The organism is Bartonella sp. DB5-6, from assembly GCF_000278115.1.
In the GTDB taxonomy this organism is placed as follows: domain Bacteria; phylum Pseudomonadota; class Alphaproteobacteria; order Rhizobiales; family Rhizobiaceae; genus Bartonella; species Bartonella refiksaydamii.
The window spans coordinates 50,909-108,579 of sequence record NZ_JH725119.1 but is presented as its reverse complement, the minus strand read 5'-3'; the positions used below and the strand labels follow the sequence as shown (position 1 = coordinate 108,579).

Annotated in this window: 53 protein-coding genes, 2 tRNA genes and 2 pseudogenes; 28 read left to right on the top strand and 29 right to left on the bottom strand. The window is 36.3% G+C overall.

Annotated features, from left to right (window positions below; all coding sequences use genetic code 11):
* Positions 1-276 precede the first annotated feature (276 nt).
* The gene (locus MCO_RS06390) at positions 277-1,512 is read right to left on the bottom strand and encodes a UbiH/UbiF family hydroxylase (protein WP_007553328.1); all 1,236 of its coding nucleotides are present in this window, start codon (positions 1,510-1,512) and stop codon (positions 277-279) included.
* 167 nt (positions 1,513-1,679) lie between these two features.
* Between MCO_RS06390 and pcsA the strand changes: the two genes are divergently transcribed.
* The 3 genes from pcsA to MCO_RS06375 are packed head-to-tail and all read left to right on the top strand — an operon-like array spanning position 1,680 to position 3,975.
* Entirely contained in the window at positions 1,680-2,492 is an 813-nt protein-coding gene (gene pcsA / locus MCO_RS06385) for a phosphatidylcholine synthase (RefSeq protein WP_007553327.1), read from the top strand.
* Positions 2,493-2,521: 29 nt separating this feature from the next.
* The gene (locus MCO_RS06380) at positions 2,522-3,568 is read left to right on the top strand and encodes an enoyl-CoA hydratase/isomerase family protein (protein WP_007553326.1); all 1,047 of its coding nucleotides are present in this window, start codon (positions 2,522-2,524) and stop codon (positions 3,566-3,568) included.
* Entirely contained in the window at positions 3,565-3,975 is a 411-nt protein-coding gene (locus MCO_RS06375) for a DUF6163 family protein (RefSeq protein WP_007553325.1), read from the top strand. The genes MCO_RS06380 and MCO_RS06375 overlap by 4 nt, the downstream gene beginning before the upstream one ends.
* Before the next feature lie 414 nt (positions 3,976-4,389).
* Here MCO_RS06375 and MCO_RS06370 read toward each other — a convergent pair whose 3' ends face one another.
* The 9 genes from MCO_RS06370 to MCO_RS06330 form a co-directional block, all read right to left on the bottom strand.
* Complete coding sequence (locus tag MCO_RS06370; RefSeq protein ID WP_007553324.1) at positions 4,390-4,749, bottom strand: hypothetical protein; 360 nt, start codon at positions 4,747-4,749, stop codon at positions 4,390-4,392.
* Positions 4,750-4,852: 103 nt separating this feature from the next.
* On the bottom strand, positions 4,853-5,668 hold the full coding sequence (locus tag MCO_RS06365) for an MBL fold metallo-hydrolase (RefSeq protein ID WP_007553323.1): 816 nt from the start codon (positions 5,666-5,668) through the stop codon (positions 4,853-4,855).
* Positions 5,669-5,678: 10 nt separating this feature from the next.
* Positions 5,679-6,452 (bottom strand): TatD family hydrolase, encoded by a 774-nt coding sequence (locus tag MCO_RS06360; protein WP_007553322.1) that lies wholly within the window; start codon positions 6,450-6,452, stop codon positions 5,679-5,681.
* Complete coding sequence (gene metG / locus MCO_RS06355) at positions 6,442-8,001, bottom strand: methionine--tRNA ligase (protein ID WP_007553321.1); 1,560 nt, start codon at positions 7,999-8,001, stop codon at positions 6,442-6,444. Before metG ends, MCO_RS06360 begins: the two co-directional genes overlap by 11 nt.
* Before the next feature lie 63 nt (positions 8,002-8,064).
* The gene (locus tag MCO_RS06350) at positions 8,065-9,120 is read right to left on the bottom strand and encodes a DNA polymerase III subunit delta' (RefSeq protein ID WP_007553320.1); all 1,056 of its coding nucleotides are present in this window, start codon (positions 9,118-9,120) and stop codon (positions 8,065-8,067) included.
* A complete protein-coding gene (gene tmk, locus MCO_RS06345) occupies positions 9,117-9,785 on the bottom strand; it encodes a dTMP kinase (protein ID WP_007553319.1) in 669 nt (222 codons plus the stop codon). Before tmk ends, MCO_RS06350 begins: the two co-directional genes overlap by 4 nt.
* 30 nt (positions 9,786-9,815) lie before the next feature.
* Positions 9,816-10,979, bottom strand: a complete 1,164-nt coding sequence (locus tag MCO_RS06340; protein ID WP_007553318.1) for a D-alanyl-D-alanine carboxypeptidase family protein — start codon at positions 10,977-10,979, stop codon at positions 9,816-9,818.
* A 382-nt stretch (positions 10,980-11,361) separates the two neighbouring features.
* Positions 11,362-12,240 carry a septal ring lytic transglycosylase RlpA family protein gene (locus tag MCO_RS06335; protein WP_007553317.1) on the bottom strand — a complete coding sequence of 293 codons (879 nt, stop codon included), beginning with the start codon at positions 12,238-12,240 and terminating at the stop codon, positions 11,362-11,364.
* A gap of 389 nt (positions 12,241-12,629) precedes the next feature.
* A tRNA-Lys gene (locus MCO_RS06330) sits at positions 12,630-12,705 on the bottom strand.
* A gap of 851 nt (positions 12,706-13,556) precedes the next feature.
* Between MCO_RS06330 and lexA the strand changes: the two genes are divergently transcribed.
* Positions 13,557-14,261 (top strand): transcriptional repressor LexA, encoded by a 705-nt coding sequence (lexA, locus tag MCO_RS06325; RefSeq protein ID WP_007553316.1) that lies wholly within the window; start codon positions 13,557-13,559, stop codon positions 14,259-14,261.
* A 176-nt stretch (positions 14,262-14,437) separates the two neighbouring features.
* Positions 14,438-15,751, top strand: a complete 1,314-nt coding sequence (gene rimO / locus MCO_RS06320) for a 30S ribosomal protein S12 methylthiotransferase RimO (RefSeq protein ID WP_007553315.1) — start codon at positions 14,438-14,440, stop codon at positions 15,749-15,751.
* A gap of 44 nt (positions 15,752-15,795) precedes the next feature.
* Here rimO and ttcA read toward each other — a convergent pair whose 3' ends face one another.
* From ttcA to MCO_RS06300, 4 genes are all read right to left on the bottom strand, one after another.
* Positions 15,796-16,692 (bottom strand): tRNA 2-thiocytidine(32) synthetase TtcA, encoded by an 897-nt coding sequence (gene ttcA / locus MCO_RS06315; protein WP_007553314.1) that lies wholly within the window; start codon positions 16,690-16,692, stop codon positions 15,796-15,798.
* 261 nt (positions 16,693-16,953) lie between these two features.
* Positions 16,954-17,571 carry a 30S ribosomal protein S4 gene (rpsD, locus tag MCO_RS06310; protein ID WP_007553313.1) on the bottom strand — a complete coding sequence of 206 codons (618 nt, stop codon included), beginning with the start codon at positions 17,569-17,571 and terminating at the stop codon, positions 16,954-16,956.
* Between the two features lie 185 nt (positions 17,572-17,756).
* Positions 17,757-18,569 (bottom strand): glutamate racemase, encoded by an 813-nt coding sequence (gene murI / locus MCO_RS06305; RefSeq protein WP_007553312.1) that lies wholly within the window; start codon positions 18,567-18,569, stop codon positions 17,757-17,759.
* Positions 18,562-19,398 carry an RNA methyltransferase gene (locus MCO_RS06300; RefSeq protein ID WP_007553311.1) on the bottom strand — a complete coding sequence of 279 codons (837 nt, stop codon included), beginning with the start codon at positions 19,396-19,398 and terminating at the stop codon, positions 18,562-18,564. The genes murI and MCO_RS06300 overlap by 8 nt, the downstream gene beginning before the upstream one ends.
* A gap of 321 nt (positions 19,399-19,719) precedes the next feature.
* Between MCO_RS06300 and sfsA the strand changes: the two are divergent.
* The 3 genes and pseudogenes from sfsA to radC all read left to right on the top strand — a co-directional run bounded on the left by sfsA (position 19,720) and on the right by radC (position 22,056).
* Positions 19,720-20,434: pseudogene (gene sfsA, locus MCO_RS06295) on the top strand (DNA/RNA nuclease SfsA).
* Positions 20,427-21,257 carry a type I methionyl aminopeptidase gene (gene map / locus MCO_RS06290; protein ID WP_007553308.1) on the top strand — a complete coding sequence of 277 codons (831 nt, stop codon included), beginning with the start codon at positions 20,427-20,429 and terminating at the stop codon, positions 21,255-21,257. Before sfsA ends, map begins: the two are co-directional and overlap by 8 nt.
* A gap of 16 nt (positions 21,258-21,273) precedes the next feature.
* Entirely contained in the window at positions 21,274-22,056 is a 783-nt protein-coding gene (gene radC, locus MCO_RS06285) for a DNA repair protein RadC (RefSeq protein WP_007553307.1), read from the top strand.
* 46 nt (positions 22,057-22,102) lie between these two features.
* On the opposite strand, the gene MCO_RS06280 is transcribed toward radC, so the two are convergent.
* The 4 genes from MCO_RS06280 to MCO_RS06265 all read right to left on the bottom strand — a co-directional run bounded on the left by MCO_RS06280 (position 22,103) and on the right by MCO_RS06265 (position 25,082).
* Entirely contained in the window at positions 22,103-22,315 is a 213-nt protein-coding gene (locus MCO_RS06280) for a DUF3126 family protein (protein ID WP_007553306.1), read from the bottom strand.
* 638 nt (positions 22,316-22,953) lie between these two features.
* Complete coding sequence (locus MCO_RS06275) at positions 22,954-23,727, bottom strand: alpha/beta fold hydrolase (RefSeq protein ID WP_007553305.1); 774 nt, start codon at positions 23,725-23,727, stop codon at positions 22,954-22,956.
* Positions 23,717-24,241, bottom strand: a complete 525-nt coding sequence (locus tag MCO_RS06270; protein WP_040299005.1) for a DUF192 domain-containing protein — start codon at positions 24,239-24,241, stop codon at positions 23,717-23,719. Before MCO_RS06270 ends, MCO_RS06275 begins: the two co-directional genes overlap by 11 nt.
* A 265-nt stretch (positions 24,242-24,506) precedes the next feature.
* A complete protein-coding gene (locus MCO_RS06265) occupies positions 24,507-25,082 on the bottom strand; it encodes a cold-shock protein (RefSeq protein WP_007553303.1) in 576 nt (191 codons plus the stop codon).
* A gap of 333 nt (positions 25,083-25,415) precedes the next feature.
* On the opposite strand from MCO_RS06265, the gene MCO_RS06260 reads away from it, so the two are divergent.
* The 5 genes from MCO_RS06260 (at position 25,416) to MCO_RS06240 (ending at position 30,281) form a co-directional block, all read left to right on the top strand.
* Positions 25,416-26,549 (top strand): ABC transporter substrate-binding protein, encoded by a 1,134-nt coding sequence (locus MCO_RS06260; RefSeq protein ID WP_007553302.1) that lies wholly within the window; start codon positions 25,416-25,418, stop codon positions 26,547-26,549.
* Between the two features lie 121 nt (positions 26,550-26,670).
* Positions 26,671-27,747, top strand: a complete 1,077-nt coding sequence (locus MCO_RS06255) for a branched-chain amino acid ABC transporter permease (protein WP_007553301.1) — start codon at positions 26,671-26,673, stop codon at positions 27,745-27,747.
* On the top strand, positions 27,747-28,805 hold the full coding sequence (locus MCO_RS06250; RefSeq protein WP_007553300.1) for a branched-chain amino acid ABC transporter permease: 1,059 nt from the start codon (positions 27,747-27,749) through the stop codon (positions 28,803-28,805). Before MCO_RS06255 ends, MCO_RS06250 begins: the two co-directional genes overlap by 1 nt.
* Positions 28,802-29,584 (top strand): ABC transporter ATP-binding protein, encoded by a 783-nt coding sequence (locus tag MCO_RS06245; RefSeq protein WP_007553299.1) that lies wholly within the window; start codon positions 28,802-28,804, stop codon positions 29,582-29,584. Before MCO_RS06250 ends, MCO_RS06245 begins: the two co-directional genes overlap by 4 nt.
* Entirely contained in the window at positions 29,571-30,281 is a 711-nt protein-coding gene (locus MCO_RS06240; protein WP_007553298.1) for an ABC transporter ATP-binding protein, read from the top strand. Before MCO_RS06245 ends, MCO_RS06240 begins: the two co-directional genes overlap by 14 nt.
* 90 nt (positions 30,282-30,371) lie before the next feature.
* Here the strand turns inward: MCO_RS06240 and gatA are convergent, their stop codons facing one another.
* Both gatA and gatC read right to left on the bottom strand, forming a co-directional pair.
* A complete protein-coding gene (gene gatA, locus MCO_RS06235) occupies positions 30,372-31,856 on the bottom strand; it encodes an Asp-tRNA(Asn)/Glu-tRNA(Gln) amidotransferase subunit GatA (protein WP_007553297.1) in 1,485 nt (494 codons plus the stop codon).
* Between the two features lie 31 nt (positions 31,857-31,887).
* Positions 31,888-32,175 (bottom strand): Asp-tRNA(Asn)/Glu-tRNA(Gln) amidotransferase subunit GatC, encoded by a 288-nt coding sequence (gene gatC, locus MCO_RS06230; protein ID WP_007553296.1) that lies wholly within the window; start codon positions 32,173-32,175, stop codon positions 31,888-31,890.
* A 141-nt stretch (positions 32,176-32,316) separates the two neighbouring features.
* Here gatC and ruvX point away from each other — a divergent pair, with 141 nt between their 5' ends.
* The gene (gene ruvX / locus MCO_RS06225) at positions 32,317-32,796 is read left to right on the top strand and encodes a Holliday junction resolvase RuvX (protein WP_007553295.1); all 480 of its coding nucleotides are present in this window, start codon (positions 32,317-32,319) and stop codon (positions 32,794-32,796) included.
* Here ruvX and MCO_RS06220 read toward each other — a convergent pair.
* A complete protein-coding gene (locus tag MCO_RS06220) occupies positions 32,781-34,409 on the bottom strand; it encodes an acyl-CoA dehydrogenase family protein (RefSeq protein WP_007553294.1) in 1,629 nt (542 codons plus the stop codon). The genes ruvX and MCO_RS06220 overlap by 16 nt on opposite strands.
* 127 nt (positions 34,410-34,536) lie before the next feature.
* Here MCO_RS06220 and MCO_RS06215 point away from each other — a divergent pair, with 127 nt between their 5' ends.
* From MCO_RS06215 to dprA, 4 genes are read left to right on the top strand one after another with little or no spacing between them, the layout of a single operon-like run.
* On the top strand, positions 34,537-35,502 hold the full coding sequence (locus MCO_RS06215) for an aspartate carbamoyltransferase catalytic subunit (RefSeq protein ID WP_007553293.1): 966 nt from the start codon (positions 34,537-34,539) through the stop codon (positions 35,500-35,502).
* The gene (locus tag MCO_RS06210; protein ID WP_007553292.1) at positions 35,499-36,794 is read left to right on the top strand and encodes a dihydroorotase; all 1,296 of its coding nucleotides are present in this window, start codon (positions 35,499-35,501) and stop codon (positions 36,792-36,794) included. The genes MCO_RS06215 and MCO_RS06210 overlap by 4 nt, the downstream gene beginning before the upstream one ends.
* 17 nt (positions 36,795-36,811) lie before the next feature.
* Positions 36,812-37,429 carry a glycerol-3-phosphate 1-O-acyltransferase PlsY gene (gene plsY / locus MCO_RS06205; protein WP_007553291.1) on the top strand — a complete coding sequence of 206 codons (618 nt, stop codon included), beginning with the start codon at positions 36,812-36,814 and terminating at the stop codon, positions 37,427-37,429.
* Positions 37,430-37,436: 7 nt separating this feature from the next.
* Positions 37,437-38,636, top strand: coding sequence for a DNA-processing protein DprA (dprA, locus tag MCO_RS06200; RefSeq protein WP_040299003.1), 1,200 nt, complete (start codon positions 37,437-37,439; stop codon positions 38,634-38,636).
* Here dprA and MCO_RS10200 read toward each other — a convergent pair.
* On the bottom strand, positions 38,566-38,772 hold the full coding sequence (locus MCO_RS10200; RefSeq protein ID WP_007553289.1) for a hypothetical protein: 207 nt from the start codon (positions 38,770-38,772) through the stop codon (positions 38,566-38,568). The genes dprA and MCO_RS10200 overlap by 71 nt on opposite strands.
* A gap of 263 nt (positions 38,773-39,035) precedes the next feature.
* Here MCO_RS10200 and topA point away from each other — a divergent pair, with 263 nt between their 5' ends.
* The 6 genes from topA to MCO_RS06165 all read left to right on the top strand — a co-directional run bounded on the left by topA (position 39,036) and on the right by MCO_RS06165 (position 47,473).
* Entirely contained in the window at positions 39,036-41,624 is a 2,589-nt protein-coding gene (gene topA / locus MCO_RS06195) for a type I DNA topoisomerase (protein ID WP_007553288.1), read from the top strand.
* Positions 41,625-41,627: 3 nt separating this feature from the next.
* Positions 41,628-43,931 (top strand): ribonuclease R, encoded by a 2,304-nt coding sequence (gene rnr / locus MCO_RS06190; RefSeq protein WP_040298979.1) that lies wholly within the window; start codon positions 41,628-41,630, stop codon positions 43,929-43,931.
* A gap of 1,290 nt (positions 43,932-45,221) precedes the next feature.
* On the top strand, positions 45,222-45,389 hold the full coding sequence (gene rpmG, locus MCO_RS06180) for a 50S ribosomal protein L33 (protein WP_007553285.1): 168 nt from the start codon (positions 45,222-45,224) through the stop codon (positions 45,387-45,389).
* A 352-nt stretch (positions 45,390-45,741) separates the two neighbouring features.
* Positions 45,742-46,305: a thermonuclease family protein gene (locus MCO_RS06175; RefSeq protein WP_007553284.1), complete on the top strand. Its 564-nt coding sequence runs from the start codon at positions 45,742-45,744 to the stop codon at positions 46,303-46,305.
* A 30-nt stretch (positions 46,306-46,335) separates the two neighbouring features.
* A complete protein-coding gene (locus MCO_RS06170) occupies positions 46,336-46,971 on the top strand; it encodes a uracil-DNA glycosylase family protein (protein WP_007553283.1) in 636 nt (211 codons plus the stop codon).
* A 19-nt stretch (positions 46,972-46,990) separates the two neighbouring features.
* Positions 46,991-47,473, top strand: coding sequence for an Lrp/AsnC family transcriptional regulator (locus tag MCO_RS06165; RefSeq protein ID WP_007553282.1), 483 nt, complete (start codon positions 46,991-46,993; stop codon positions 47,471-47,473).
* 42 nt (positions 47,474-47,515) lie between these two features.
* On the opposite strand, the gene cobT is transcribed toward MCO_RS06165, so the two are convergent.
* The 3 genes from cobT to glpD all read right to left on the bottom strand — a co-directional run bounded on the left by cobT (position 47,516) and on the right by glpD (position 51,909).
* Complete coding sequence (cobT, locus tag MCO_RS06160; protein ID WP_007553281.1) at positions 47,516-48,523, bottom strand: nicotinate-nucleotide--dimethylbenzimidazole phosphoribosyltransferase; 1,008 nt, start codon at positions 48,521-48,523, stop codon at positions 47,516-47,518.
* Between the two features lie 395 nt (positions 48,524-48,918).
* Positions 48,919-49,899: a tRNA dihydrouridine(20/20a) synthase DusA gene (gene dusA / locus MCO_RS06155; protein WP_007553280.1), complete on the bottom strand. Its 981-nt coding sequence runs from the start codon at positions 49,897-49,899 to the stop codon at positions 48,919-48,921.
* A gap of 474 nt (positions 49,900-50,373) precedes the next feature.
* Entirely contained in the window at positions 50,374-51,909 is a 1,536-nt protein-coding gene (gene glpD, locus MCO_RS06150) for a glycerol-3-phosphate dehydrogenase (RefSeq protein ID WP_007553279.1), read from the bottom strand.
* Between the two features lie 292 nt (positions 51,910-52,201).
* Between glpD and MCO_RS06145 the strand changes: the two genes are divergently transcribed.
* The 4 genes from MCO_RS06145 to MCO_RS06130 all read left to right on the top strand — a co-directional run bounded on the left by MCO_RS06145 (position 52,202) and on the right by MCO_RS06130 (position 55,743).
* Positions 52,202-53,074: a DsbA family protein gene (locus MCO_RS06145; protein ID WP_007553278.1), complete on the top strand. Its 873-nt coding sequence runs from the start codon at positions 52,202-52,204 to the stop codon at positions 53,072-53,074.
* A gap of 264 nt (positions 53,075-53,338) precedes the next feature.
* Positions 53,339-53,830 (top strand): acetyl-CoA carboxylase biotin carboxyl carrier protein, encoded by a 492-nt coding sequence (accB, locus tag MCO_RS06140; protein WP_007553277.1) that lies wholly within the window; start codon positions 53,339-53,341, stop codon positions 53,828-53,830.
* Positions 53,831-53,844: 14 nt separating this feature from the next.
* Entirely contained in the window at positions 53,845-55,203 is a 1,359-nt protein-coding gene (accC, locus tag MCO_RS06135) for an acetyl-CoA carboxylase biotin carboxylase subunit (RefSeq protein WP_007553276.1), read from the top strand.
* 464 nt (positions 55,204-55,667) lie between these two features.
* Positions 55,668-55,743, top strand: a tRNA-Thr gene (locus MCO_RS06130).
* A gap of 99 nt (positions 55,744-55,842) precedes the next feature.
* On the opposite strand, the gene MCO_RS06125 is transcribed toward MCO_RS06130, so the two are convergent.
* From MCO_RS06125 to MCO_RS06115, 4 genes and pseudogenes are all read right to left on the bottom strand, one after another.
* Positions 55,843-56,046: an AlpA family transcriptional regulator gene (locus MCO_RS06125; protein ID WP_007553275.1), complete on the bottom strand. Its 204-nt coding sequence runs from the start codon at positions 56,044-56,046 to the stop codon at positions 55,843-55,845.
* A 72-nt stretch (positions 56,047-56,118) separates the two neighbouring features.
* Positions 56,119-56,265 (bottom strand): annotated as a pseudogene (locus MCO_RS10195) (exonuclease); the annotation flags it as partial.
* Between the two features lie 250 nt (positions 56,266-56,515).
* Positions 56,516-57,505 carry a phage late control D family protein gene (locus MCO_RS06120; protein ID WP_007553274.1) on the bottom strand — a complete coding sequence of 330 codons (990 nt, stop codon included), beginning with the start codon at positions 57,503-57,505 and terminating at the stop codon, positions 56,516-56,518.
* Positions 57,505-57,671: tail protein X (locus MCO_RS06115; protein WP_007553273.1), on the bottom strand; the 167-nt coding region annotated here is incomplete at its 5' end. The genes MCO_RS06120 and MCO_RS06115, both read right to left, overlap by 1 nt.

Sequence of the window (57,671 nt, the reverse complement as noted above, 5' to 3'; positions counted from 1 at the left end):
AGCGATAAATTTTACGTATATTATTTTTGATATGTTTTATAAAGCTATCTTTTAGTACATGGCACTTATAGGAGATGTCACCTCTTTGCAAAAATGTATGTTACTCAGAAAAAGTACATCTCTTATAAATGAATTTCATTTTATTCATAAAACATACACTAAAATATTATGTAATATTTTTTTTTAAGTGTGAGATACTAAAATTTCAACCGTTTTCCATGATTTGCTTTGAATTATTGTCTAAACTCAAAGAGATATATGTTTCTTGTTTCAATTTTATTTTTTCATATTAATATTATTTAGTGATTTGGTTGGGAGTATTCGTATAATTTCTTTTAACCCGTAATTGGGATACATTCCTGTTCGCATAAATAATTTACGTAAGAGTGAGCAATTACGTAATAGTCCAAGCCCAGCGCTTCGTATGATGTGAATAGGCAACATATTAGAAAGGAGAGCAAAATTGAGCATATGAACAGCCCCGCTCCGGATCAATATATCAGATTTGCGATATTTGTTATAATGTGAAACAATTGTTTCAGAGTTAAAAGCAGATATTTGATTGGGTAAAAGATCAACCAAAGTTTGAACATCGCGAAACCCTAAATTCAATCCTTGTGCCCCAATAGGAGGAAAAACATGGGCTGCTTCACCCACTAAAATCGTTCGGTTGGCCGCAAAACGATGTGAAATAAGTCCTGAAAGCGGCCATGCTTGAATTGGCGTTTCCAAAGTCAGCTTTCCAAGCATTGATTGCATCTGTTCTTCAATTACTTTTGCAACTACTTTTGAATCTATATTCAATAATTCCTTAGCACGAGAAGGATTAACAACCCATACAAGACTCGATCGACGTCCTGGTAGTGGAACTTGTGTAAATGGACCATTTTCCGTGTGAAATTCAGTTGACGTATTTTGATGAGAAAAATCATGAGAGAAATTAAGAACGAGGGCTGTTTGCGAATAGTTCCACTGTTTGACACCTATTCCAGCTGCTGCTCGTGTTAAAGAGAGACGCCCATCAGCAGCGACAACAAGCGAGGTTTGAATAACACTTCCATTTGCAAGAGTAATACGTATATGATTCTTTTTATGATGAAAAGATTTTGCCGAAGAAACAAATCTTATAATATTGGGACTATGCGTAACAGAATCGACTAAAGCATTGTTTAACTCTATATTAGGGATATTATAACCAAAAGCCTCCTCACCAATTTCAGCAGAAGAAAAATTCACAGCAGGAGCACGTACAATCCTAGAGGTTATATCTATGATTCTAATAAAAGATAAAGCTGCTGCATGATTTTTAAGAATATTCCAAATATTGAGTTTTTGAAGCATACGTATTGCTGGCATCATAAGGGCGGTTGTCCGTAATTCATTTGCATGAGAAGGTGGACCAATAAGACAAACAGAGCACCCCCTATCTGCAAGACTAAGCGCTGCCAACATACCGACTGGGCCCGCACCAATGATAGCAATATCCTTACACTCGTTTTTTTCAAATATCACAACTACTTAAGCCTTTCCCCATTCACCAAATATTTTAATACTTCTAAATCAAAAAAACCTTTTTATTGTATGAAGCCATTCTATTATATTATGTCATAAATAATGTAATATAAAAAGGTAACCTTTTTATGATAAATCATACTATAATATAAATGGCGTGTCGGTAGATGAATGAAAACTTTAGAAACGAGGATAAGAGAACTTTGAAACGTAAGCTAACAAAAAAAATCAAAAAAAATACTGATTTATTGCGCCATAAAAAAGTAACAATGCCACAAGCAAAAGCCTTTTCTGTTCATTTACTCACAGCTTCGGGTTCATTTTTAGCATTTCTTTCTCTTATATCGGCGTCTCAAAAAGAATGGACTGCCATGTTTTGTTGGCTTGGACTTGCACTTCTCGTTGATGGTATCGACGGACCGATTGCGCGCAAACTTGATGTTAAATACGTACTTCCAACATGGTCTGGAGAACTCTTAGATAATATCATTGATTATGTAACTTATGTTTTAATTCCAGCTTTTGCACTTTATCAAAGTGGTTTAATGGGTTCAGGATTGTCATTTTTATTAAGTGCTATCATTGTCATTTCATCAGCTATTTATTACGCAGATACTGGAATGAAAACCAAAGAAAACTTTTTTAAAGGGTTTCCTGTAGTTTGGAATATGATGGTTTTCACGCTTTTTGTAGTAAATCCAAGAGAGTGGATCACTTTTACCATTATTGTCTTATCAGCAATCATATCTTTTTTACCAATTTATTTCATCCATCCAGTAAGAGTCATCCGTTTGCGGTGGCTTAATTTTCCAATTTTTCTCTTGTGGTGTTCTTTTGGTGCTATCGCTTTCTTTTATCAGCTTAATGCTCCATATTGGGTTAAGATAGGGATTTCAGTAACAGGTATTTATATGTATTGTATTGGTGCTGTCATGCAGTTATTTCCTCAATTTGGAGCAAAAAGCATAATAAAACAATAAGATAGTAAATATTTTAAGATGAGAATAAAATGCAAATTGATTTTGGAGCAGGTGGTGATATCTCTTTTACAAAAGAGGGACATGCTGGTATTATAAAGCTCACACGTCCTTCAGCATTAAACGCTCTTAATCAACGAATGGTTTTTGCTTTAAGGAAAGCTCTTAGTACGTGGGAAACAGATGAGGAAGTTTCTTGCGTCTTAATTGAAGGGGAGGGGCGTGCTTTTTGTGCTGGTGGAGATGTTGTGGAAATCTACCGTATGAGAAAAAAATCCTCCTCTTACCAATATTTTAGTAATGAATATAGCTTAAATGCTTATATTAAGCGTTTTCCAAAACCTTACATTTCTTTCTTGAACGGTATTTGGATGGGAGGAGGGGTCGGTATTTCTATATACGGTTCACACAGAATTGTTACAGAAAATACACTATTTGCTATGCCAGAAGCTGCTATTGGATTTTTTCCAGATGTTGGCGCAAGTTTTTTCTTACCATCTCTTCCCGATCACTTTGGTATTTACCTTGCACTAACCGGCACATGCATAAAATGGGGAGATTGTTTAAACTTAGGGTTAGCGACACATGCTGTTCCTGAAATTGAATTAGATTACATTAAAAAAGCTATTATTGAGCAAGGAAATCCTAAATTAGCATTAAAAGAGCGAGCAATAACAAGAAACAATGAAACAAACCATGAAATACGTTGTGTTATCAGCACTTGTTTTAGCACCAATACGTTAGAGGAATGTATTGAATTGCTTCATAAAAAAAGCAGTGAAGGCATCTTATTTGCTAAAAAATGTTATGATATTTTACAATCACGTTCTCCGATAAGTTTAAAAATTATCTGGAGACAAATGAAACAAAATTCTTCCCAAACTTTGGAAAATTGTATGAAAATTGAAAATCGCATTGCACATCATATGATTACTTCACATGATTTTCATGAAGGTGTGCGCGCAATGTTAATTGATAAAGATAAAACACCTAAATGGCAACCACACAAACTTTCAAATGTAACGGATGAAATGATAGACGCTTATTTCCAACCTGTTGAAAAAGAATTATTATTTTGAAAGATAATCATAAAAAAAAGATTTCCAAAATCGATTTGGTTTATAGTTGTTATTTGAGATTTGTAGCATTCACTTGCTTAAGTTTTAGTGCTTTTTACTGGATACGTCTTGTTGGTGTATTTCCCGGAGTTTTATGGCGTTTTGATCTTATGCCATGGCAGTGGCAGTTTTTATCAATGACATTGGCTATTGTTTATCCTATCGCATTAATTGGACTTTGGATGTATTCACCATGGGGGATTGTTCTATGGTGCATTGCAGTTTTTACTGAGACACTAGCGATTTATTATTCCAATTCCCTTTATCAACTGTTTATACCACTATTTCATGGAATATTACTCTTAGCTTTTATAATACTACAAATTACAATGATTTTTCTAAAAAGAAATCATACAAAAGATTCTTAAATAATACGATTCAAGTTTTCGGGCCAGAATGACTGGCCCGATTTTCAATCTTCAATCTGAAAGGTATAATTTCTTAAAAAGGTATAATTTCTTAAACAAGAGGAACCCACCACAAGTCCCAAGGGCTAGTAGCTTTTGTAGAAAATATCCATAGTAATGTTGCGATCGTGCCCCAGATTGCCGGTATCATATAATACATATCCTTTCCATATATAAAAGTTCCATAATATATATTATGCGATAATACGATATTTTGATCAAATCAAAACAGAAACAGGACAAACCCTAATTTAGGCGTATTAATCGTATTTATGTCGCATAATTCACTTTTTAAACAAAATTATGTCAAAAATTTGACTTTAAGTAATATTACTTAAAGTCAGAAAAAGAATAACTAATATAATATAAAAAAAATTACTGTAGCAATTTACAACGTTTCATATATGCGAGATCATTCAAAACGGCATTACGGTTATTTAAAGCTGAAATTTCATTGCTTTCACTTGACTTTACATCCAGAAAAAACAAGGCAGGAATAAATACAACACTTGCTGCAGTTAAAGCTACATTTTTATTTCTTGCTTTAGAACGTTCTGCTATTGTAGCGTCAATTTGGCGTTTATTCGCAAAAAACTCCCGTTGAATATCGGCGCAACTCATTGCTCCATCGTGTAATGTTGTAACTGAAATATTTTTTTCTAAACGCCCCCCACATGCTGATAAAGAGACCGCTAAAACCACAACACATATTGCCCGCTTAAAACACTTATACATAAAACCTCACTTTCAACATGAAAAAGACACAATTATGTCAAAAATGACACAAAATAAAGACTAGAACTTTAAAGAATGCTTTAGTTAACAGAAAATTAGATTTCTAGATTTGTACATCTGTTTCAAAAACAAGTCCTTGATGTGCAGGCTCAACATATGGTGGGACATAATTTACAACTTTATCGTAATCAAGTGATCTATCCATATGTGTGAGTATGGCTTTTTGGGGCTTTAAATATTTTATCCATTGTAACGCTTGATCAACGGAAAGATGGCTTGGGTGAGATTCAAATTGCAAAGCTTCGATAATTAGAACATCCAAATTCATTAATTTTGGCAACGTTTCTTCAGGAAATTTACTAACATCTGTACAGTACGCAACATTACCAATACGAAAACCTAAAGAATGGATGGTTCCGTGACATTGTAAGTGCGTATTGACAGTTATTGCTCCTCCCTGCCCCTGAATTATAAATTGGCTATTTTCATTGATAGTATGCGCTTTTAAAATAGGTGAATAAAATGAACCTTTTGGCTTTTGAAAACAATATCCGAATGCATTTTTTAAATGCTCCAGTGTAAACGCATCTGCATAAATATCTATTAAACATTTTTGTGCAAGTGCATAACTGCGTAAATCATCAATACCGTGAATATGATCTGCGTGAGAATGCGTATAAAGGGCAGCATTAAGATAGTTCACGCGAGCATCGATCATTTGTGATCGAAAATCTGGACCAGTATCAATAACGACAGTTGTTTTTTTTCCTGATGTATGAATGCGTTCAACTAATAAAGAACTTCTGTAGCGTTTATTTTTAGGGTTATTGGAATCACAAGCTCCCCAATCACCATTGGGGCGTGGAACTCCTGGGGAGGAGCCACAGCCTAATATTGTAAATCGGTACCGATTAAACATGCTTTTTGCCTTATTTCATTTTACCAAATAAATGAAAAGCATTGCGCGTTGTTATCTGAGCTATTTCCTCAATACTTAAACCAATTGTTTCAGCCAAAGTAGCCGCTGTATAGCGTACAAAAGATGGTTCATTCGTCTTACCTCGATGGGGAACAGGTGCTAAGAATGGTGCATCTGTTTCCACTAATAAGTTCTCATGAGGTACAATTTTTGCTATCTCACGAATTTCAAAAGCATTTTTAAAAGTAAGAATACCTGAAAAGGAAATATAACCACCAAGTTCAATGCCAGCACGAGCAAGTTGTATCCCAGACGAATAACAGTGAAGTACAAATGGAAAAGCCCCTTCTTTTATCTGTTCTCGTAATATTTGCTCCATATCTCCATCAGCATTGCGTGAATGTATAACAAGAGGCAACTGTGTTTCTCTAGAAGCAATAATATGTTCTTGAAAAATTTTCTTTTGCTCTTTTGGTGAAGAATAATCATAATGATAATCGAGCCCTACTTCCCCAAACGCGACGATTTTGGGATGCTTGGATAAATTGATAAGGTTTTCAGCTGTAATATTTTGTTCTTCATGGGCATTATTAGGATGCGTACCAACAGAACAAAATACTTGATTATAGGCTTGTGTAATTGCTAAAAGCTTATCCAATTTACGAACATGGGTTGAAATCGTTATCATACGTTTAACATTAGCATCTAACCCCCGTTGGATAACATTATCCAAATTTTGCGCAAAGTCCTCAAAATCAAGATGACAATGTGTATCAATCAACATGATGAATATCGTCTTTCTTCAGAATATAACGGGGAAAGATTGGCTCTGGTGTCGGAAGATCAAGACCTTCTTGAATCTTTGAATGGCTTATATGATGCAATAACCGATCCTCTTTAGCAATAGCAAGACTGTCAAGAAGCTTTTCTGCTGATTGTGGTATGAAAGGCAACAGCATGATTCCTATTCGCCGCAAGATTTCTACAGTTATATAAAGAACTGTAGAAAATCTTTCTGGATTGTTTTTCCGTAAGCTCCAAGGTTGTTCGTTGGCAAAATAGCGATTTGCATCTGCTACAATTGAAAAAATAGCTGAAAGTGCTAAATGCACTCCATGAGAAGACATAGCTTGACGCATAGTTTCAAGCGCTTGAAGAGATTGTTCTAAAAGCTGTTCATCTTGAAGTAAAAATGCAGCTGGTATAGGAATTTTTGCATCACAATTTTTGGCAATCATAGACAAAGAGCGCTGTGCTAAATTACCAAGATCATTCGCAAGATCCGCATTAATGCGATTCACAAAACTATCATGGCTATAACTACCATCTTGTCCAAATGGTACTTCACGAAGAAGGAAATAGCGGAGCTGATCAAGACCATAGTGATTGACCATGTCAAAAGGATCAATGACGTTTCCAATGGACTTTGACATTTTTGTGCCGCGATTGAGTAAAAAACCATGAGCAAAAATATGTTTAGGCAATTCAATTCCAGCAGACATTAAAAATGCTGGCCAATAAACAGCATGAAAACGAATAATATCTTTACCAATGATATGAGTGTTTGCAGGCCAAAAATTACGTTTTTTTGAACTCTCATCGAAAAAGCCAATTGCTGATAGATAATTTGTCAGAGCATCAACCCAGACGTACATAACGTGTTTTGGATTATTTGGAACACTAACTCCCCAATTAAAATTTGTCCGTGAAATAGAAATATCTTTTAAACCTGATTTAATAAAACTTATAATTTCATTGCGCCGTTCGAGTGGTGCAATAAAGTCAGGATGTTTTTCATAATATTCAAGAAGTTTTTTTTCATAACCGGAGAGTTTAAAAAAATAACTCTCTTCCTCGTTCCATTCAACCGGAGAGCCTAACTCCTTTTCACGACGAATGTTATCTTCTCCAACCTCCGTATCCTTCTCTTCATAATACGCTTCCTGACGAACTGAATACCAGCCCGCATAAAGTCCACGATAAATATCGCCATTTGCTTCCATCCTTTTCCAGATCTCTTGACAAGCTTGATCATGGCGCTCTTCTGTCGTACGAATAAAATCATCGTTAGAACAATTTAATACTGCAAGCATTTTTTGAAATATAGCACTATTACGATCTGCAAGTTGCTTAGGCGTCATACCCAATGCTTCTGCTGTCTGCTGCATCTTTAAACCGTGTTCATCCGTACCAGAGAGAAAAAATACATCTTTGCCATCTAATCGTTGAAAACGAGCTAAAGCGTCACTTGCAATTGCACTATAGGCATGTCCAATATGTGGAGTACCATTAGGATAAAAAATTGGAGTTGTTATATAATATATATCACGCATGTCATACTCGTTATAAAACGTAATCAAAGATTACAAATGGCATAACGTCTGTTAATTGTGTTGTCACGCAAAAACCTCACTCTCGCGAATGATCTTGTGAACTTTTAAAAGCAGACTTATAATAAATTGCTTCTTATCAAGATTAAATGATTGTATCTCCCTTATTTCTTGATGAATCTCTTGCCACATTTGCGCGCACCTTTTTGAGAGAAACAACTCTCCTCTCTCAGTGAGCATGATAGCTCTTTCTTGAATTTTATCAAGAATTTCATCGCTAAACTGTTGAAATTGAATATCTGAAGAAAGTGGGGAAAGTGTTTGAGCAAGAGTGTGTACGATAGCGGGATTGTAAACAGATTGCTTCAAGAAAGTATCAATGGTTTGAACAATTTCAAATCCGCCATGAAAAATAAGTAAGGCAGCTTTTCTAGGACTTCCTTTAGATTTTTGAATAATCATTTCAACAGTTTTTTTATCAGTTAAATCCTGATTGGAAAAAACATGTGTAATGACTTGTTTCATCTCATCATGATGCAATGGTCGTAAAGAGACCTGTTGGCATCGTGAGCGAATTGTTGGAAGCAGTCTTCCTAGAGAGTGTATAATAATAATGAATAAAGTTTTTTCAGGAGGTTCCTCGAGCGTTTTAAGAATTGCATTAGCCGCATTTCTATTCATATCATCCGCAGAATCAATAATAACAATGCGCCACCCATTATCTTGCGATGTCTGATTTAAAAAATGCATAACATCTCGGATATCATCAATGAGTATACCTGTTTTGAATTTTTGGGTTTTTAAATCAAAGCGACGTGAAATGTGCAAAAGACCAGGATGACTGCCCTGCATAATTTGTCGCCACGTAATAGAATTACACTCTGGTTGCAGGAAATCACTCTTTTGAGAGCTTAAAATATTCCAAGCAAGATGAAATGCCAATGTAGCCTTTCCAATCCCACGTTCTCCTTCAAATAATAATGCATGGTGTAAACGCCCTTCCTTATGCATTTGTGCCAAAAAATGACGAGTATCCTCATGACCAAAGATCATACTATTCTGTGAAGGTGATAAAACTGTATCAATATCATCATATTTGCGTAAAGAATTTACGTCATTCATATAAAATGGTCCATCATTGCTTGGTCACAAATATTTTTTATTTGATCTGCAACAGTGCGCAGTGTATTTGTAGCATCAATTACACGAAACCTATGAGGTTCCCGTTCTGCCAGCTGAAGAAAAGCTTTGCGCCTTTGTTCTTGAATCTCAAAATTATCTTTTTCAAAATAATCAATCGTTTTTGCTTTTTTTATGTAATTTACGTTTTCCAAGAACCTTCGAGTATTTGCACGTTTCATAGCATATTCTGCCGATATATCTAACAAAAATGTCAAATGAGGCATTATTCCATTGAGTGCAACATGTTCTAAAACGGAAAGAATAGTAGAACTTACTTTACCATTGAGTCCTTGATAAACACGTGTAGAATCAATAAAGCGATCACATAAAACGACTTTTCCTTCTTGCAAAGAAGGCGCGATAACCTCGGTAACATGATCGATGCGTGCGGCTGTAAACAAGACAGCTTCAATTAAAGGTTCATACTGTTGTGTCTGACCCGATAATAAAATATGGCGTATTATTTCTGCACCTAATGTTCCTCCTGGTTCTCGCGTTATAACAACTTCATAGCCTTTGTCTTTGAGATGGTCAGCAAGGAAAGAAATTTGTGTTGTTTTCCCTACTCCGTCCCCTCCTTCAAAGGTAATAAAATAACCTGACACGTATAAACCTTAATCCTTATTAAGCATGTACTATAAATATTTTCGTAACCATCCAATTGTTATTTCATAGAACGCATCTTTTACTTTTTTCAAGAAGTTTCCCTCCTGAACATTTCTTCCAGCAAAAACTGGTTTTTCAAGAAGAAGTTTTTTATCTTCTAAAATTTGAATAACACCAACTGGTTGCCCTAAAGCAATAGGGGCTTTCAATGGACCATGATATTTAATTTTTGCTTTAACATTCACTTTTTTTTCATTCAAAAGCATAAAATTTACCGGTTTTTTAACAATAAGTGGAACAGAATTGTGCATTCCGCCATAAACAGAAGCATAACCAACCGTTTCCCCTTCTGTAAAAACCGTTTTAAGACCAAAAGCTGTCATTCCCCATTGAAGAATGCGTTCTACTTCTTTTGTATATTCTTTACCATCTTGCAAACCATTTACTGCTAAAAAAAGGCGTCGATGATTTTTATAAACTGAAGCAACCATTGAAAAACCTTCTTTTTTACTATAACCAAAACCGAAACCTTCTATACCAATTCCCTTAGAAATAAGAGGATTTTTATTGCGTTGAAAAATTTTATTCCAAGTAAAATGAGGTTCACGATAAAGGGCATAATAATGGGGATATTCATGAACAATATGACGCGCTAGTACAATCATATCACGTACTGTCACAAACTGCCCCTCTTGAGGAAGCCCTGTCGCATTAACAAAATGGCTATGTGATAATCCGAGTGTTTTAGCTCTCTGATTCATCAGCTTCGCGAAATTAGCCTCACTTCCTGATATTCCCTCAGCAAGAATAATAGCGGCATCATTTCCATTGACAATAATTAAACCACGCAAAAGATCAGAAACACTAATTTTTGTATTCACTTTCGCAAACATAGTGGTTGTACCGGAAGGTGCCCCACCTTTTTGCCAAGCATTCTCACTTACCTTGAACTCTTGTGTATTGCTTAACGAGCCTTCTTTTAATTGATGAAATATAACTTCAGCCGTCATTAATTTTGCTAATGAAGCAGGAAAAAAAGTAATATCACTCTGTTTTTCAAAAAGTACTGTATCTGTGTCATTATCTAGTAACAGTAATTGCGATGCAGAATTTTGAAATTTTTGTGCTCTCCCCCACCCGCTCAATGTAAACATCATAAATAAGGTAAATAAAATGCTTAATAGCACACGCATAGTCGATTCTCCCATATCTAAAGAATCAACATAAAGAAACCTCTTATGCAAGAAAAGATTTGTTTATTTTTGCAAAGAGAGAATCATCCAAAAATGAGAACAGTTTTTTATTTTCGCTCTGTATTATCAAACGAAACCAACATGCTACACTTTCCTTTTCGTTTTTCGCGTAGGATTTATTTTTAATGTCTTAAACGCACGCAAAGCGTAGTGATGCTTTTAAAGCATCACCTTTTTCATAACAATACGCAACACGCAATACACAAACTCATTTTTTTATTTAAAATGAAAATCTTACTACAACTAACCATCTCTAATCATCTATAATTTTTAAATTATAGATGATTAGAAACAAACATTATTTTTCTCAAAACACTTGTAATTAATTAACTCGCATTTTTTTGCTTGATTTATTTATAAAAGCTACTTGATCAAAAAACATCGGCTTATCAATCAAAACGGGACCAATTTCCGGCAATCTTATTGAAAGAATTTTATTGAGTTGTTTTTGTTCAATTATAGCTTCATCTAATTGTTTGTGATTATCTACACCGAATCTCTTTAGCACGATATTTTCTCTCTCTTTCGAAATCCCCGCCAATACGAACGAGGACGGAGAGTCATCCCCTGATATATAAGAAGCCATTAAATAAGCGCTATCATAATAACCAACAGGTGCTTCAGAAATATATTCCACTTTAACATTTGCTACACCTTTATTTGCATAACCTAGTATTTCCGCAGCTTGCTTTGATAAATCAATAATTCTATCTTTCATAAAAGGACCGCGATCATTCACTCTGACAATGATAGAAGAGCCATTTTTTAAATTAGTAACACGAGCATAACTAGGTAAAGGCATTGTGGGATGAGCAGCAGTTAAAAGATTCATGTCATAGACCTCGCCATTTGCGGTTAAACGCCCATGAAAATCTGAACCATACCATGATGCTTCTCCAACACGTTTATAGGTTGGATCATTTTTGGGATAATACCACTTTCCTTTTATTTGATAAGGTTTACCGACAATGGCACGCCCACTTCTCTTTTCTTTTGATTGATTTTTCTTACTTGAATTTTTTTGAGGAAGAACAGCAATATTCACGTCAGTCGCTTTATTATCGTAAAAATTTTTTATTGCAAAATGTGCTGTTTGGCTTGCACAGCAAGATACCAATAACTGGGAAACAACTACTACAGAAAGAAATTGAAATGTTGAATTAAGAATGGGAGTAAACTTCTCTTTGCTATTTAAAAGCATTTGTCAGCCCGCTTATTTCTAATTAAGTATTTACTGCAAAAATCACATTGCACCTTACATGCGATAGGGAAATTTACATTTTCGGATGATTCCCCTCGCGCACCTATAATAGCCTGAAAATTTACTATTTATCAACAAATTAATACATTATTAATATCTTTATAATCTTCACAAGAAAAAATACCATTTCATAGACGTAATGAATGAATTAAAAAAATATATAAATCAATATATTAGTTAAAAATATGATTTCATAATATATAAATTGTGAATACGTAGAATGAATCTCATAATGAGTAGTAAATTATTTTGATTATGTAGAAAAGCCTAGTCTAAGGGGAAAATCTAATAATTATACATTATTTTCTTAGAATTTTAAAATCACCTATTGGTGAGCGCGCAGGGATTCGAACCCTGGACCTACTGATTAAAAGTCAGTTGCTCTACCAGCTGAGCTACGCGCTCCTACACAAGCCATTTTGCTTGTAGTAAGTGAGTGGAACATACGGTTGACTTTTCATTTGGTCAACACCTTTCGAAAAAAATATTATTATTTCTGTTCAGTTATCAATACTTTTCTGTCTTTTCTCTTTTCTAAGCTTGAACAAAAGGAACCATTTAAACATGTAAATGCCTCATAGATTCTAAAACAATAAGGGTAAATATTTCAAAATTTATGAGAATAACTAGAGAGTATACGTAAAAATGGTGAATTGAGTTTTAGAACATAAATAACAATAGCGACTCTCGTTGAAGTTAACGAATACAGAAAGAGAACGATACATTCATCAGAAGCTATGAGGGTTATATCATTTAGAAATATGACTATTCATTTTTTATCTTTAAATGTCTTGTTCCTTCACCTTCCAAATGTGAGCACAACCTCGACAATGCAAAATGGACATATACTCGAAACCCATGACTATACAAAAATAAAGTAGATATGGAATTTAATACAATTGGAATGATGTTAAAAAATATCATTAATGATTGAAAAAAGCAATAAACATTTTAAATTATATATAATTTTACTGAAAATAAAAATAACCCCTGAGAGAATTCTAAATGTAGATTGTATTGCCATTCCTATTAAATTGACAAAATACCTTTTTAACTGATCTCTTTATGCTAAAAATTACAGGATGAGATGTTATATTATTAAAATATATAGATAACTCTTATAAAAAATATTACATAATTTATTATTAATATAATTCATATTAATTAAAATAGTAAAATATATTTAATAAATATAATTATTATATAAATAATATTGTCGTGATTTGCCTATTTTTGTTTTTTTGCTGGAATACTAAATGTTGACATGTAAACAATATGAGCTACTCTTGTTTATCCACAATCATATAAAAGAAACTGGTGTTCCTCCCTCTTTTGATGAAATGAAAATTGCATTGGAGCGTTCCTCAAAATCTGGAATTCATAAGCTGATTATAGGCTTGGAGCAACGAGGTTTTATACGCCGTTTGCCAAAACGTGCTCGCGCAGTAGAGGTTATTCGCCTTCCCAATAAGATAACATTTAATCTGTCTTTAGCTCGTAAAATTTCCCCCAGTGTGATAGAAAAAAATAAAAGAGAAATATCAAAAAAAATTGATAATTTTGATGCGCAAGAGAAAAAAAATATTACTATTCCCATTATGGGCCGTATTGCTACGGGTGTGCCTGTCTCTGCTATATTACAACAAACAGACACCCTTTTTTTACCACAAGATATGTTTAATTCAGGTGAGCACTATGCTTTAGAAGTCAAGGATAATTCTATGATTGAAGCTGGTATTCTTGATAAAGATACTGTAATTGTTAAGCGTCAAAGTACAGCAACATCGGGTGATATTATTGTCGCATTCATTGATAAAAAAGAAGCGACTTTAAAACGTTATCGACGTAAAGGAACCACTATTCTATTAGAAGCTGCAAATCCTCACTATGAAACACATATATATGGTTCTGAGCGTGTACAGATACACGGTAAACTTATTGGACTTATTCGCAAATATTAAAAAATAAAAACGTTTTCCTAACCTGCTCTATACATTTAGTAAGGAATTATTTTGTATTTTTTATATTACGTCACACGCATTAATAAAATATACGCACTCATAAGATAGAGCATTTTTTATTCTTAACGAAGTAAAAATCGCATAAAATTTAATTGCGTAAAGTTGTAGGATTTATCATGGTAGCGCCTCGTATTAGTTTTGTCTCCCTCGGATGTCCAAAAGCATTGGTAGATTCTGAGCGAATTATTACTAGACTCCGATCTGAAGGTTATGAAATTTCACATAAGCATCAAAGTGCTGATCTCGTTATTGTGAATACCTGTGGTTTTCTTAATTCTGCCCGAAGTGAATCATTAGCCAATATTGATGAAGCCCTCAAAAAAAATGGAAAAGTTATTGTAACTGGGTGTCTTGGTGCTGCTCCTGATGTTATTCGTCAAGCATATCCTAATGTATTAGCCATTACAGGACCGCAAGCTTATGAAAGTGTTATACAAGCTGTTCATACAGTAATTCCCCCAATTCATGATCCATTTATCGATTTAGTTCCCCCACAAGGTATTCGCTTAACACCTCGCCATTATGCTTATTTAAAAATTTCTGAAGGATGTTCTAATCGATGTAGTTTTTGTATTATCCCTACTCTGCGTGGTAATCTTACTTCACGTCCTATCAGTGAGGTTCTTCGCGAAGCTGAAAAGCTTGTACAGGCAGGCGTAAAAGAACTTTTGGTTATTTCACAAGATACAAGCGCTTACGGCTTTGATATTAAATATCGCGAAAATCCTTGGAAAGATCGCACAGTAAAAACCAAATTTTTCGATCTTTGTTATGAATTAGGCAAGATGGATATTTGGATACGCATGCATTATGTCTATCCTTATCCTCATGTTGATGAAGTTATTGAGCTTATGGCAGAAAGAAAAATTCTCCCTTATCTAGATATTCCTTTTCAACATGCATCACCAACGGTTTTACGTAACATGAAACGTCCTGCTCATATGGAAAAAACAAACCGTAGAATCGAAAAATGGAGAGAAGTTTGTCCAGATCTCACTTTAAGATCAACATTTATTGTTGGTTTCCCAGGGGAAACGGATGAAGATTTTAACACACTTCTTGAATGGTTAGAGGAAACAAAAATTGAACGTGCTGGCTGTTTTAAATATGAAGAAGTAAAAGGTGCTGCTGCAAATGATTTAGGATTAGAAAACATTTCTGAAGAAATAAAAGAAAAACGCTGGCACCGCTTTATGACGAAACAACAACAAATTTCTACCCATCTTTTAAAGAAAAAAATCGGAAAAAGACTTCAAGTTCTGATTGATGAAAGTCAAGGGAAAACCGCCAAAGGTCGCAGTCAATATGATGCTCCAGAAATAGATGGTGTTGTGCATATATCATCACGACGGCCATTACGTGTAGGTGAATTTGTTACTGTAAAAATCGAAAAATCGGATGCTTACGATCTTTATGGCATCGCAGTCTGAAGATGAATTTCAGACTTATTGTACTTAACAACTAATCTTTATAATTATAATAAAGTTGTAAAATCAAAAAATTTTTTATCAAGTAAATGGCTTGGACGAACGTTTGTCAGAGCACGAATCATGGTATCTTTACGTCCCGGCATTCTTCTTTCAATATCTCTTAGCATTTCTTTCATTGCATTGCGTTGTAATCCATCTTGGCTACCACAAAGATTGCAAGGAATGATAGGAAATTGCATTGCTCGAGAAAATTTCTCCATATCTTCTTCTGCAGCATAGACAAGAGGGCGTAATACAAAAAGATCTCCTTCATCGTTGATAAGTTTTCCAGGCATAGCTGCTAATCGTCCACCATGAAACAAATTCATAAAAAACGTTTCTAAAACATCATCACGATGATGTCCGAGAACTAATGCAGAACATCCCTCTTCACGAGCGATACGATATAAATTACCACGTCGCAACCGAGAACAGAGCGAACAATATGTTTGTGTATAGGGCAATTTATCTGTAACAATGGAATAAGTATCCTGATACTCAATGCGATATGGAATTTGATAAGAATTTAAAAAATCTGGAAGAACATGCTTTGGAAAATCGGGGTGTCCTTGGTCAAGATTACAAGCTAGAACTTCAACAGGCAAAAGACCGCGCCATTTTAAATCTAAAAGAAGCGCTAGTAAACCGTAAGAATCTTTCCCACCTGATAGAGCAATAAGCCATTTTTTTCCTGAAGAAAGCATAGAAAAATCATCCAAGGCTCGCCGCATATGACGTAACAGCCGTTTACGTAATTTATTAAACTCCACAGTTGAAGGAGCAATCCGAAATATTGGATGACAATCATCAACTTCGCTTAATAAAAAATCAGCTTTCTCTACATTCTCTTTCATTACCTTATATTCAACTAAAACATTGCCCATAATACCATAATCTTGCATAATAAGTAGCAGATTCTGTAAAAGTGATAGAAACAACAAGCAATGTAGTGCGGACCAAACCTATCTTTTTCAATTTATAAGATGAGATATGCAAAAGAAACAGGCTATATAAACCTTATTGCTATAAAATATAACAATAAACTCGATATAGCGCCATTATTTAACAAAAGGCACTTCGTTAGCCTCAATAGCTATAAAGCAACATAATAAGTCTTAGCATATAGCAAAGCAGAGAGAGTAGTAGCTCTTCCCATAGAGAACTTAACGAGAGTAAAATTCAACAACTAAATTAGGTTCCATTTGCACGGCATAAGGAACATCTGCAAAAGCAGGAACACGCGTAAATGTTGCTTTCATTTGATTATGATCTGCTTCAATATATTCAGGTACATCACGCTCTGCTAATTGCACAGATTCCAAAACTAAAACAAGCTGTTTTGATTTTTCACGAATTTCAATAATGTCACCTGGTTTACAACGATATGACTGAATATTTGTGCGCCGCCCATTTACATTAACATGACCATGATTGATAAATTGACGAGAAGCAAAAATTGTAGGAACAAACTTTGCACGGTAAATGACAGCATCCAAACGCGATTCCAAAAGACCGATCAGATTTTCACCAGTATCACCACGTCGACGAGCAGCTTCTTCATAAGTTTTACGAAATTGCTTTTCTGAAATATCACCGTAAAATCCTTTTAACTTCTGCTTAGCACGCAATTGCACACCATAATCAGAAAGTTTTCCTTTACGGCGCTGTCCGTGCTGTCCTGGACCATAATCACGGCGATTCACAGGAGATTTCGGACGCCCCCAAATATTTTCTCCCATACGGCGGTCAATTTTATATTTTGTTGTTTCGCGTTTACTCATCGCATTTCCTTTAAAAATAAAACGTAAAATCTCACAATGAGATCTCAAGGAAACGCGCCCTCCTCTGCCTTTAAATTAAAAGACTGACAGGACTCTTTCACATGTAATACGTAAAGTCATCCACGGGACACGTCAATTAATGCCATTCTCTCGAAAGAAAAAGCTAAAGGTAACTTCTATTGATCTCAGACTCCAAAGTCAACTCCTTTCATAATATTTAAACTAAATCCTTTTAACAAACGCCTTGTAGAAGAAGTTACATTTTGCGATGTAAACAACGCAAAATCCTTATGCTTCTTTATGGTTTTTGGTATTACTCTTTTCGGTAATAGTGATCTTGTGTGTTTAGCTACAGCTTTTGCCGGATCAATCCATGCAACTGGCCATAAAGCTTGTTCACGAAAGAAGTTAATTAAAAAAGGATAATGTGTACAAGCTAAAACAACAATATCAGTATATTTGCCATTTTTCTCAACAAAACACGGAAAGATTTCGTGACGTAATTCTTCCAAGTTTATAGGTTTTCCACGTAAATAATCTTCAGCAAATCCAGCAAGTTTTTCACTTCCAACAAGCTGAACATGACACTGAGTAGCAAAAGAATTAATTAATTCATGTGTATAAGAACGCTTAACTGTTCCAGGAGTGGCTAATACTGAAATAAAGCCAGATTTTGTTTGTTCTGCTGCTGATTTAATTGCAGGAACCGTTCCTACAAAAAGAATATGGGAAAATTTTTGTCGCAAATCTGCCATCATCAATGTAGAAACGGTATTGCAAGCGATTACACATAAAGCAGGATTATAGAGTGTTAAAAGATTTTTAAAAATCTTTAAAATGCGGTTTTTCAGAACATTTTCTTCCCAACTTCCATAAGGAAATCCCGTATCGTCAGCAACATAAATAAATTGCCTTTCAGGGACAAGCATGCGGACTTCTCTCAACACCGTCAAACCGCCAATGCCACTATCAAAAAAAAGAACAGGCCGTTCATCCATCAGTATTCACACTTGTTTTTAATTTTTTACGATCACAATCTACAGGCGCACCACTCCCTCGTGGAAACTTAGGCGAGAAATGATCCAATGAAGAAATAATCCCACGTAGTAAGTGAATCTCAGATTCACTAAAATGAGCGCGCGTAAAAACAGAGCGCAGATTTGCAACCATCACTTCTTTGCGCTCTCGGGGTCTAAAATATCCACGGATATCCAAAGCACCTTCTAACTGAGATAAAAAACCATGAAAGGTTGCTTTATTCGCTGGCTTCATCTCTGTTGCACGAAAAGCTGTATCTCTCACATCTTCCAAACCTGATTTCATCCATTCGTAAGACATAAGCAAAACCGCTTGCGCAATATTGAGCGATGCAAAAGCAGGATTAACTGGAAAAGTGATAATTTCATCAACAAGACTGATTTCATCATTTTCTAGTCCCCACCTCTCTCTTCCAAATAAAATCCCCGTCTTATGTCCAATATTTTCATGCTGACGTAACATACACGCTGCTTCAACAGCACTTTTTACAGTTTTAAAACCACATCTTTCACGTGCCGTTGTAGCAAAAACATAATGTAAATCTGCAATCGCATCATGCAACGTAGCAAAAATCCTTGTATTGTTAATAACATGATCTGCTTTACTAGCTGCAGCTTTGGCTTTTTCATTTGGAAATGCTTCTCGAGGCTTAACTAACCGAAGCTTAGAGAGCCCAAAATTTGCCATCGCCCTTGCTACCATACCAATATTTTCAGGCAATTGCGGTTCGACTAAAATAATAATTGGACCACTTGTTAAATTTTTACGTTTCCTATCGGTTCCAGCCATCAATCTTACCTAATTCTAAATATTATGCCCCTATAACTGTTTTTGAACGCAACCTTTTAATAAAATATGCCATAAAACAACCTTTTAAATAACAAATTACGGTCCATATTATCTTTTCATTAAGAATTTATAAAATAATAACTTTAAAAGGATTAACAATGAATTATGAAAGAAAAAACGAATTTTCGTCTTAGGTCTTAGAGCGGTTATATGAGTTCCCTTAATGTCTTTTTGCATCCACAGCGTATTATTTAACGTGCTATAGCATTTACAAATAGCAATCTGAGTTGAACTAAAAAATATACATTCTAAAAAAGGCATATGCTCTTTATTCCAAAACTTTTTCCTGCAAAGATCATCCGTCGTTATAAACATTTCCTTGCTGATGTTACAGGGAGCGATGAAGGCATCTTCACGGTGTCAGTTCCTGATACAGAATCTATGCTTGGATTGGCAACTCCAAACTCCAATATTTGGCTTTTATATAACAACAATTCCAAGCGAAAATACACATATCGATTAAAAATTGTCGAGGCAAATAATACTTTGGTTGGCATCAATACAACTTTACCCAACAAACTTGTATTAGAAGCAATTCAAAATAAATTATTACCAAAATTAAACGGGTACAAAACAATTTTGAAAAAACAATACTATGATACATAATCGTGAATTGACTTTTTTGCGCGATGGCATCACCTCTGACTGTTATTTAGAAGTAAAAAATGTTCACTTTATTCGCCAAAAAGGATTGGCATAATTTCCTGATACCGTGACAAAATGCGGCACACGTCACCTTGAAGAACTCATAAAAATTGTGCAACAAGGGAAACAAGCCGCTATGTTTTATATAATTCAACGGGAAGATTGCTTATCTTACACAATATGCCATGATCTTGATCCAACTTATGGACGTAAATTTGATTTAGCATTAAAATCAGGGGTAGAATTTTATGCTTTAAAATGTCACGTAAATATAGAAGGTATTTTTTCGATTCATCGAGTAGAAATAGAAAACAGAAAAAGCAATGACTGAATATATTGAATATAATAAAATACCCTTAAAATTTAATGGGCAAATCCGCATTTTTGATGAGCAGGCTTTTGTTAAAATGCGAGAGGTTGGTCGCATTGCTGCTGAATGCCTTGATGCACTCACAGATATTATTAAACCTAGCATTACTACGCAAGAAATTGATGATTTTGTATTTACTTTTGGTGCTGAGCGAGGAGCACTTCCTGCTGACCTCAATTATCATGGATACGAACATTCATGCTGTACATCTATCAACCATGTGGTTTGCCATGGTATTCCTAATAAAAGACCCTTGCAAGAAGGAGACATTGTTAATGTTGATGTAACTTTTATTCTCGATGGTTGGCATGGAGATTCAAGCCGCATGTATCCTGTAGGGAAAATCAGGCGTGCTGCAGAACGTTTGCTAAAAATAACACATGAAAGTCTTATGAGAGGGATTGCTGCAGTTAAACCTGGAGCAACGACAGGTGATATTGGCGCTGCTATTCAACACTATGCAGAATCTGAACGGTGTTCAATTGTAAAAGATTTTTGTGGTCATGGGATTGGTCAGCTTTTTCATGATGCACCCAATATTCTCCATTATGGAACCCCTGGAGAAGGAATCGTACTAAAACAAGGTATGATGTTTACAATTGAACCCATGATCAACCTTGGAAAACCACAGGTTAAGATTTTATCTGATGGCTGGACTGCCGTTACACGTGATCGATCTCTTACTGCACAGTACGAGCATACAATTGGTGTAACAAATAAAGGATGCGAAATTTTTACGCAATCTCCTAAAGATATTTTTTATATTCCCAATTTATATGCCTAAATAATGTAGAAACAACATGGCTAAAAAAATAAATAAAAAGGAGGGCATCCAAAGCAACCATTTTGCTTTAACATCAAGTTCTCCAATTAATCCAATATCAAAAACAAAAAGTGAAAACCTACAGACACATAAGCATTACCAAGGACATCGTGAACGACTCCGTAAACGCTATTTAAAGTCAAAAGGAAATGCAATTGAAGATTATGAATACCTTGAATTATTGCTTTTTCGCACCATCCCTCGAGCAAATACAAAACCAATAGCCAAAAACTTGATAGCACGTTTTGGCTCATTAGCTGACGTATTGGGTGCTGATATTCATCGACTTCAAGAAGTTCAAGGATGTGGGCCAGCAACGGCAACTGATTTGAAAATTATTTCAGACGTTGCCGGACGCATTGTTCGTGCAGAGCTATTTAAACGTGATATCTTTTCATCATGGGACAAAGTACTTGCTTATTGTAAAGCTGTCATGGCTCATGAAACACGCGAACAATTTCGCGTTTTGTTTCTTGATAAGAAAAATGGTTTACTTGCTGATGAAGTACAACAAACTGGAACCATTGATCACACTCCTGTTTATCCACGTGAAGTAATTTCTCGAGCTTTGGAATTATCCGCATCAGGACTTATCTTAGTACACAACCACCCCTCTGGTGATGCGACACCTTCTAAAGCAGATATAACAATGACACATAGACTAAAAGATGCAGCAAATGCATTAGGCATTGCTATTCATGACCACCTTATTATTGCACGAAACGAATACACAAGCTTTAAAGCATTAAAAATCATATGAATTTTAATAAAATCAAGAAAGATTCCATTCAGTTATTCGGAACGAATTAATTTCCTAAATCGATATCTAATATGGCCATTGAGAAATTATATGATAGTTCATCTTCATCTTCATCTCGATAGATAATACCTAAAAACTCATCCCCAATATAAACTTCACAAGAATCATCCTTTTTAGGTCGTGTCTTCACTTGCAATGCTGAATTTTGGAATATGTTTTTAAAATAACTATCAAGTTTTTTTATTTCATCAGCATTCACTATGCTCTCCTGTCTTTTGAGATTCTTAAATCAATTCTTGGGCAGCAAATAAGATACTCCTATGATTCTGTAAAGATAGTAAAAAAAATCTTAGTATCAATTTTCACTTATGTTACCTATGCTCAAAACCGCACTATCTTAACACATTTAATTAAGAACCACCCTAAAAAGGTCTATCATCGTTAAATCTATTTGTAGAAATTTAAAAATAAAAAAATGGTTAGAAAATCGTAAATTTTTAATAATTCCTATCTTATTCCCAATTTTAATACCTGCACTTACAAGCATATTTTGGCGAAGCATTGGTCAATCACGTATATCCTTTTTCTTCTAACACAAGTAGAGTTCTATAAAATAAAAGCACTTCGATCTTTTTAAGCTGCTTTGTTTATTTAAAAATCCTATTTCATAATTACAAAATTCTTTTTGACTATTTCCAGAATAACTCATTTCACTTATAAAAGAAGATTGCAGTTCTGCACAAATATATCAAATAGGTTAACGAGAATTTGTTATTTTTTTAACTTTTCATAAAAATTCATACTACATAATAGCTCAGCTTCTCAATAAGCTTTTTACCTTACCGGAGATAAAACACATTAAATTATTCGCAAACTCTCAAATCTATGAATAACTCATCATATGATAGGATAACGAGAAAGAAAATTGATAACGCCTTCTTTATAGACTTTATCTCCCACAGCAAACATATGATCTCGATTAGGAATTAGTAATGCCTCACCACAGGGCAACAAGGCTGCTAACGGTTCTGCTTCACCGCCAATTTCATCTAATGAACCAACAGCAACAAGTGCAGGTTGTTTAATTTTACAAACCTCAGATGCTGTTAATTCCTGTTTTGATGTGATAATACAGGCAGCCAGAGCACGCCTATCGCTTTTAGTTTGATCTGCAAATTTACGGAACATCAAACCACGTGGATTGGTAATAGTAGAAATATCTTCTGCTAAAAGAGCCTCAGCAACTGGTTCCCAATTCCCTGCTCCCGTTAGCAAACCAAGACCTAAGCCACCCAAAATAACACTATGTACATATGTTGGATACAACAGAGCCATAAATGCACTAATTCGAGCCCCCATAGAATATCCCATGACATGCACTTTAGATAATTCCAAATGCTGCAACAATTTTACTGCATCTCCAGCCATAGCTTGAGGCGTATAAAAAGAAGAATCGTAACTTTTAACTGAATTGCCATGTCCTCGATTATCAAGAGCAATAACACGATATCCTTTCTCAGTAAGGGTTTTAAACCAACCCGTTGAATACCAATTCACACGTGAGGAAGATCCAAAACCATGAATTAACAAAATAGGCATCCCCTGCCCTTCTTCTCGGTAAGCAAAGCGCAAACCGTCATATTCAAAAAAACGAATATCTTCAGCCGCCATTATTTTCACCTTCGCACTTTCCACAAATAGCAGGATGAATAACACGTTGCCCCTTCTCTATTTGTTTTTCAGAAACTTCACCAGCGTTAACCTCAAGTGCAAAAGTTGCGGGAACTCCTGATGAAATAATATCCGTTGAAAATGGTGAAGTTTTTTCCACAATCGATACAATAATACCCTCAGCATTTAAAAAAATCATATCTAAGGGTAAAGGCGTATTTGCCATCCACATAAAAAATTTTTGCTTATCCTTTAACTGCTTACTTTCCTGTTGTCTAAAGAGCATCGCGTGATTACGTGGAAAGTCAGTGCGATACATTAAACCAGCAGCAGCTTGGGATTCTGTAAAAGCAATCTCTACCCTGTAAGAGAACGTATCTTGCTTTGTCTGTATTTTTAAAGGAACCGGATGAATAGGAAACTCCATAGGCTCCCTTGCTAAAGCTATACTCACCTTTAACACATAAAATAGCGCCAACACAACGACGCATCCTCTTTTAAAAGGCTTTAACATTTTTATCACCATCACAGATAACTTTTTAATTTTGTTGCGTAAAATAAAAAATACCAGAATTTAATAAGTAAAAGGATAAGAAAGTTACCTTCTTATTGCTCTCAATTTTACTGTTCTCAACACCATATTTGCAATCTGCTTTATTTGATTTACAGCCTTACAGATACGTCTTTTTTACTGTAAGTACCAGTTTTACAGCTTTTTATGTTTGCGCAACAGCATATCTCTCTAAAAACAAAGAAACCATGCGAATTTAAAAGTAAAATTAATGCGTGGCAAACGGAATTCCTATATCAGGATAAATTTCTGCTGTCATCAAGCCTTTTTCACCTTTACCAAAACGCACAAGAACAACTTGTCCAGAGCGAAGCTCTGCTAAACCAAAACGGCGCAATGTTTCCATATGGATAAAAATATCTTCTGTTCCCTGTCCACGGCTCAAAAAACCAAACCCTTTATCACGATTAAACCACTTAACAATTGCGCGCTCTAAACCACTTTCTGGAGTAACAACAACATGTGTACGAGCTGGAATTTCTGACGGATGAATCGCTGAAGAACAATCTATGGATTTCACCTGAACACACTTTAATCCTCGTTCAGTTTTTTCTACAGCACAGACAACTTTTGCACCCTCCAGAGCCGTTTGAAAACCATCCCTCCGCATCACCGTGACATGCAATAATATATCAGGAAAATTAGGCAAATCAGGTATAATAAACCCATACCCTTTACTACCATCAAACCACTTAATGACACCACTAATTTCAATAATTTCACCACAAGCACCTAAATTGTCTTCAGATAGAGAATAACCCTTTAATACATCTTTACTCGTCATAATAAAACGTGATCCTGTAGGTCTAAATTATAAGATACCGATTCTTTACATTCTAAGTAAACATTGCTCTTATATCAACACGCAAGCCCCAAGATAAGATTTCCCCATATTGTCGCATCTCTTGATATTAACATGATCGCATACACCTAAATATTTACAAAGATGTTTGATCGTCTGCTTCAGATATCTTACAACACACACCTTATTGTAGTATAATTGATTTTTCACATAGTGATATTTTCCTAATGTGTAACTTGCATGATGAAGATGTTCAAGATAAGAAGGACTTAAAATCACGATAAAAATCGGCAATAAGCTTAAGGGAGGTGTGCAATGCAATTAAGGAAGATACTTACTACACTCGCTACTGTAATGGCGCTTGTAACGAATGTCTGTGCAGGTGAGCCTATTAAAATTGGTGTTTACCTTCCGTTAAGTGGTCAAAATGCATTTGGAGGACAACTTGAAATGAGAGGGATACAGCTAGCGCATAAAAAAGTCCCAGAAATACTAGGACGTAAAGTGGAGCTCATTATCATTGATAATAAATCCGATAAAGTAGAAGCAGCTAATGCTGTTATGCGCTTAACTGCTAGTGAAAAAGTTAGTGGAATCATTGGTAGCTATGGCTCTTCACTTTCGTTGGCTGGCGGGGAAATATCTGAAAAAGGAAAGACCCCAGCTATTGCAACTTCCTCAACAAGTCCACTTGTTACACAAGGCAAAAAATATTATTTTCGTGCTTGCTTCATTGACTCCTATCAAGGCATAGGAATTGCGACCTATGTAGCTCAGACTCTACACGCAAAAAAAGCAGCTATCCTCAAAGATATATCAAGCGATTACGCAATTGGACTTGCAAGCTATTTTGCACGCGCTTTCAAAAAGCTGGGGGGTGAAGTTATCTCAAACTTAAACTATAATTCTGGAGATCAGGATTTTTCAGCTGTGCTGACACAGATTATAGCACAAAAACCTGATATTTTATTTATTCCCTCCTATTTTTCCGAAGGTGCTATCATCATGAAACAAGCGCGTGAGTTGGGTGCAAAATTTCAGATTATGGGTGGAGATGCTATGGATAATCCGGAAACTACCACAATCGCAGGAAAGGCAGCAGAAGGTTTCTTGCATACAACACTTCCCTATAGTGTAGATATGCCAAACATGTCAGCAGCTGCGCAAGAGTTTACAAATGAGTGGAATGCAACCTATCCTGATAAGGAACCAAATATCAATTCTGTTTTAGGATATACGAGTTATATGATGTTCATGCAAGCTATTGAAAATGCTGGTAGTGATGATCGTGAAAAGATCACTTTAGAACTTAGCAGATTAAAAGATTTTCAAACACCTTTTGGTGCTATGTCTATGGATGAGAACCATAATCCTAAAATTCCTATCGGTATAATTGAAATAAAGGGCGGGAAACGTGTCTATTTGGATGAAGTTAGACCTGCTTTTTAAAAAATCAAAAAGTTTTACGCATTAAAATACAATAAAGTAATTGAAGATTTTTTCTCAACTATAAAGTCTAAAGGCTTCGTATTTTAGCCTATATGAATTAACAAATGTGGAAGGATAAGAGATGAGCACTGAAATGTTCATCCAGTATTTTTTTAATGCACTGGCATTAGGATCACTTTACGGGCTTATCGCTATTGGTTACACCATGGTTTATGGTATCCTGAGACTCATTAATTTTGCTCACGGTGATATTTTTATGCTGGGAGCGTATTTTGTTTTCTTTTCCACAATTAGCTTTATGCCGGCTTGGTCTGCTATCCTTCTTGTATTATTAGCCGTTTTCATTTATTATTCGGTATTTATAGGGTTTAAAACAAGGCCTCCAATTTATTGGATAGCTGTTTTTTTAATTCTTACTCTAGGGTTCATTTATTATCTTAAAATTGCCCCTCAAGATTTTACACCAATTTGGATTTTTGCTATTTGTTTTTCAGTCTTTATCACAAGTGCAGTAGGTATTACTGTTGACCAATTTGCTTATAGACCTCTGCGTCATGCTCCACGTATCTCAGCACTCATTGGTGCGATAGGAGTTTCCTTTTTTATTGAAAATGCTGCTACCGTACTCTTTAGTGGTGTCCCAAAAGGGGTAAAACAGCCAGATTTTCTTGTAAGGCCAATTCTATGGCATTTAGAATCAGGGACTGATAGAATCATTAGAATTTCTCCCATGTCTCTGATTGTTCCTACTGTTTCGTTTTTTTTGATTGTGTTATTGTTATGGATTATCCATAAAACAAAGCCTGGGCTTGCTATGCGTGCAATCTCATGTGATATTGAAACGACGCGTTTGATGGGTGTTTCCGTCAATAAAGTTATTGCATTCACATTTGGGATAGGCTCAGCACTTGCCGCTATTGCGGGCATCATGTGGTCTCTGCGCTACCCTCAAATTCAACCTTATATGGGTGTTCTTCCTGGGCTCAAGGCATTTATTGCAGCCGTTATCGGAGGTATTGGCTCAATTCCAGGAGCAATGTTAGGTGGATTATTACTAGGATTTATCGAAATTATGATTATTGCATTCTTTCCTGCTTTATCTGGATACCGAGATGCCTTCGCCTTTATTTTATTGATTCTGATTTTATTAGTAATGCCAACTGGTTTAATGGGCAAAAAAAATCAGGAGAAAATTTAATGGGAAAATCAGCTATAACTTTTCTGTCATGTGCCAGTATTTTGATTTTTATTGGTTTTTTATTTTATGCAAACAATCATTTCAATGACTATACACTTCGTGTTATTAATCTTATTGCCATTAATGCAATATTAGCAATTTCGCTTAATTTAATTTACGGCTTCACGGGTATGTTTTCTCTTGGGCATGCTGGTTTCATGGCCATTGGTGCTTATGTATGCGCAATTTTACTTCTTTCCCCAGAACAAAAAGAAATGATGTGGATTCTTGAGCCTATAGCTGAGCCACTGCATTATTTGCAATTACCTTTTTTTGTGGCTGTTGTTATGAGTGGTCTCTGCGCTGCAATCGTAGGTTTATTAATTGCTCTTCCAGTGTTACGCTTAGGAGGCGATTATCTTGGAATTGCAACATTAGGTTTTGCAGAAATTATTCGAATTGTCATTACGAACAGTACATCCCTAACAAATGGCTCACTTGGAATCAAAGGGATACCTCAAAATGCAACATTATGGTGGAACTATGGTTGGTTAGCATTTACGGTTATCTTTATTATTCTCTTACTGCGAAGCAATACTGGTAACGTATTACGTGCTATTCGTGATGATGAAATAGCCGCGAAAACGATGGGGATTAACGCTTTTTTTTACCGTAGTTTTTCCTTTACTGTTGGAGCATTTTTTGCCGGTATAGGAGGAGCATTAATGGCTGCTCTTATTTCAACGATTGATCCCAAAATGTTTAACTTTCTCCTAACCTTTAATATTCTGATGATTGTTGTTGCTGGTGGGCTTGGTTCAATTACAGGTAGTATTATCGGTAGCATTATTATTACAGTCATGCTTGAATGGCTTCGCATTATTGAAAGTCCGCTTGACTTAGGTTTTATACATATTCCAGAGATACCAGGACTGCGTATGGTTGTTTTTTCTCTTCTCTTGCTAGTGATTATCTTATTTTGGAGGCAAGGGTTATTGGGACAACGTGAATTTTCATGGAATGGAATTTATAGTTTTTTGACACGCAAAAAACTCTCTGATAATGAGGGAAAGCTATGAACGACACCCTCCTTTTACTCAATAATATCATGATGCGTTTTGGCGGGTTGGTTGCTGTAAATAATATTAATATGGTAATCAAACGTGGTACGATTACCGGATTAATTGGTCCAAATGGTGCTGGGAAAACAACTGTTTTTAATATGATTTCAGGATTTTATACCCCCACAAGTGGAACAATCCTTTTTGATGAGAAAAAAGTTTCTGGAGCTCCCCCTTACATTATCTGCAGACGTCATATTGCACGAACATTTCAAAATATTCGCCTCTTTTCAGGGTTAACGGTCTTGCAAAATGTTATGGTGGGAGCCCATGTCAGACAAAAATATCCATGGTTTTCTTCAGCTTTGTTTTTTCCAAAAGCACTAAAAGAAAAAAGAGAAGTCCATAAAAATTCAATGGAACTTCTTGAGCGGCTACAACTTGATCATATTGCCAATCAATCCGCAATGACTCTGCCCTATGGTGTACAACGTCGTCTGGAAATTGCGCGTGCTCTAGCAACAAAGCCCAAATTACTTCTTCTTGATGAACCTGCTGCTGGGATGAATCCACAAGAAAGTGAAGATCTTAGAAAATTCATAGCAAAAGTGCAAAAAGACTTTGATCTTACCATTCTGCTTATTGAACACGATATGAAAGTTGTTATGGGGCTTTGTCAATATATTTGGGTAATGGAGTATGGCTGTTGCATAGCCAATGGCACACCAGATGAAATTCGTAACAACCCTAAAGTTATTGAAGCTTATCTTGGCGGAGATGTCTATGGATATTCTTAAAATCAAAAATCTTCATGTTCATTATGGCGCCATTAAAGCTATCCAAAACCTTTCTATGTCTATAAAAAAGGGAAGTATAGTAACTTTAATTGGTGCCAATGGAGCAGGAAAAAGCAGCATTGTACGCTCCATTACAGGACTTAATCGATCCGTTTATGGAGAGATTATCTATAAAGGCGAATCAATTATAAAAAAAACACCAGAAAAAATCTTGCGATTGGGGATTGCTCTAAGTCCTGAAGGACGGCGCATTATGCCTCATTTTACTGTTTTAGAAAATTTGCGTTTAGGTGCTTATATACGTCATGATAAACTAGGGATTGCCCGTGATATCGAATGGATATTTGAGCTATTTCCGCGTTTGCGTGAAAGAGCAAAACAATTGGGAGGAACAATGTCAGGTGGTGAACAACAAATGCTTGCTGTAGGTCGTGCACTTATGAGTAATCCTGACATGATAATATTAGATGAACCCTCTCTGGGTTTAGCACCGCTTCTTGTAAAGGAACTTTTTTCGATTATCCAAAAAATTAATAATATGGGAAAAACTGTTCTTCTTATTGAACAAAATGCATTTGCAGCACTTTCTATCGCTAACTATGCTTATATTCTAGAGGTAGGACATGTCTTATTTCACGGCGAAGGTAAAGGCATGCTTTCTGATCCACGTGTTAAAGAAGCATATCTTGGTGGATAAAAAATATACAATGTTTAAAAACCAATAGGCCATTCTCCTCCGAAGCATCTCTCTGTTAGAGAAATGCTTTTTTGATGAGGTTTTCCTTTATTATATCCACCATTTTTCAGAACTAAATGTCCCTGCCGCTTGTTCTATAATATGTGCTATCTGAAAAATAACTTCTTCAGCAAAGGGTTTACTAATCAATTGCAATCCTAAAGGTAAACCATTTGATGAGAGACCAGCAGGAATAGATATTCCTGGTAAACCTGCCATATTAACTGGCACAGTAAAAATATCATTAAGATACATTGCTACAGTATCATGTTTTATTTTTTCATCAGCGATGCCAAAAGCTGGTGTTGGTGTTGCAGGTGTGAGGATAGCATCAATGCCAGAAGCAAAACATTGATCAAAATCACGCTTCACTAATGTTCGTACTTTCTGAGCTCTCAAATAATAGGCATCATAATAACCTGATGAGAGAACATAAGTACCAATCAAAATACGCCGTTTAACTTCATCACCAAAACCAGCTGAACGGGTCTTTTCATACATTTCAATGATATCTTTTCCCGGTCCACGGAGACCAAAACGAACACCATCATAGCGTGCTAAGTTAGAAGATGCTTCTGCGGGAGCAACAATATAATAAGCAGGCAAGGCATATTTTGTATGAGGCAACGAAATATCTCTAATTTCAGCACCCGCTTCTTTTAGCCAATTCATCCCTTTTTGCCAAAGTTCTACAATTTCAGGAGACATTCCTTCCATATGGTATTCTTTCGGAATACCAATTTTCATTCCTTTGATTGATTGACCAAGATAACTTTCATAATCAGGGACAGGTAAATTCACGGAAGTAGAATCTTTTTCATCAAAAGAAGCCATTGATTGAAGTAAAATAGCACAATCACGAACATCTCGTCCAATAGGTCCAGCTTGATCAAGTGATGAGGCAAAGGCGATAGTTCCCCACCGTGAACAACGTCCATAAGTTGGTTTGATCCCCACTGTCCCAGTAAATGCCGCTGGTTGACGTATTGAACCACCTGTATCTGTTGCAGTTGCACCAGCACAAATCCGTGCTGCAACAGCGGCTGCAGAACCACCTGAAGAACCGCCAGGTACAAGCTTTTCATTAGAACCTTTTTTTCTCCATGGGCTAATAACTGGACCGTAATATGACGTTTCATTGGAAGACCCCATAGCAAACTCATCCATATTAAGCTTACCTAACATAACGGCTCCATCCTGCCATAAATTAGCAGTTACTGTTGATTCATAATGCGGCTTAAAACCATCAAGAATGTGTGAACAGGCTTGTGTATGAATACCCTGTGTCGCGAAAAGATCCTTAATTCCCAATGGAATTCCTTCTAAAATTCCCCCCTGCCCTCTAGCTAAACGGTTATCTGATTCAGCCGCCATTTTTCTTGCTTGTTCTGTTGTTACTTCTACATAAGCATTCAAAGTTGGATTAGCTAATTCAACCGCTTTTAAATAAGCTTCTGTTAATTCAGTTGCTTTGAACTCTTTTTTTATGAGAGCATCACGGGCTTGTGCAATTGTGAAGGCTGTTAAATCGGTCATATTGGTTCTCAAGTTTTAAAAATATAAAAAATTATTCAACGATTTTTGAGACAAGAAAAAAGTTCTCTTCTGTAACAGGCGCATTTGCTATGATATCTGCTACTTTATCTCCATCTGTGATACTATCTTCACGCATTCGTAAAGCCATTGGCATCACTGAGGTTAATGGTTCAACACGACTGACATCGACTTCATTCAATTGTTCTACAAAACCTAAAATGACATTGAGTTCTTTTGTCATACGTTTTGCTTCATCATCATGGACAGCAATACGTGCTAAATGTGCTATCCGCTTGACGGTTTCTTGATCAACAGACATATTATGCCTTTCTGCTTTTTTATTTTGATATTCATTTATCGGCTATACAAGTCCGCGTTTGCAAGCGCAAGAATATTGATAACGAAAGTAAAGAATATAACTATGAACCTGAAACACGAAAAGACCTAAATTATAAATCCCATGACCATTATTAACATAAATGAAGTTATTACACATCTCTTACCTAGGCAAACAATAGCAGGTTTAGATTTGGGCACAAAAACTGTCGGAATTGCGGTTTCTGATACGGGGCTAACTTTTTCTAATCCGCGTCCTGTACTTCAACGAAAAAAATTTACGCTAGATGCTCACACGCTTATACAAATCTTTGACCGTGAAAACGTCGGAGCTGTTATCATTGGCTTACCTCTTAACATGAATGGTAGCAGCGGTCCTCGTGTTCAAGCAACCAGAACTTTTGTGAGCAATATGGAAGCATATACAGAAATTCCATTTGTTTTTTGGGACGAACGTTTATCGACAATTGCTGCAGAACGTTTTCTTCTAGAAATGGATGTATCACGCGCCAAAAGAGCAACCCGTATTGATTCTGCTGCAGCTGCTTTCATATTACAAGGTGCTCTTAATAGAATTCAAAGCCTTTATCATATAGAAGGATAAAGAACATTTAACAAATGTCCCGCATTATATCGTGCAATGAGCATTCCATAAGAAGATCTCCATTGTCCTCCAAGGCGGCTTTCCATATAAGCATTTGCAACATGCTCTATGTCAGTAGAACGTAACGCTGCAGCTGCAGCTGCATAGGCTACTTGTTCAACAAAAAATCTTCCTGCTCCCTCGTTTGCCGATACCATCTCTACAGCGGACTTAATAATTTCAATTGCTCGTGGTCCTGCTGGACCAATATCTAGGGCAATTTTCTCTAACAGTTTTTGGAACAATCCTGGTGCTTTTTCAGCAATGAGAATTGCATCCTTTACCAATTGATTAGCAGAACTATTTCTCACAATCCGTGCAGGGCTATTACAGAACATTTGTGATAATGGATTACCCTCTACAAAGCTTTCAATGCCAAGCTGTGCAATAATTTCACCAATAATAGGAATGACCAATTGGCTTACGTGATAAGAAATAATAGGCGTCATGATTCGTGCGAAAGCTGCCTCAGAACGATCATTTGCAGCGTTATCAAATGCTCGTGCTAGACGTAAAACCAATGCTTGTGCAGCTGCAATATCTAGTGCAATATCTGCAAAAATACGTTCTGTTAGTGGTGGTAAGGGCTGATGTGGCATTTTTTGCCGAAAAAAATCTATGCCAAATTGAAGTGCTGCCCGCAGGACACCTGCCGATACAACGGAGTAATCAAAACGCATCATTGTTTCGATATCCTTAATGACTTTAATTCCCTCTCCAATATTTCCCAAAAGCCAGCCATAACTACCTTGAAAACTGACAACCCCCTCTGGCGTTAAAGATTCTCCAGAACGCTGCATCAAATGATGAACTGATATGATACCATTTAATGCACCATTTTCTTGTATACGGGGAACAAAAAAGCAGCTTAAATGACCATCTAACTCTGCACTTACAAGATATCCATCTGCTATAGGATTAATAACATTGGTTTTTACAACATTCAAACGATACAGATCACGTCCCATTTTTTCATCAAAAGAAATTTTCCTAACACTTGGAAAATTGAAAGAATATTTTTCGCGTTGTTCAACATCATCAAAAGCAAAAGTAAGTGAAGCAGCTTTTTTACTATTAACCGGCTTGGACAATAAATCATATTGACGTGATAAAAGTACATTTTGCCATTTTTTGAAGAGCTCAACATCACTAATTAAGACTGCGATAGCAGCACTTGTTATAATAACTTCATTCAAATGTCCTGTTTCTAAACTAGCAGATAAAGCCAAGCGGATAGCACGCGCTTGATAGCGTACCCCATTTTCTGAAGGAGTATTTTCCCAAAGCGATGTGGCAAGACCAGCTTGTCTAGAATATTGTTGAAGAGCTTGATAAGAGGAATGTATCTCTAATTTTTCTGTTGGCCGCCCCCATTCATCATTATAGCGCAATACCGGACGATAACGATTCGCTAGAGAGGAATACTCCCATGCTTCACGACTCGCTACAAAATCTCCTATTTCTTCAAAACTTGTTAATAAAAACTTAGGCAAGGTAGAAGCAATACGAAACATAAGCGTATCACTGAGAAACGCATTTTTTCGGCGAACATTTTGCGCAGACACAGTACTCATAGGCACATTCCTATTATTCAAATCATTCATATCATAGACTATTTGTCGTTTTGCAGTTAAAAAAACATTTATTATATTCAAACAAATGCTTGTCTAATCTGTTTAGAGAGAGATAGAAAAGAATGCTATGACTCAAAACACTTTTTTTCCCCTTTTCCCCCACCAACATCTTTTAGGCATTAAAGGATTGAGTGTACAAGACCTTACCACATTGCTTGATCGTGCTGATGCATATGCTATCCTTTCTCAAAAAATTGATAAAACAAAATCTCTGTTATTTGGGCGTACTCAAATTAATCTCTTCTTTGAAGCCTCCACGCGAACACAATCTTCTTTCGAATTAGCCGGAAAACGGTTAGGAGCAGATGTGATGAGTATAGCCATTGGCAATTCATCTATAAAAAAAGGGGAAACATTGATTGACACCGCTACAACTCTTAATGCGATGAAACCAGATATACTCGTTATTCGCCATAGTAGCGCCGGAGCAGCAGCTTTGTTAGCACAAAAAATGGATTGTTGTGTTATTAATGCAGGTGATGGTGCCCATGAACATCCAACACAAGCATTATTAGATGCTTTGACCATAAAAAAAACAAAAGGCCGTATTGAAGGATTAGCCATTGCAATTTGTGGAGATATTTTGCACTCACGTGTTGCGCGTTCTAACATCCTTAGTCTCAATGCTTTGGGAGCTCGGGTTCGTGTTGTCGCTCCTTCAACACTCTTACCCGCAGGAATCGCCGATATGAGCGTTGAGGTTTTTAATACAATGAAAGAAGGTCTTAAAGGTGCGGATGTCATTATGATGCTACGTCTACAACATGAACGTATGACAGGATCCTTTATTCCCTCCATTCGTGAATATTTTCATTATTTTGGCTTACATAGAGAAAATTTAGCTTATGCTAAAAGTGATTGCATTATTCTGCATCCTGGTCCAATAAACCGTGGTGTAGAGATCGCATCTGACATAGCAGATGGACCACAAAGTATGATTCATAAACAAGTAGAAATGGGAATCGCTGTGCGTATGGCTGTCATGGAGGCTTTATTGGATTCACGTCTTAAAGCAAGTGGAGACAAAATATGACAAAGCCAAGTGTCTTTCAAAATGCCCGTATTATTGATCCTTCACGCGCAATTGATGAAGTTGGCACAGTTATTGTTGAAAATGGACTAATTACAGCTGCTGGAAAAGAAGTCTTGAATCAAGGAATTCCCGATGGGGCAGAGGTTATTAACGCACAAAATAAAGCAATTCTTCCTGGACTTGTTGATGCTCGCGTTTTTGTTGGAGAACTAGGAAATGAACGCTGTGAAACAATTGCATCAGCAAGTCAATCAGCAGCAGCAGGTGGTATTACCTCCTTCCTTATGATGCCGGACACGCACCCAGTTATTGATAATATAGCTCTTGTTGAATTCATTACGCGTACAACACAAAAAATGTCATCGGTCAATATTTACTCCGTTGCTGCGATCACACAAGGTTTCAACGGACAAGAATTAACCGAATTTGGTTTGCTCAAAGAAGCAGGAGTCGTTGCTTTTAGTGAAGGAAAAAAAACACTTCAAAGTTCATCTGTTATGCGGAGTGCAATGACTTACGCACGCGACTTTGACGTTCCATTAATACATGAAACGCAAGATAAGGACCTTACAGGAAAAGGTGTTATGAATGAAGGTCTATTAGCGAGTTGGCTTGGACTTTCTGGAATACCTAACGAAGCAGAAGTCATCCCGCTCGAAAGAGATTTGCGTTTAGCCGCATTGACACAAACGCGCTATCATGCTGCACAAATATCGACAAAACTATCTGCTGACGCACTTCGTTTAGGAAAGCAACGAAGTGAGAAGATTTCAGCCGGCGTATCTATTAATCACTTGTCTCTTAATGAAAATGACATTGGCGAATATTGTACCTCTTTCCGTCTTATGCCCCCGCTGCGTACCGAAGAAGATCGTATAGCAATGATTGAAGCAATAAAGGATGGAACAGTAGATATTATCGTCTCTTCCCATGATCCTCAGAGTATTGACAAAAAACGTTTACCATTTGATGACGCAGCCGCAGGCGCCATTGGTATGGAGACTTTATTGAGTGCCGCTTTACGCCTTTATCATGATGAAACCATATCCCTTCTACGATTAGCTGAACTTTTATCAACGACACCTGCAAAACTCTTTGGCCTTAATGCAGGAACACTCAAAAAAGGGGCATATGCAGACCTTATTTTGGTTGACCTTGAAGAACCATGGGTCGTTTCTACAGAGAGACTGTATTCACGTTCAAAAAATACACCTTTTGAGAAGGCACGTTTCCAAGGACGTGTTATCCAAACCTTTGTTAAAGGACAATCAATTTTTAAACTTAATCAATAAACTTAATGAGATTTTTAATGAATGAAGGTGAGGCACTTTTACAGTTCACTACATGGTTTATTTTTCTAATGTCCTATGTCATTGGTTCTATTCCGTTCGGTTTGCTTTTTACGCGATTAGCCAAACTTAGCGATGTGAGAACAATTGGTTCCGGAAATATTGGAGCTACAAATGTTCTACGAACAGGAAATAAGAAAGTTGCTGCTCTCACGCTTCTTTGCGATATCCTGAAAGGAACTGTTATTATTCTTGTTATAAAATTTTTAAGTGCCCCAACAGAAAACAGTATCATTGTTTCTCTAGCTGGTTTTTTTGCCTTTTTAGGACATCTTTTTCCTATATGGTTGAAATTTAAAGGTGGCAAAGGCGTTGCTACCTATCTTGGTGTGTGTTTAGGGGTATACTGGCCAGCAGCAATTGTTTTCATTGTTGTGTGGATGGCGATTTTTCTACTCACACGCTATTCTTCATTATCCGCACTCGTTGCTGTTGTTATAACTGCGATATTTGTTTTTTACTTTTCCGATTCTTATTTCTATTTTATGCTGATTGTGATGAGCATATTTGTGTATATAAAGCATTATGCAAATATCGGTAGATTATTAGTTGGGAAAGAAAGCAAGATTGGTACTTAAAACGGGGATGAATAAGGGAATCCTGCTTACTGACCGTCAACGTCTCAGCTGGTTACGGTTGTTGCGTAGCGAAAATATTGGAGCAGTAAGTTTTCGCAATCTCATTGATCATTATAAAACGGCAGAAAATGCTTTAGAAGCGCTTCCTAAGCTTAGTAAAAAGGGTGGTCTTTCTACACCTATTCGAATCACAACGATAGAAGATGCAGAGAAAGAAATGCAAGAAGCTGAAAGGTTAGGTATTCGGTTTGTTGGTATAGGAGAACCAGATTATCCAGCTTTTCTTAAAGTAATAGAAGCATCACCACCGCTTATTGCTATAAAAGGCAATATTTTGGCTTTTCACAAACCTTCTGTTGGAATTGTGGGATCTCGAAATGCTTCAGCAGCCGGCAAAAAGCTTACTGCTCAATTTGCGCATTTTCTTGGGGAAGCTGGATTTACAACAATTTCTGGATTAGCACGTGGCATCGATAGCATTGCACATCAAGCAAGTCTGTTAACAGGTACAATTGCAGTAATGGCTGGTGGAATTGATCACATTTATCCTCCTGAAAATAAAAAATTGCATGAAGATATTATCGCTAACGGTGGAGCAATCATCAGTGAAATGCCCATTGCGTGGAAAGCTCGTGCTATCGACTTTCCGAGAAGAAACCGTATTATTGCTGGACTATCACTTGGACTCTTGGTTGTAGAAGCTGCTCTACGATCAGGATCTTTAATTACCGCACGCCAAGCTGCTGAAATGGGACGATTGACTTTTGCCATTCCTGGCTCTCCACTTGATCCAAGATCCGTTGGCACAAATAATCTCATCAAGGAAGGCGCCCTGCTCACCACCCATCCTTCTGACATCATAGAAACGCTTACACCATTAGCCTCAACGTCCACAAACTCTCAACTCAATTTTTTTGAAGAATCAGCCTCTTTGCAACTCGAAAAAAAGGGAAATTTTAGCCCACCTGATGAAAAAAACAATAACCTCTCTTCAGTTGGAAATGACACAGAACGTGCAGCTGTACTCTCTGCTCTTTCAACAACTCCAATTGACTTAGACACACTCAGCACGCATTCAGGTGTTTCACTTCCAAACCTCTACCTCTTGTTAGTGGAACTCGAGCTTGCTGGAAAACTTATTCGACACTCTGGTGGTTATGTGTCATTGTCGCGTTTGGATCTTCTCCAAGAGCCTCAGCACTATTAATAATACTTTGCCCTTCTTTGGCAACCATATCCAAAAGTAATGCTAAAAGTGGACTACGCGCCTGACGTGCCATCTGATTCATTTGTTTTGACATATCTGTAATATATTGGATAACTTTTAAATGATTTATAAACATAATCCTCTATCCTTGAGCATTTCTCCTCCTACCTCTCAATAGACGTCATCTTAGTATTTCGCCGTATGTTTTTGTATTAACAGTGGAAAATAAATCGTGTAATTCTATATAGGGTATATTTTAACAATAACAATCATAAGTTGTACAATATTAATGTTTTTTATATGACTAATATTTTTATGTGCTCTTAACCAATTGCCATTAGCTATTCGCATGAAAGGAGTCTATAAAGAAAATTTTTATTTCAACATTCGGGTAAAATTATGAATATCGTTATCGTTGAATCTCCAGCAAAAGCAAAAACAATTAATAAATATCTTGGGTCTCAATATAAAGTAGTGGCATCATTCGGACATGTTCGTGACTTACCTGCTAAAGACGGTTCTGTTCTACCAGATCAAGATTTTTCTATGAAATGGGATATAGATTCTGCCTCCGCTAAACGTTTGAATGAAATAGCAAAAGCAGTCAAAAAAGCCGATAGCCTCATTTTGGCAACAGACCCTGATCGTGAAGGGGAAGCTATTTCTTGGCACATTCTGGATATTCTTCGCCAAAAAAAAGTTTTAAAAGATAAACCTGTAAAACGGGTTGTGTTTAATGCCATCACCAAAAAATCTGTGCTTGATGCTATGAGCAATCCACGTGATATTGATACATCACTTGTAGATGCCTACCTTGCACGTCGTGCTCTTGATTATCTTGTAGGTTTTACACTCTCACCTGTTTTATGGCGTAAGCTTCCCGGTGCACGTTCGGCTGGTCGTGTTCAATCCGTTGCTTTACGTATTATTTGTGATCGTGAATCAGAAATAGAACATTTTATCAAAGAAGATTATTGGTCCATTACAACAGACTTAAAAACTATCCGAAATGATAGTTTTCAAGCAAGGTTAACAATGTTTAATCAAAAAAAGATTGGCAAACTTGACATTCAATCTCAAGAGCAAGCAGATCAAATTCGCCTTATGTTGGAGGAAGCAAAATATTGTACACTTAGTGTTGAAGCAAAACCCACAAAGAGAAATCCTTCTCCTCCGTTTACAACATCCACTTTACAGCAAGCGGCTTCTTCAAAACTAGGGCTTTCAGCCTCTCGCACCATGCAAATTGCGCAAAAACTTTATGAAGGTGTTGAAATTAATGGTGAAATGGCTGGACTTATTACCTATATGCGTACTGATGGTGTGCAAATAGCACAAGAAGCTATTGATTCAGCACGAAAAGTCATTCATGAATCTTTTGGCAGTGACTATCTTCCTGAAAACCCACGTTTTTATTCAACAAAAGCAAAAAATGCACAGGAAGCACATGAAGCTATACGCCCTACAGATTTTCAACGCATTCCCAATAAAGTACGCAATTTTCTCGATAGTGATCAGGCAAAGCTTTATGAACTGATATGGAAGCGTGCTATTGCCAGCCAAATGCGTTCTGCTGAAATTGAGCGCACAACTGTTGAAATTGAAGCACAACAAGGAGAAAACTGTGCAAATCTACGCGCAACAGGTTCTGTTATTCGTTTTGATGGCTTTATTTCTGTCTACACTGATCAACGAGAGGAAGAAAATAGTGAAGAAAATGAAGCAACACGTTTGCCACAAATAAATACTGGTGAAACGCTTACAAAAGAAAAAGTTGAATCTGTACAACATACTACAGAACCACCTCCCCGTTATTCTGAAGCCTCCTTAATCAAAAAGCTGGAAGAGCTAGGAATTGGACGTCCTTCAACCTATGCATCTACACTGTCCACACTTTGTGATCGTGGATATATTGTAATTGATAAACGAAAGCTTATTCCTGATACTAAAGGCCGTATTGTTACAGCCTTTCTTGAAAATTTCTTTAATCGCTATGTAGAATATGGTTTCACAGCTGACCTTGAAGAAAAACTGGATCTTATATCGGATGGAAAACTTTCTTGGAAAGATGTAATGCGTGATTTTTGGGATGGATTTAACGCGTCTATTACCAATATCAAAGAACTACGTATAACTGATGTCCTTGACGTTTTAAACGTAACATTAGCGCCTCTCGCTTTTCCTGTACGTGAAGATGGAAGTGATATTCGTTCTTGTCCTCTTTGTCCAAACGGCCAGTTGTCCTTAAAACTTGGGCGTTATGGTGCATTTGTTGGCTGTTCTAATTACCCGGAATGCAAATACACACACCAACTTGGAACAGATACAGGAGAAGAGAATGAAGCCATGCGTAATGATGAACCTGTTATACTTGGCATCGACCCTACAACAGAAAAAGAGATCTCTCTTCGCAATGGTCGTTTCGGCCCCTATATTCAACTTGGTGAAAACAAAGACGTGAAACGTGCAGGACTACCAAAAGAATGGCAAACAGAAAATATAACTCTTGATAAAGCCTTGTCCTTACTATCACTCCCCCGTAAAATTGGAACACATCCTGAAACAGGCAAAATAATTACAGCCACAATTGGACGCTATGGTCCCTACCTTAGTCATGATGGCAAATCAGCTCCCCTTCTTTATGCAGATGAAGTTTTTGATATTGGCATCAATCGCGCTGTTACAGTGCTTGCTGAAAAACAAAAAAATAAAAAAACGCGAAACGGAACAGCATCCGCAACTCTTGCAACATTAGGAGATCACCCCGATGGAGGAACTGTGACTATACGCGATGGGCGTTATGGTCCGTATGTTAATTGGGGTAAAATTAATGCAACATTGCCCAAAAATAAAGAACCGATTAGTGTAACACTTTCAGAAGCATTAGAACTTATATCGGCGAAAGTATCTAGAAAAAAAATAACTGGTAAAGCTTCTAGTAAAAAAGTAACCATCAAAAGAGCTCCTTCCAAAAGAAAAGAGACATAAATTTTGGCTAAAGGCGAAAAAAAAACAAAATATTTCCAATCGATCAATATGGAGCAGCTGCCTAACAGGTCAGAAATTCTTTCCTTTATTCATGAGAATCCTGACCGATCAAGTAAACGTGAAATTACTAAAGCATTTAAGTTAAAAGGTGCTTCTCGTATCTGGTTAAAAAATATATTGCATGAGCTAAAGAATCAAAACCTCATACCAAAACAGCGTAAAAAGGAAATAAACAAAGCAAATTTACCGCCAGTTGCTTTAGTCAAAATTAGTGGACGCGATGAAGATGGCAGTTTTATTGCACAACCTCTTGAGTGGGAAGATGACCCAAAACCCAATATTGAAATACGCCCTTTTCATCGCATAAAAGGAGTAAATGTTGGTGTTGGAGATCATATTCTTGTAAAAATTTTTCGAAATAAAGAACCCCAGAATATCTCTTATACAGGACGCATTATTCGTAAAATTGATATATCTCCAAAGAGCACATTTGGTGTGGTACGAAAATTAAACACTGACCAATGGCGTCTGGAACCCATAGATCGCAAAACAAACGAACTCATTCTTGATACCTCCGAAACATCTTCAAAAATGAAAATAGAATCTGGAGATCTTGTTGAAGTTGAAATTAAAAAAAATATTGGTTATGGACTGAAAAGCGCGCAAATAAAGAATGTTTTAGGGCATATTGAGAGTGAAAAAACACTGTCAATGATTGCTCTTCTTTCAAAAGGAATTCCTTATATTTTTCCTGAGGATGTTCTTGAGCAAGTAAAAAATATCAAACCTGCCAGCATAGAAAATCGCGAAGATTGGCGACAATTACCTCTGGTTACAATTGATCCACCGGATGCAAAAGATCATGATGATGCCGTTTATGCAGTGAAAGATAAAGATCCTGCAAATAGCGGAGGTTGGATTATTATCGTCGCAATTGCAGATGTTTCTTACTATATCAAAACGGGAACTGCGTTAGATAAAGAAGCATTAAAACGGGGAAATTCTGTTTATTTTCCTGATCTGGTTGTGCCAATGTTGCCAGAGCGCATTTCCAATAACTTATGTTCTCTACGTGAAGGAAAAGAGAGGCCGGCTTTAGCTGTTCGCATGATTTTTGATGCAAATGGTAAAAAACGAAAACATAGTTTTCATCGTATTATGGTACGTGTAGTAGCTAAACTCTCTTATCAAGAAATGCAACAAGCCATTGAAGGAAATATAAATGAAAAAAATGCTCCTTTTATCAAGAGTATCTTGCAGCCTTTATGGCAAGCCTATGGGTGTCTCAAAATCGCACGGAACCGTCGACAACCACTGGAATTAGAAATAATAGAAAAAAAGATTATTCTTGATCAAAATGGATGCATCAAAGATGTTGTAAATGAACCACATCTAGAAGCACACCGTTTGATTGAAGAATTTATGATACAAGCGAATATTGCAGCTTCTGAAACATTAAAAGAACATCATCAACCCTTTATCTATCGTATCCATGACAAACCCTCTCTTGCAAAACAAGAAGTTCTACGAACTTTTCTTCAAAGTCTTGGGATAGCACTCTCTCGAAGTTCAGAGCTTACATCAGCACGCTTTAATAGCATTTTAGCAAAAGTTATGAATAGCCAGCAACAAGAATTGATCAATCAGGTTATTTTACGCGCACAATCTCAAGCAGAATATAATCCTAAAAATATTGGCCATTTTGGTTTAAACTTACGCAACTACACACATTTTACGTCACCGATTCGTCGTTATGCTGATCTTATTATTCATAGAGCACTCATCAAAGCCCTAAAACTAGGACATGACCAACTAACCGAAACAGAAGAACAAAATCTTGCAGAAATCGCTACACAAATTTCTTTGTATGAGCGCCGTGCAATGACGGCTGAAAGAGAAACCATTGATCGACTTGTCGCCCACTATTTAACAAACAAAATTGGCCGGACTTTTACAGGTCGTATTTCCGGAGTGACAAAAGCAGGTCTCTTTATCTCTCTTGACAAACTCAATACAGATGGTTTCGTACATATTTCTACACTTAAAAATGATTATTATTATTTCGATGATGTCCAACATATTCTTGTAGGAAAGCATAGTCATAAAGGCTATCAATTGAGTGATATAGTAGAGGTAAAGCTTATAACAGTACAGCCTTTTGCTGGTGCTTTATGCTTTGAGCTGTTAACAGAACCTCGTCCAATGTCTTTTTCATCTACGTCCTACCATAAAAGAAAATTTATAACAAAAAAACGAAAGCATGCTTTTTATGAAAGCAAAAAAATATTAACTAAACATAAGAAATAATAATTATTAATATTTTATAATGAAATTAAAATTTATCTCTATATCATTAAATAAAATATAAATAAAAACTAATAAGTTGTCTGAAATTTAATTTGTATATATTATTTATTTATAAAATAACCATCGTTTATTATATATTATTATGTGTTTTATTTATTATAAAATAAATAATTAAATTATTATAAATAGTTATATTTTATTCAATGGTACTGTAAGTTTAATTTATACAAATATTGCAATAATTTTTACTAATAAAATCATCTTATAGCTATGTATTTCCTAAACAATATTGATTATAATTACCACAAAGCATTTTAGCTTTTAAAGTTCTATTTTTCTAACTAATACGAATTTTGTTCATTTTAAGGTTTATATTACTTTTTATCATAACAGTTATGTTTACCTATTAGAGTTTTAGAACAACAATTGTGCACCACTTTAAAAATGTGGTTTGATACTTTTTATTTGTGTTATCATATGAGGGTGAAGGTTTGCGATACATTCCACACTGCTAGTAAAAATGAAATCACAAGGGTTTATACCTTTTGCCACGAACTGTATTCTTATTGTAGTTACTGCTATACCAATCTTGGGATTTGAAAATTAAGTCTAGAATTTAAAGATAACTGATATATGCTATTTTTTCATGTTCCAAGCTCAATATTGTCCGTATTTGTTTAACGGTGCTGCGCATTAACCCCTACATTGTTCTTTAGTTTATCCATTGTATATAATGAAAATGAGGGTAGCATGCTTTATGGTAACACGCGCATTTGGTAATATTTTTCTCTTGATTACTATCAGTGTTATAAATGATTATGCAAAAGATCGACTTTGTTCTCTTATGAACTGCGCTATCTTAGGCTTTCAGAAAACTTTTATGGCATCATAGCTAACAAAACACTATAGGTTTAGTTAGCTCTCTTTCTCCTTGGAGATATATCTGTCTGTCTTTTTACAATCGAGTTTGTTCAATCTAAGTGCATTACTCAAAGAGCATGAATTTTACTTCTACTTATTTTGCTTTTATTTTTTGTTATGAAATAGATATGCTCATTGGCAACCATTATTGAACAGTTCATAGATATTTCTAAACCATTTGATTTTTCAGCTAAAATAACTTGTTTTAGCTTATATATTTTTAGATGTTTGTACAATTTATAAGAAAATTAATCAGCTCTTGACTTTTTTTAGAACATCCGTAGTGTTACCGCAAAATCTGATTACGTCGGAAATGGATTTTTACAGTGATATGATATCATTTTCAGTATAAAATAGGATTGATAAATTATGGCCAAAGCAGCAACCATTAAGATCAAGCTTTTGTCAACTGCGGATACTGGTTTTTTCTATGTGACAAAGAAAAATAGCCGTACAATGACAGACAAAATGAGCAAACGTAAATATGACCCAGTTATAAAAAAGCACGTTGAATTTAAAGAAACAAAAATTAAATAGTGGATTACAGCGCTTAAGTAATAGATTCTGCAACCAAAGGTAAATGCAGTTTTATTGCTCTTCGAAGTTATTTTTTGAGGAGCGTTTTTTGTTATTTAAGTTAACAAAATGGTGAATCTGTAATCCGTATGCCTTGTACAACCTTGTACAAAATTAAATGGGTTGATTTATTTTTTGGTTGCCTATTTGTCCCGTTTTGATATGCAACCAACATGCAAAGTGCAATAACTATAACAAAATTCTCTCATGAGAATGAGAGGGTATTTGTATCGAAGAAATAGAAATTTTTTATAAAAATTATAAGCGATTTTCACTAAATCAAACGTATATACAGTAGCAATTTCTTTATTCCATGAAAAAGAAGTTTTCTCATTTTAATTTAAGAAACCTTAACTTAAAGATTATCGGTTTTAGTAGTCTCATTGCTGCTACCATTCTTATCATTATGATAATTTATTTTAAACATACCCAAACATTCCTTCAAAAAGCAAGTTTTTCTGTTAAAACATCACTCGAAGGTCACGCATTTGTTATTGATGGCGATTCAATCATGATTTCTTCTGTCATAATCCGGCTTGTAGGAATTGATGCTCCAGAGCTCCAACAATTTTGTGGTAACAAAAACGCACGCTATCCCTGTGGGCTTAAGGCAAAAAAATATTTAGAAAAACTCATAGCAAACCATCCTGTCACATGTCATTGGCACAAAAAAGATAAATATCGTCGTATTCTTGCTATATGTAAAACAAAACAAGTCAGCAATATTAATGCAACGCTTGTACGTAATGGTTGGGCAGTAAGTTACCATGATTACCCTAAAGAAGAGCAAGAAGCCAGAGAGAGGAAAAAAGGGATATGGCAATCCAATTTTCAACAACCAAGAAAATGGCGAAGAGCACATCCTCGAATAGAATAAGGAAAATTTTCTTTGATCTCCTATTTGCCAATGAAGCAACCACACTCTAGCCAAATTAGAGAACTTGAAAAGAGAATTTATTCTTGTTGCATTTGTGTTCAACAACCACGCTATCTTCCTTCTCTTCCTCACGAACCAAAACCTGTTGCTTATTTATCCGATACAGCTTCGGTTGCAATCGCAGGACAAGCACCAAGTTTACGTGTACATGAAAGTTCTATTCCTTTTAATGATCGTTCTGGCGATAGATTACGTAATTGGCTCAACGTAACAAAAGAGGAATTTTATAACAGATCTCTCTTTGCTATTGTTCCTATGGGATTTTGTTTTCCAGGCTATGATCAAAATAACTCTGATCTACCACCAAGACGTGAATGTCAAGAAATATGGCATAAAAAGGTCTTTCAGGCTATGCCACAAATAAAACTTGTCCTTGCTATTGGAAGTTATGCGCAAAAATGGCATATTACAGAGTTAAAACATAAAACTGTTTCAGCAACAGTCAGTGATTGGAGAAATATTCTTTCCATACGTCAACCTCGAGGCTATAATGTCATGCCTTTACCTCATCCATCATGGAGGAATACTTCTTGGTTACAAAAAAATACATGGTTTAATGATGAGCTTATCGTGTACCTGCAGCGTCTAGTGCGTAAATTTTTATAAACTGAAAATTGAGAAAAGTATGGATCGTCTTGATCGAAAAATTTTACATCTTTTGCAAGAAAATGCGACACTCTCTGTTGCTGATATCGCTAAAAAAGTTGGTCTTTCCACCACTCCTTGCTGGCGCAGAATTCAAAAACTTGAAGAAGATGGTGTTATTCAACGCCGTGTTGCTGTTCTTTCTCCAGAAAAAGTAAATGCACACGTTACCGTATTTGTGTCTATTCGTACAAACACACACAGTCATGAATGGTTTAAGCGTTTTTCTAAAATTGTGCAGGAATTTCGTGAAGTGATTGAATTTTATCGGATGAGTGGAGACATTGACTATTTATTGCGTGTTGTCGTACCCAATATTGAAGCTTATGATCTTTTTTATAAGAAATTAATTGCTAAGATTGATATCCGTGACGTCTCATCATCTTTCGCAATGGAACAGATTAAATACACAACGGAACTCCCACTCAATTATATAAAATTACACGAAAAAACCAATGAATAAAACTCTCAAAAGCTTCCTTCAATCTTTAAAGACATTCATCTTTTAAGCAATTAAGCCTTCTTGTTCAAAAAACGTCATTTGTGTATGTGCCAAAACAGCAGCCTTGACAATACCAGCCGCCAAAGCCGCACCTGTCCCTTCGCCAACACGCATACCTAGATCTAAAAGCGGTTCTTTGCCAATTTTTTTTAAGAGTTTACGATGTACTGATTCAGAAGAAACATGTCCAACAAGAACATGGTCAAGAGCTCTTGGATTCATTTTATAAAGCACTGCTGCTGCTGCTGTTGCTACAAAACCATCTAAAATAACCGGCACTTTTTCCATCCTTGCTGCTAAAATGGCACCAATCATAGCAGCAATTTCACGCCCTCCTAGGCGGCGCATTATTTCAAAAGGATTTTTAAAATAATTTTTATGTAGAGAAATAGCTGTCTTGACCGCTGCTATTTTACGTTGATAAAATTCCCCTTCAGATTCCATACCACTTCCTGTCCATTCCTCAACTTCTCCACCAAACAATGCTAAACACAAAGCTGAAGCTATCGTTGTGTTTCCAATACCCATTTCACCTATACACAAGAGATCTGTTCCACCAGCAATAGATTCCATTCCAAACGCCATAGTAGCAGCTGCACTACGCTCGTCCATTGCTGCATCTTTGGTAATATTCATTGTTGGATATTCCAGTGCTAAATCAAATATCTTCAATCCAAGATCATAAGCTATACATATTTGATTAATAACAGCACCACCAATTGAAAAATTTTGTACCATCTTTTGTGTCATAGATTGTGGAAAAGGTGTAATATTCTCTTCTGTAATGCCATGATTCCCAGAAAAAATAGCAACCAAGGGACGCATTACAAGCGGCTTTTCTGTTCCTCTCCATCCTGCATACCAAACCGCAATATCTCCTAATTTTCCTAGCGTTCCTCGAGCGCTCGTTAATTTTTTTTGCCGTTTTTTTGCCAAAGTTGTAGAAAATGCATCAGCAGTAGGTAAATTTGTGAGTAAAGCACAAAAATCATCAAATGGACTAACGGTCATGAAGTTACCTTTTTAAATCTACAATCTTTAATGAGAATCTTGTCATATATACAGGATATGAATAATTTGTTGTTTTTTTAAGCAGCGTTTTAAAGTTAAATATTATTAGAAAAATTATCTTTAACTCTATTTTATAACAAAACAACTATTTTACTAATTTATATATTACCAATATTATCAATATATTATACTATGTATTTATATTATATTCTTAACTTGTTTCCATATTGAGTAACATTGATCAGCATACTGTTTAACATATGGTACCAATACCCTCTCCATAGAAAAGCTAATGACTTTCTGAAATTTACGAATCTTGTTTATTCACAAACCTCATAAAAAAGTAAAATTTTATGGAATCTAAACTTTAACATAGATTAATTTATAAACTGTTATTAAATGAGAGCAGAAAAAGCTTCTTTCAAAACGTGCACGCCCGCATTGGTTTTTGTTGCATCATTTGATAACATTTGCCGCCATCGACGTGCCCCGTTCCGACCATGAAATAAACCAATCATGTGACGTGTTACATGAGAAAGCTTCCCTCCTAATGCGATATGCCGAGCAGCATAATCACACATAGCCTCAATAAGCTCACTATCACTTAGATCACTCTGCGGTTCACCATATATTTCAAAATCAATATGCTTTAACAAAGTTGGATCATGATAAATTTGTCGACCAACCATAGTCGCATCACACAAAATTAAATGCTCTTTGATTTCATCAATAGATTTAATTCCACCATTTATCCCAATGAATTTATGAGGATATCTACGTTTTAATTTATAAACTCTTTCATAATTAAGTGGGGGAATATTACGATTTTCTTTCGGGCTTAATCCTTTTAACCATGCTTTGCGTGCATGAACCCAGAGTGCATCACACCCTGCATTCCAAACTTGATCAGCGAAAAGATCTAAAGCTAATTCTTCATCCTGCTCATCCACACCAACACGACACTTGACAGTGACAGGTATAGTAACTACTTTTTTCATCGCTTCCACAGCATTTGCTACAATGTCAAGATGTAACATCAAACAAGCACCAAATACACCCGCTTGAACACGATTTGATGGACAACCAACATTGAGATTTATTTCATCATAACCAAATCCTTCAGCAATTCGTGCCGCCTCTGCCAATTTTTGAGGATCTGCTCCCCCTAATTGCAACGCAATTGGATGTTCTTTATAATTCAAAGCAAACAATTGTTTACGAACACCGTGAATTACAGCATCAGCTACAATCATTTCGGTATAAAGAAGTGCCCTTTTCGTTAAAAGGCGATAAAAAAACCTGCAATGCTGGTCTGTCCAGCCTAACATTGGCGCTACTGCAAATTTTACTGATGATGGAGAACCATAAAATATCATAGGAAGATTACTCTATCATCCCCACTAAGTGCGTTTTATTCATCTATACAAAACCACAACTGTTTCTACTCCATAGAAAACTTTATTCTCTTTACTATCACTTAAAGATGTAGGAATATGCTCTCTATCTTATCATCTTCCTTAATTGACCAAAATTTTGCTCAAATCAAAAGAAAAACGCAATACACCATTCCTAACAGAACGACTTCCAGATATGATGGACATGTAGTTTGTCTATAAAATATGAATTGTAAACAGAGAAATATTTTTATTTGAAAGCCTTTTCTCGTCACTCATATGAGTCTTTAAAAATTACACCCACGCTATCCAGCACAATATTTAAGATGTGCTGAGTTTGATAAACAATAAACAAAGCATCATATATAATTCGCACCATTGTAGCTCATTTTCCTTCAATATTTTCAACTTACTGCGCAAATAGATACTATATAAGGCGGCTAGCACAGAATCGAATTATAATAAATCTTGTTTACTCTCTTTTTGACTTCGCATGTAAGCAGAAAGAACATTAACCTCTTTTTCATTAAACAAAAGTCCAAGTTTTGAACGGCGCCATAATATATCTTCACATGTTTTAGCCCATTCCTTTTCCATTAACCATTTGACTTCTACTTCGTAGAGCCCGTGTCCAAAATCTTTTCCTTTATCCACCTTACCATTTGCAAATATTAGTAGCGCCTCCGAACCATAAGACCGTGCAAGTCTACGGTATGTAAAAACATCTAAATCTGGAATCAAAAGAGCGATCTCATTTTCAATTGTATCTAGCCTATTATACGGAAAATCACCTCCAGGAAGTGTTGAGTTTGCTGTCCATGGCGCTCCCTTTGTTCCAAGTGCTTTTTCAACAAATTTCATCGCATCTTCAGCCAGCTTGCGATAGGTCGTAATTTTCCCACCATAAAGATTAAGAATCCGTGGTACACTTTCTGTCCCCATTTCTTTCAGAGTGTAATCACGCGTAATTTCTTGCGCTTTTGAAGCTCCATCATCATAGAGTGGACGGACACCAGAGTAAGTCCAGACAATATTCTCACGCAATATAGGTTGTATGAAATATTCACTTGCTGCCGTACAGATATAATCAATCTCTGTATCCGTAATATGAACATCCGCAGGATCACCCTGATAGTCACAATCTGTAGTTCCAAGCAATGTAAATTCTTCTTGATACGGAATAGAAAATATAACACGCCCATCACCGTTTTGAAAAATATAAGCACGATCATGGGCATAAAGCTTAGGAACCAGAATATGAGATCCCCTGACAAGTCGTACAGACGGATTCTCTTTACAGTTCAATACGTCTGCCAGAATGTGATTAATCCAAGGACCCGTCATATTCGCCACATAAGAAGCACTAACATAATATTCTTTACCGCTTAATCTATTTCGAAGAACTATAAGCCATTTTTTTTCTTCTTTCTTTAATGAGAGCACTTCTGTCCGAACTTTTATATCGGCCCCCTGCTTTTCTGCGTCACGCGCATTAGCAATGACTAGACGTGCATCATCTACTCTTGCATCAGAATATTCAAAACCTATACGATACTCTTCCTTAAGTGTAGAGCAAAATTTTTTTGAAAAATTAACTGTTTTACTGCGCCACAGCTTTTGATTCCAATTCCCTAAATAATCATAAATGAAAAGTCCAAAACGTAACATCCAAGCAGGACGCAACTTTTTATGATAAGGGAGGAGAAAACGTAAAGGACGCACAATATGGGGAGCCATACGCCAAATGATTTCGCGTTCTTTTAACGCTTCACGAACTAATCTGAATTCATAGTGTTCAAGATAACGAAGACCGCCATGAATAAGCTTTGTTGATGCACTTGAGGTCCCTGATGCAAGATCATTCATCTCCACCAATCCTACTTTAAACCCGCGCCCAGCTGCATCTCTCGCCAATCCACATCCGTTTATTCCTCCACCAATAATAAACAGGTCATAATGTGCTGTGGTTTTCATAATTTTGCTTTTCATCATTCAATGTAATTTGTTCCACTGTGCTCGATAAAGCAATAGTGAAAAGTCAATACAAATGCTGTTTATTGGATTATCAAGGTGCTCTTCCCCACAAAAATGCGCATAAATATTTTAGCTGTTAAAAAACATAATCAACACAAAATATTCTTCATATAAAATCTTTTTTAATTGATGCTTTTCCAGTAAGCTACTAAATTTACACTATAGTCAAATGCTTTATTGCACGTAAGCAATAGATTTCATATAGTTTACTCAACATGACAATAAAAAATAGAAATGAGAAGCCGTATAAATGACCCATCAGCCTCAATCCTCAAAAACAACGTTCATTGCAAAATTGTCAGCAACAGTTATGTTGAGTATTTTAATCTGCTCATCTTTTTTATCAAATGCAACATCAAGCGACAAAAGAGCAAATTACGTAAACGCAGAAAGTCTGAAAACAGAGCTTTTGAAAGATCCTACTTTTTTATCCAAGCTCAAAGAAAAGATTACACCACGTATTGATGATCATGATATTCAAAAAATTATAAGAGATTATTTACTCGCTCACCCAGAGATCATAATAGAAATGCAGCTTAGCCTCGAAGAAAAATTAGAAAAGGAAAGCGAGCAAAAAACCAAAAAACAAGCTTCAATCATCAACTTGTTGAAAAAAGAAATTTTTCAGTTTCCTCATGACGCTTTTTTAGGAAATCCAAATGGTAAAAAAGTTCTTGTTGATTTTTTTGATTACAATTGTGGGCATTGTAAGATGTCCTATCCGTACATAGAAAATTTAATAAAAGAACACTCAGACCTCCGCGTAATTATCAAAGATTTACCAATTTTAGGCACTGATTCTATAGCTGCTCATACTGTTGCCTATGTTTTCCGTAAACAATTTCCAGAGAAATATCCTAAGTTTCATAAAGCCCTCTTAACGAGCAAAAGCCGTGTAAATGAAGCTAAAGCTATAAAAATAGCAGTCTCATTAGGAGCAGATGAGAAAAAGCTGCGCAATGCAATAAAAGACCCTAATCTCAAAAATTCCTTTAAAAAAAATATTCAAATCGCTTCTATGCTCAATATTACAGGAACACCTTCTTACATCATTGGTGATAAAGTATTTATCGGAGCCGTGGGCCAAGATATTTTGGAAGAAGCTATACAAAATATACAATAAATATCTTTAAATATCTTTTCCTTACCTCGTCAATTTTATGAAGAATCCCGTAAATGAAATAATTTTATGCTTTCTCTTTTTTGATAACAGGCTTATAAGTGGAATGTCGCATAGTAGATAATGGTTTAAAATTGCAAAGTATAATTCTAAAAAAGTAAAGAGCTTTTAACGGAAGCCCCCAAAAAGATCATCCGTAGTCTAGAGATATTCAGTCATAAGAATTAAATAATGACGATCTTCATTGATCGAGGAGTTAGTGACAAAATGACAACAAAAAAAATGGATAAGGCAAAACATACTGCAATTGACACAAAAATTATCCGTGACCTTGCTGAAATTTTAAATGATACCAATTTAACAAACATTGAACTTGAACAAGGTGAACTTCGTATTTGTGTATCACGCCAAAATACCTCAGCCACTCCTGAACGAACAATTTATGCACCTCTTTCCACCCCTACTGTTGCTGTAACTTCTCCCTCTACCCCAATAACTGAAACTCCTATACAAGAAGACAAATCAAAAAATGCAATAACATCTCCAATGGTTGGAACAGCTTATCTTGCACCGTCACCAGGAGCTCAGCCTTTTGTAGAAGTAGGACAAAATGTTTCTGAAGGCCAAGCATTACTTATCATTGAAGCAATGAAAACGATGAATCAAATTCCATCACCACGCTCAGGTACAGTGACCTCTATCTTTGTTAAAGATGGGCAACCCGTTGAGTTTGGTGAACCACTTATTGTTGTTGAATAAAGCGAGGGGTAACCATGATTCGAAAGATCCTCATTGCTAATCGGGGAGAAATTGCTCTTCGCGTTCTGCGAGCCTGCAAAGAACTTGGAATAAAAACCGTAGCCGTTCATTCCACTGCTGACGCTGATGCAATGCATGTTCGCCTTGCTGACGAAAGTGTCTGTATTGGACCTCCTCCGGCGCGCGATTCTTATTTAAGTATTCATCAAATTATTGCAGCTTGCGAGATCACAGGGGCTGATGCTGTTCATCCGGGCTATGGCTTTCTTTCTGAGAATGCAAAATTTGCAGATGTTCTTGAAGCCCATGATATTACATTCATCGGCCCAACGGCTGCGCATATTCGAACCATGGGTGATAAAATTGAAGCAAAGAAAACTGCTAAAAAGCTTGGAATTCCCGTAGTCCCTGGTTCAGATGGAGCTGTCACTGAGGAAGCAGAAGCTTTGCGCACAGCTCGTGAAATTGGTTATCCAGTTATTATTAAGGCTTCTGCGGGTGGTGGTGGACGGGGTATGAAAGTCGTCCATTCAGAACAAGAATTTGCTATAGCTCTCAAAACGACCCGTTCAGAGGCGGCTGCAGCCTTTGGCGATGATGCCGTTTATATCGAAAAATATCTTGAAAAACCTCGTCATATTGAAATTCAAGTTATAGGTGATGGAGCAGGAAATGCTGTTCATTTAGGAGAACGCGATTGTTCACTTCAACGACGTCATCAAAAAATATGGGAAGAAGCTACATCACCAGCTCTTAATGAAACTGAACGGAAAAAGATTGGTGATATTGTTGCAAATGCCTGTGCACAACTTGAATATCGCGGAGCGGGTACTATTGAGTTTCTCTATGAAAATGGTGAATTCTACTTCATTGAGATGAATACGCGTTTACAAGTCGAGCATCCTGTAACAGAAGCGATTACAGGTATAGATTTAGTTCATGAGCAAATTCATATTGCTTCAGGCGAAAAACTTTCCGTTACTCAAGACGATGTCTGCTTCTCTGGTCATGCTATTGAATGTCGTATCAATGCGGAAGATCCTATTAACTTTACGCCGTCACCAGGAACTATTACACATTTTCATACACCTGGAGGTTTAGGAATTCGCGTTGATTCAGGTGCTTATTCGGGTTATCGTATTCCTCCTTATTACGATAGCATGATTGGAAAGCTAATTGTTCATGGACGTACTCGCTTAGAATGCATGATGCGTTTACGACGTGCTTTAGATGAATTTGTGGTCGATGGAATAAAAACCACATTGCCTCTCTTTCGCGATCTCATTAACAATCAAGATATTGCAGACGGTAATTATAATATTCACTGGCTAGAAAAATATCTTTCTAGCCAAGCAGCTTCTCCAGATTTGTAATCTGACAACAAAATGGTGAACTTGCATCAATGCTTATTTATGATGACGTATTAATTTTATAATTAATCGTTTAGCAACTTGAATGGGAGCATCGAAACAGGGTGATTCGCTTATTGCAAACTTTTTTATGGTAAATAAATAAAAATCAGTTGCTTGTAGCTACAAGAGAAATCAACATGCAAATAAAAATTATTCAATAAAGGAGCAAAAATTCTTCTAAGAAAACATCTTAATGTAAGAGCAATCGGCAAACATTAGAAACTAAGAAATCAAATTGTAGCGTCAGCTTATTACTTCGTAAGTTTAAATATGAGACAATACCCAACATTGCTGTAAATGATGATAAGAAAATAAAAAATCTGATTATTTTATAACTTATGATACAAGTTTTTTAAAATATGTACCCAAACTGATAATTTTCTATTTTCCTTTTTATGAGTTTGTGCTACCTCCTACGTGGTTGTGCCCTTATAGCTCAGTTGGTAGAGCACCTGATTTGTAATCAGGGGGTCGGGAGTTCGAGTCTCTCTGGGGGCACCATTTTTTATTTTTAACGTATTGAAATATATAGATTTTTTCTTTAAAGAGCTGTTTTTAGACCACCTTTTAGACAACCCTTTACGATTTATACAACTTTATCTAATTTACTCCTATTTGCTCCTTATTTTTCTTTGGAGTGAATGCTAAGATCTCTTTCTTTCTCCACCTCACTGCTCTTCCTAGCTTATAGGGCTCCGGAAATAACCCCTGAAGCACCCAATTGCGAATCGTTGTTGTGGATACACTAAAAAGCTGTGCACACTCACGTGTCGTTACATATCTATCGCCATCATCAAATATCATCTCATTACCTTTCTCTTTTTTATATTAATTAAATGGGCGGGGGTGCTGGGAGGAGAGAACACCCCCATAGGTTTAAGCGGCTTTTGTCAAGATTTGCTTCATGTCTTGATCTATTTCTGCTAAAAAGGCTTCAACAGCTTTATTGATCTGTTCAATTTGTTCCTCATCACGGTGAACGCGTCTGATTTTCATTCTCAAACCAGTAGATCTACCTACAAATTGTGTGTAGCTTGACGGCAGGTTTTGTATATTTTGCCACTAGGTTTTGTACCAATTTATTTTTTTTCAAAAGTTTTTTTAGGGGTTCTCAAAGGGTCTTCAAAGGTCTTTCAAAGGGTATTTAAAGAGCCTTTAATGCATATTTTTCTCTTCTCCTAAAAAGTGCAAACTTTACACTTTGAATCTAAGAGTGCTTCACAACCAATCGAAGGTTGAACTTGCCCCTTTGGTGATCTGTTTCCAACAACTTCTATTCTTTGTTGCTTTTCTTTCTCTTGTTTGGAGCTTCGAGGGTGATTTCTGTTGTGTAACCGCTTTGCTTGTCATAGCGGTGGGTAACGGTTGCGGCTTTCCATGGTCCATTGATTTCGCCACGAAACCCTTGCAATAAAAGAGGTTGGTCGGCCATGATTTCTGGACGCCCCGCAAGGGACAAAGAACCACTGCCTACAGCACGGCATAATCGGTCTGATTCTGAGGCAGCAGCAGCCAGAGCTTCTTCCTCACAGGTGTAGCAATTGCGCAAGCGACGCATGGGACCGCTAAAACCTGTCTGATGTTTTACTTGGCATTGCTGCCCTTGGGAGCGGTCAAAATAAAAAGCTTCAATGCTGCCATATTGCGTGCGCGGCTCAAGGGTAAATTCCCAGCTGGAACAGTCATGTTTATGGATGTCGAGGGCTGGTAAATTCTCTCCGCTTAAAAATAAAAACTTATTATCCTTGATTAAAAAACACGCCTGCATCCGGTCGGCAAGGCGGGTTAAAAAATCAACAGCCGATTGATCTGTACGAATCACATAAGGCAAAGTTTGTTGAGTGAACTGAGGACTAATCTTTGCTTGATAGCCATGGCGTTTGGCTAATGTCTCAACAATCTCGCCAACAGTTTTGTGGTCAAAATGTTCGCTTGTTTGTTCTTTGAGTTCTTTACGCATCGAAGCACTTTTGCCACAAAGACGCAATATCTCTCCCTCACTGCCACCGGAACTGATCACCGATTCGACAACAAAACGCCCCATAGAAGCACTGATGCTGTTCTCATAGCCAAAGATCACTTGCAGTGCACTGTTGCTTTGCGGAACCTCTAAATCATTGCCACTATCGTCAAACTCTGCTTCAAAGCTATCAGCTTCATTGCCGGCATGATCTGTGATGGTTGCCGTTAAAAGACGCTGGTAAAAAACCTCATGAACAGGTTTGTCTCCCACTTTGACCACAATAAAAGGGTGTGTGCGCATTAATCCCATAGCCGCTTCACCATGCTTTGGGGATTGTGAAGTGCAAATTCAGGCAAGAGAACGGTTAAGCCCCGCGGCAAAAGAGCACCATATTTAGCAATCTCTGGATTGGCTTCCAAGGTAGATTCTAAGTAGCCGCTTACAGCTCCAACTTGGATGTGCTCCC

Excerpts from the sequence above, each read along its gene's own strand:
- pcsA (WP_007553327.1), top strand. The coding sequence starts at position 1,680 with ATGAATGAAAACTTTAGAAACGAGGATAAGAGAACTTTGAAACGTAAG.
- MCO_RS06380 (WP_007553326.1), top strand. The coding sequence starts at position 2,522 with ATGCAAATTGATTTTGGAGCAGGTGGTGATATCTCTTTTACAAAAGAG.
- MCO_RS06370 (WP_007553324.1), bottom strand. The coding sequence starts at position 4,749 with ATGTATAAGTGTTTTAAGCGGGCAATATGTGTTGTGGTTTTAGCGGTC.
- MCO_RS06365 (WP_007553323.1), bottom strand. The coding sequence starts at position 5,668 with ATGTTTAATCGGTACCGATTTACAATATTAGGCTGTGGCTCCTCCCCA.
- MCO_RS06360 (WP_007553322.1), bottom strand. The coding sequence starts at position 6,452 with ATGTTGATTGATACACATTGTCATCTTGATTTTGAGGACTTTGCGCAA.
- metG (WP_007553321.1), bottom strand. The coding sequence starts at position 8,001 with ATGCGTGATATATATTATATAACAACTCCAATTTTTTATCCTAATGGT.
- MCO_RS06350 (WP_007553320.1), bottom strand. The coding sequence starts at position 9,120 with ATGAATGACGTAAATTCTTTACGCAAATATGATGATATTGATACAGTT.
- MCO_RS06340 (WP_007553318.1), bottom strand. The coding sequence starts at position 10,979 with ATGCGTGTGCTATTAAGCATTTTATTTACCTTATTTATGATGTTTACA.
- MCO_RS06335 (WP_007553317.1), bottom strand. The coding sequence starts at position 12,240 with ATGCTTTTAAATAGCAAAGAGAAGTTTACTCCCATTCTTAATTCAACA.
- lexA (WP_007553316.1), top strand. The coding sequence starts at position 13,557 with ATGTTGACATGTAAACAATATGAGCTACTCTTGTTTATCCACAATCAT.
- rimO (WP_007553315.1), top strand. The coding sequence starts at position 14,438 with ATGGTAGCGCCTCGTATTAGTTTTGTCTCCCTCGGATGTCCAAAAGCA.
- ttcA (WP_007553314.1), bottom strand. The coding sequence starts at position 16,692 with ATGCAAGATTATGGTATTATGGGCAATGTTTTAGTTGAATATAAGGTA.
- rpsD (WP_007553313.1), bottom strand. The coding sequence starts at position 17,571 with ATGAGTAAACGCGAAACAACAAAATATAAAATTGACCGCCGTATGGGA.
- murI (WP_007553312.1), bottom strand. The coding sequence starts at position 18,569 with ATGGATGAACGGCCTGTTCTTTTTTTTGATAGTGGCATTGGCGGTTTG.
- MCO_RS06300 (WP_007553311.1), bottom strand. The coding sequence starts at position 19,398 with ATGGCTGGAACCGATAGGAAACGTAAAAATTTAACAAGTGGTCCAATT.
- map (WP_007553308.1), top strand. The coding sequence starts at position 20,427 with ATGACTGAATATATTGAATATAATAAAATACCCTTAAAATTTAATGGG.
- radC (WP_007553307.1), top strand. The coding sequence starts at position 21,274 with ATGGCTAAAAAAATAAATAAAAAGGAGGGCATCCAAAGCAACCATTTT.
- MCO_RS06275 (WP_007553305.1), bottom strand. The coding sequence starts at position 23,727 with ATGGCGGCTGAAGATATTCGTTTTTTTGAATATGACGGTTTGCGCTTT.
- MCO_RS06270 (WP_040299005.1), bottom strand. The coding sequence starts at position 24,241 with ATGTTAAAGCCTTTTAAAAGAGGATGCGTCGTTGTGTTGGCGCTATTT.
- MCO_RS06265 (WP_007553303.1), bottom strand. The coding sequence starts at position 25,082 with ATGACGAGTAAAGATGTATTAAAGGGTTATTCTCTATCTGAAGACAAT.
- MCO_RS06260 (WP_007553302.1), top strand. The coding sequence starts at position 25,416 with ATGCAATTAAGGAAGATACTTACTACACTCGCTACTGTAATGGCGCTT.
- MCO_RS06255 (WP_007553301.1), top strand. The coding sequence starts at position 26,671 with ATGAGCACTGAAATGTTCATCCAGTATTTTTTTAATGCACTGGCATTA.
- MCO_RS06250 (WP_007553300.1), top strand. The coding sequence starts at position 27,747 with ATGGGAAAATCAGCTATAACTTTTCTGTCATGTGCCAGTATTTTGATT.
- MCO_RS06245 (WP_007553299.1), top strand. The coding sequence starts at position 28,802 with ATGAACGACACCCTCCTTTTACTCAATAATATCATGATGCGTTTTGGC.
- MCO_RS06240 (WP_007553298.1), top strand. The coding sequence starts at position 29,571 with ATGGATATTCTTAAAATCAAAAATCTTCATGTTCATTATGGCGCCATT.
- gatA (WP_007553297.1), bottom strand. The coding sequence starts at position 31,856 with ATGACCGATTTAACAGCCTTCACAATTGCACAAGCCCGTGATGCTCTC.
- gatC (WP_007553296.1), bottom strand. The coding sequence starts at position 32,175 with ATGTCTGTTGATCAAGAAACCGTCAAGCGGATAGCACATTTAGCACGT.
- ruvX (WP_007553295.1), top strand. The coding sequence starts at position 32,317 with ATGACCATTATTAACATAAATGAAGTTATTACACATCTCTTACCTAGG.
- MCO_RS06220 (WP_007553294.1), bottom strand. The coding sequence starts at position 34,409 with ATGAGTACTGTGTCTGCGCAAAATGTTCGCCGAAAAAATGCGTTTCTC.
- MCO_RS06215 (WP_007553293.1), top strand. The coding sequence starts at position 34,537 with ATGACTCAAAACACTTTTTTTCCCCTTTTCCCCCACCAACATCTTTTA.
- MCO_RS06210 (WP_007553292.1), top strand. The coding sequence starts at position 35,499 with ATGACAAAGCCAAGTGTCTTTCAAAATGCCCGTATTATTGATCCTTCA.
- plsY (WP_007553291.1), top strand. The coding sequence starts at position 36,812 with ATGAATGAAGGTGAGGCACTTTTACAGTTCACTACATGGTTTATTTTT.
- dprA (WP_040299003.1), top strand. The coding sequence starts at position 37,437 with ATGAATAAGGGAATCCTGCTTACTGACCGTCAACGTCTCAGCTGGTTA.
- MCO_RS10200 (WP_007553289.1), bottom strand. The coding sequence starts at position 38,772 with ATGTTTATAAATCATTTAAAAGTTATCCAATATATTACAGATATGTCA.
- topA (WP_007553288.1), top strand. The coding sequence starts at position 39,036 with ATGAATATCGTTATCGTTGAATCTCCAGCAAAAGCAAAAACAATTAAT.
- rpmG (WP_007553285.1), top strand. The coding sequence starts at position 45,222 with ATGGCCAAAGCAGCAACCATTAAGATCAAGCTTTTGTCAACTGCGGAT.
- MCO_RS06175 (WP_007553284.1), top strand. The coding sequence starts at position 45,742 with ATGAAAAAGAAGTTTTCTCATTTTAATTTAAGAAACCTTAACTTAAAG.
- MCO_RS06170 (WP_007553283.1), top strand. The coding sequence starts at position 46,336 with ATGAAGCAACCACACTCTAGCCAAATTAGAGAACTTGAAAAGAGAATT.
- MCO_RS06165 (WP_007553282.1), top strand. The coding sequence starts at position 46,991 with ATGGATCGTCTTGATCGAAAAATTTTACATCTTTTGCAAGAAAATGCG.
- cobT (WP_007553281.1), bottom strand. The coding sequence starts at position 48,523 with ATGACCGTTAGTCCATTTGATGATTTTTGTGCTTTACTCACAAATTTA.
- dusA (WP_007553280.1), bottom strand. The coding sequence starts at position 49,899 with ATGATATTTTATGGTTCTCCATCATCAGTAAAATTTGCAGTAGCGCCA.
- glpD (WP_007553279.1), bottom strand. The coding sequence starts at position 51,909 with ATGATGAAAAGCAAAATTATGAAAACCACAGCACATTATGACCTGTTT.
- MCO_RS06145 (WP_007553278.1), top strand. The coding sequence starts at position 52,202 with ATGACCCATCAGCCTCAATCCTCAAAAACAACGTTCATTGCAAAATTG.
- accB (WP_007553277.1), top strand. The coding sequence starts at position 53,339 with ATGACAACAAAAAAAATGGATAAGGCAAAACATACTGCAATTGACACA.
- accC (WP_007553276.1), top strand. The coding sequence starts at position 53,845 with ATGATTCGAAAGATCCTCATTGCTAATCGGGGAGAAATTGCTCTTCGC.
- MCO_RS06125 (WP_007553275.1), bottom strand. The coding sequence starts at position 56,046 with ATGATATTTGATGATGGCGATAGATATGTAACGACACGTGAGTGTGCA.
- MCO_RS06120 (WP_007553274.1), bottom strand. The coding sequence starts at position 57,505 with ATGCGCACACACCCTTTTATTGTGGTCAAAGTGGGAGACAAACCTGTT.